Genomic DNA, 57,671 nt, shown 5'->3' on the forward strand with positions numbered 1-57,671 from the left:
GACATCACGATCATCTTCGCTTCCTGCGCCCTGATTGCGGTCCAGAAGGCTCTGACCGGATGCGAAATCCTGCCAGAATCGATTAGCGTCCACGACGGTGACCAAACAATCGAGTTTAGCCAGATTCGTTAAATCAATCCCTGTCTCTTCGTCGGCATATGTAAATGTCTGAGCGACCGGGATCGGTTCGCTGATGCCTGTGGATTCAATCAGAATGTAATCAAACCGTTGTTCATTGGCGAGTTTTTCAATTTCCTCCATTAAATCATCTCGCAGCGTGCAGCATATGCATCCGTTGGACATCTCGACCAGCTTCTCTTCCGTGCGGGATAAGGACGCCTCTCCCTTAACCAGCGCTGCATCAATGTTAATCTCGCTCATGTCATTTACAATGACAGCGACCTTCAGGCCTTGCCGGTTATTCAAAACGTGATTTAATACCGTTGTTTTTCCCGAACCTAGATACCCGCTGAGTACCGTTACGGGGATTTGTTGTTGTGTCATTGCATTCTTCTCCTTGTGACTTGATATTGGACTTAAAATGGACTAATCCATCTTATTCGTAATGATTACGATCTATGACAAACCTAATATAATTCCTTTTATTCAAAATGTCAAACGTCTATATTTCGATACATCACGTCCTTAGAATCACAAATTATCTTGGCTCCAAAAAAACCACAGCGAATAGACCAAAGATGATATGGATCCCTGGTCTACCAGCCCTTGATTTTGCAAGCGTTGAGCAATACCTTATCCTTCGCGATGAACGATTGAATGGGGCAGGAAGATAGGCGTTCCCGCCACAGGATCCTTCAACACCGTAGCGTGTATTCCGAACACTTCCTGCAGCACAGCTTCAGTCAGCACTCGATCCGGCGTACCATCCCGTACAACCCGCCCATCCTTTAGAACAACCATTCGATCTGCGTATCTCGCCGCCTGATTCAAATCATGAAGCACAACAATAATCGTAGTCCCTCTCTCTTGATTCAGCCTTCTAACGAGCTCCAATATCTCCAACTGATGTCGAACATCCAGGAATGTCGTGGGCTCATCCAGCATTAACACGGGAGTCGACTGAGCGATCGCCATGGCAATCCACGCTCGCTGCCTTTCTCCCCCCGAAAGGGAATCCAGCGGCCGCTGCTCGAAAGCTTGCATTCCGGTAACCTCAAGCGCCTCTTCGATTGCAGCATGATCCTGCTTTTTCAACATCCGCAGCGGACCTACGTGAGGATACCGTCCCTGCTCTACCAGCTCTCTGACCGTTATGGCCATCGGAACCTCCGGTGACTGAGGGAGTATCGCCATTTTCCTTGCCAAGGCCCTCGGAGATTCTTTTGCAATGGCATGCCCATCCAGATATACACACCCTTTCTGCGGCATAAGCAGCCGTGCCATGGTTTTAAGCAGCGTGGATTTGCCGGATCCGTTGGTGCCCAAGAGCGCGGTCACACCACCCGATAGGATATCCATGGACAGCTCTTTGAGGATGGGTTTGTCGTTATATCGCAAATCTATTTTCTGAGCTTCCAGCAAGGGTTTTTGGGATTGATCTTCTTTCATCTTCGTCTCTGTCTCCTTGTTCGTTGAAACATTTAATGTGATTTTCTTTTTTGCTTAATGAGATACAGAAAAAAAGGAGCCCCCATAAAGGCGGTAACTGCCCCAACCGGAAGGGAAACTTGCGAGCTTAAACCGAATACACGCAGCTCGAACGATACGGCCTGGGCAATGACATCGGCGCAGAGCAGCAGCAGACCTGTGACAACCGTACTGAAAGGGAATAATCTTCTTGCATCTTGGCCTACCAGTCTCCTTGCAATATGAGGGCCGATAAGACCGATAAATCCGATTGCGCCAACGGCTGCAACCGCTCCGGCGGTCAGCATTGCCGCCAGGATGAGCATCATCCATCTCATTCGACGAACTTGTACGCCCAGACTAGCTGCCGTAGACTGCCCCAATTGCAAGGCATTCGCAGCTCCTGCGCTAAGCAGACCCAGAGGAATGATGAGTAAAGCCCAAGGCCAAAGCATATCCCAATGTACCCATACCCGGCCATTAAGGGATCCGATCATCCATAACAAGATGCTGCCGACCGCTTCCGTATGCCTGAGCAGGATTAACGAGGTGCAGGATTGCAATACGCTGCCCGTCAGTATTCCGACTAATGCAAGCCTGGTGATATCCATTCCCTTACCCAAGCTTAATGCGTTTACAAAAAGCACAGTGCCGATGCCGCCCGCCCATGCAACCAAAGGAAGATATTTTGTCGCATCCCCTAACCCGTCAGCAAAAGTGATCCAAATGACGATCATCAACACCGAGCCTGCCGATACGCCGAGCAACCCCGGCTCTGCCAATGGGTTCCGGGTTATGGACTGAAGAATCGCTCCTGCCAGACCCAGCATGGCACCCGCTACAAGCGCAATCAAGGTCCTTGGCAGTCGAAGCTGCCATATGATTTGTCGATGGTGTGCCTCTTCATGCGCGTTTGCTAATGCACGCAGAATATGTTGCGGTGAAATAACCACTTTGCCAAATGCGATATGCATGACACACAGAATCAGGATAAGCAGCAAGGCTACCATGAGTCCGATCTTATATGTCATCTCATAGGGATTACGATTCCGGATCAGCTTGTTCATTCTGAAGACCGCCCCCCAAGCTTACGCAAAAACAATGCGATAATGACAGGTCCGCCGATTAGAGTCGTCCAAAGCCCGACAGGCACTTCCCTGGGCATAAATACGGTTCGTGCCAGGATATCGGCTGTTGTTAATAGTACGGCTCCGAGCATTGCCGAGAATGGAAGAACGAACTTTGCGTCATATTGCTGTGATAAGCTCCGTATAAGGTGAGGAGCGATCAAGGCAATATAGCCAATAGGTCCGCACTGGGATACAACCGCAGCCGTCATCGCGCAGCATACGATGAGCAGATAAATACGCACCCGCATGACATGAAGTCCCAGTCCTTCGGCAGTCTCGCTCCCCAAGCGCAGAACGTTCAAAGATCTGGCGAAGCTAAGGGAAAGGGGAATCGTAACGAGCGCCCAGGGCAAAAGATAACCGACATGAGTCCAATTGCGGTTCGCCAAATTTCCCATCAGGAACGTAAACAAGAGGCTTGCACTATTGGATGACCCCATCGTAATCACCCATACCACCAATCCGTTCATGATCGCAGTTACTGCAGCGCCGATAAGGATAATATGTATGCCTCCATTCCTTCCCCCAGCTGCCAAAATAACAACAGCCCCGCCTATAAGTCCTCCAATAAGGGCAAACCACGGCTGCATGACATAGGAAATGGGAACATGTAAAACCGTAATAAGGGCCATCATAAACGAAGCTCCCGAAGAAACACCTAACAACTCCGGACCTGCTAATGAATTTCGTAGTCCATCCTGCAAAAGAACGCCGCATAACCCCAGCATCGCTCCGGCAATGCATCCTAGTACGATTCGAGGGAGCCTGATCTCCAGAACGGACACCCTCTCAAGTTCGGTTCCCCCGTTTAAGAACAGCAGCTGCCGCAAGCCTGACCAGGATATTTCCGGGTAGCCGTACTTCATGCCTATCGCCATAGCAGCAGCCAGCATGATAAACAAGGCAAAAAAAAGGGGCGCACCCCCTATATTTGCTCTCTTGACTATGGTGGAATCGGTACTCTGCAATGCTATTCCACCGCTTTCTTATAAAGCTCGGGATACATGATGCTCATCGCTTCGTCTAATATGATGCCGAGCGAACGTGTTCCTCTGCCGCTCGCCCATACGGACGTGCGCATCTCATGAACCTGTCCATTCTTTACCGCGCTGAGTCTGGACCACAGCGGGTTCGTCTTGAATTGCTCGGATAATGGCTGTGCATCTGGGCTGAACGTGAAGGTCTCGACAAAAATATAATCCGGATCGTTCTCAAGCACCTTTTCCAACGAATAAGCCATCCCCCCTGCTTGATGGCCGCCATCTGCCTCGGGTGCGGGCCATGGGTATTGCGTCACTTCCGCCAGCACCGAGCCTACGAGTGACCCGGCCGTATCGATCCCGAAGTTTACATCGGACCCGTACATCACCAGCGCGGTTTTATCCTTCGGACTGTGTTCTTTGTAGTAGTTGAATTTATCCAGCAGGCGCTTCTCGGCCGCTTCGGCTTCTGCTACTTTTCCGGTCAGCTGGCCCATATGCTGTAAGAACTCGATCGATTCTAGCATACTTTTGGGCTGGACGATGTACAGCGGAGCAATGCCGGCTAAGCCTTCCCGTAAACCTTCATGGGTTCCTTCCAATCCGATGACAAGATCCGGCCCCGCTAACGAAATATCCTCCAAATTGGGTTCAAAGAAGCTTCCTCCGATTTGTCCAAGGCTTGCGGCTTCCTCACCATAAAATTCTGGTTCAGGCGCTAGTCCTCCTGCAGTTACCGCAGCGGGTTTCAATCCCAGCTCAACCAGGGCATCTACGCAGATCTCTGTTAAACACGCCACCTTCTCCACCGGCAGGTCAACGGATATCTCAGTGCCGGTTACATCCTTGAATGTCGCTTCGGAGTTTTTTCCTTCCTCATTTGACGCTGCCTCTTCAGCACTTGGCGTTGCTTTTTCAACATTTGGATCCGCTCTGTCCGTTGCATTTTCAGTCCCCGTTTCTTGAGGCGGGTCTTGGGGAACACTGCTGCAGCCAGAAATGAGTGCTGCAATTATCAAAAATATGATACCTAGTCGTTTGCGCATGGGTTACATCTCCTTTAATTCAGTGTAATTATTACGAATAATACAGATGAAGCTATGTACTCTGTACATTATCTTCTTCACTGGCCAAACTTCTCGAAGCCTTCCTATCACTGCGCCCATATGCAAAAACAATCATAATCAGCCCCAAGGCAGCACAGATCAAGTACATGGAGGAGTAAGATAGAACATCGGCGATCGGTCCCATAACGACACCGCCCAAAGATACACCGAGATCGGCCATTGCGATAAACAAGCCTATCAATACATTGCGGCTTTGTTGAGGCAATACAAAAGATAAATAGGTTGTTAGTGTCGGATACAGGAGTGCCTGCGCAATGCCCATAACTATGGCTCCTGCGTACAGAAATAGAGAACCCCATAGTTGAGAAATACTGATGCATAGGGAAGCGAGGGCAATGAGAAACATGATTCCCATGACAAACCACGAATGCCATCTGCCATCGGAAGGGATTCTTTTTCCTAGCGTGAAACGAGCAGCGACTACAACAGCGGCTTGGAGCATCAAATAGATGCCGGCATGGCCGCTCTCCAACTGAGAGCCGTAGAGCGGCATAAACGTGGTTACCGCTCCAAACACGATTGACGACGAGAGCATCAGTACACTGCATTTGAACATGAGTGGATTTTTTATGATCTGTCCAAAGGACTGAAATACCCCTGAATTCGTGGTGGGCGCATCGGAAGATCCCGATGCCGGGTCCATTTTGACTGCGTATCCGAAAAGACCAGTACTGATAGCAATCAGGATTAAGATGATCGATATGGAGTCCATCCCGTTCGTTTGCCAGAAACCTATAGCAAAAACAGGACCGATAATGCCCGGAATATATGAAAATAAAGAGTAAAAGGAGATGCCTTGAGAACGATCTTTCTCTGGCAAAGCGTCAATAATGCCAATCTGTAGGGCCATCGAAAAAAATGCTGTTGAAACACCTTGCAGTATTCGTGCAACCAAATACCCACTTAACCCGGTGAATGAATACAGTATTAAAGCAGCAGCGTTGACCAAGAGAATAATGCGAAGGATCCTAATTGGCCCGTACTTTTGGATCCATTGGCCGGCCCACGGCCGAAAAAACATAGTTGTAAACATGTAGGCGCCCATAATAATGCCGATCGTTGTGCCGCTTGCTCCCCATGCAGCTCCCTGGAGCGGTATGATGACGTTCAGAATGGCATTGGCGCTGAAATATAGCAGTGTGAGCAAGTATAAACGCAGAAATGGCCAAGACATCGCTCCACTCATCATTCAATCCTCCTGCGTTGAAAATGTCAAAATGTAATCAAGTGATCGATCAGTCGCTTGGCATAGTCCGATTGGACCTGCTTTAATTGCTCGACGAGAACTATCTCCTCAACCTGACCACTTTTAAAAATAAGGATCCGATTGCAAAGGTAAGCTGCTGCTTGTATATCATGGGTAATAAAGACATAACTCATCTGATAGATTTCTTTTAGTTCCTTTAATAATCGTAGAACTTGAATCTGAACAGATACATCCAAGGAACTCACGGCTTCATCGAGTACAATGCACTTTGGCTCCGTTGAAACGGCTCTTGCGATGCATACCCTTTGCACTTCCCCCCCGGACAGCTCATGAGGATACTTTTTTTTGTACGAGGAATCCAACCCGACTCGACCCAACAGAACGTCGATTTTGCCTCGAAGATCTTTTCCGGGTCCCCTTAAAGCTCTCAATGGTTCCATGATGGCTTCTTCAACCGTAAAGTACGGGTTAATGGAAGATGTATAATCTTGAAATACTGCACTGATATTGCCCAATCTGGTTTGTCGGTGCGTCATGTTGTTACCTTCGAAAACGATCCTTCCACTATCTGGCTTCTCGATGCCCAAGATGAGACGTCCAAGCGTTGATTTTCCGCTGCCGCTTTCTCCAATAATACCAAGACACTCGCCCTTCCCGCATTCAAAGCTTACGTTCCTGAGAATGTTTTGACGTTTACCCGTCATCCATCCGCCAATGCGGTAGGATTTATCGACGCCTTCGACTTTCAGCACGGATTACTCTCCCTTCATGATGGAATTGAAATGGTTGCTCAGCTCGAGGCGAGTAGAAACCAAGTATTGGGTGTATGCGTGGTTCGCATCTGTAAATACCGTTTCGGTTATGCCCCTTTCAACAATCTCTCCGTTTCTCATCACAATGACTTCGTCCGCAATCTTCCTCACAACCCCCAGATCGTGGGAGACAAATATCATAGAACTGCCTGTGCGTTCGCGAAGCTGAATTAATTGCTCGAGCACTTCATATTGAGAAATCGTATCCAGTGCCGTTGTCGGTTCGTCCGCGATGATAACGTCGGGTTCAAGGACCAATGCCATTGCAATCATTAATCGCTGCAGCATCCCGCCCGACAATTGGTAAGGGTATTTATTCATGATCTCCTGTGGATCATGAAGCATGACGCTCTTCATGGCATTTATCATGATGGATTCCGCCTCGCTTTTACCCCAGCCGAAATGCTGCTTCAGTGTCTCCTTGAAATGCACGCCGACTACGCATGATGGATCGAATGCGCTCATTCCATTCTGCATGATCATGCAAATGTATTTGCCGCGTCTTTTTCTCATTTCCTTCTCCGGGAGTAGGGTTAAATCATCCCCTTTAAACAAGATATTCCCGGATTGGCGAATCCCTGGCTTGTGTAAACGGATAATGGACCTGCATGTCATGGATTTGCCGCTTCCGCTTTCTCCTACGATGGCCAGACAGGTGCCCGACTTTAGCTGAAACGAGCTGTTATTGATGATATCTTTACCGTCTTTCGCGTTCCAAACCCTCAGTTGATTTACCTCAAGCATATTCATAGGCCGGTTTCTCCACCTCTGCATTTCTTTGCATTCTTCCCGAGTTCATTCGTTTCGGATCCAGCGCATCCCGAAGTCCATCCGCCAAAAAATTAAACGCTAAGACGGCAATTACAATGGCCAGCCCAGGCGCAAGCATGAGTTCCGGACGGGAGAACATTACCTCTCTCGCCTCATTCAGCATCATTCCCCACTCGGCGTGCGGGGCCTTTATTCCCAATCCAAGAAACGATAATCCTGAAATTTGCAGAATCATGGAACACATCGAACCGCTTGCGGTAACTGCAATATCGGAAAATGTCACGGGAACAATATGTTGAAGGATGATCTTGCGATTGTTGATGCCCGCTGCCTTTGAAAACTTGACATAATCCATCTCGGAATACTGCATGACCGATGTCCTGATGACGCGGGCAAACCACGCCCATTTCATAGCAACGAATGCAATCAATATGTTCTCGAGACCCGCCCCCAGAATGCCCACGACCGCTAAGGTCATGACATATCCCGGAAAGGATAGCATAATATCACATAGTCTCATGAATACCTTATCTGTTTTCCCGCGAAAGTATCCTGAGATAAAGCCTACAATCGCCCCCACGCCTACTGATGCCATGAGTGCAACTAAAACCCAAAGTATGCTGGGGCGAATACCGTAAATCAGCCGGGATAGAATATCTCTCCCTAAATGATCGTTACCAAGCCAATGAGACCAGGAAATCCCTTCATACCGAAGATCCATATTAACTTCGTTAGGATCATGCGGAGCGAACACGGGGGCTGCGACACCAACGATTAGGATTGCTGCAATAACAATCAGAGACAGGCTGGCTAGCTTGTCATTGCTTAAATTTTTTAGGACTCTCATCAGATTTCCTTCCTTAGCTTCGGATTGAATGCCGCATTAATCAGGTCAGCCAGGGTGTTAAACAATACAAAAGCTACGGCCATAATAAGGACATAAGCCTGTATGACTGGGAAGTCCCTGCTCAGAATCGACTTTATGCTTAACCGACCGAGTCCCGGCCATGCAAATACATTTTCGATAACGACCGTACTTCCCAATATAATCGGAATGGCCATGCAAAATATGGATACGGCGACCTGCAAGGAATTTCGTAGAATATGAATGGTGATCTTCCTCTCAGGCAAACCGCAAGCTCTCCCATAGACAACATAATCTTCGTGTAATTGAAAGAGCATGGAGCTTCTTACGTTTCTGAAGTAAATGCCTACATAAGCCACTGATATGACCGTCACCGGTAGAATGTAGCTTTGATAAGAATCCATCCCACTTGTCGGTAATAGGTCCAAATGGACGGAAAAATACCAGATCATAAGCGAGGCCAGCCAATAGGAAGGCATTGCGGTCAGAAGGAAGGACCACCCTCTGATTGACCGATCCAATAACTTACCTTCATTGAGTGCACAAACAACCCCCAAGATGATAGATAGCAAGATAATGAAGAACGATGAAATTAAAGTAAGCTTTAACGTATTAAGAAACGCGGGGCCTATTAATGACCAAACCGATTGCCCTGTTACATAGGACTCTCCAAAATCCAGTCGAAGACTGGCTAACACCCAGTCTGCATACTGTTTAAGGAATGGCTGATTCATTCCCAGTTCCTCCCTCGTTTTGGCAACCAGCTCGTCCGTGATTTCAGGGACCTCTTGGGCGCGAAGCACTACTTCCACAGGGTCCATCGGAGACAGATTAATCAATAGGAAAGTCAAAAACGATATGACGACCAGAATTGGAACGGACAATAATAGACGTTTAATAATATAACTTCCCATAAATCTCTCCTTATCGAATGATGGTCTGTCCTATTCAAAATACATGCTTTCGAACGGGAGCTCGAATTGCGTTTGTTTGAAAGCAATCCCTTTTAATGCCTTAGGTGCGAGCACCGTAACACTGCCATTCGAAATCGGGATAAATACGGCCTCATCATGCACGATCCGCATGATCTCCGCGTACAAATTTGTCCGGTTATCTTCATCGGTAGAGACCATTACCTTCTGAATAAGGTTGTAGAGGTCATCTGCTTCCTCGATTCCCTTGGTAGTGTGGAGATAAGAAGCTTCCGAGGTGAAGGCCGAGATGGTGCTTTGAGGATCATACGCCAATCCCCAAGTTTGATTGAACAATAAGTCATAATCCCCTGTAGATCGGCGATTCGCAATGGAAGTGGATTCTTCGCCGATAATATCCAGTTGTAATCCAATTGATTTTAATGCATTTTGAATAAATTCAGCCTGTGTTTTTTGTGAGGAGGAGTTGCTGTCGTAATATAAATTCATGGCCAGTCTTTGACCCGATTTACTTCTGACGTCATTGCCACTGGCTAATTTCCATCCGGCTTGGTCCAGTAAGAGCTCGGACGCTTCTACATCATAACCCCGCTCCTTTAATTGGACGTCTGCATAATTGACGTTGGATGAGAACAATCGATCCGCTTCCGCTTCTGTGCCTTCAAATATGTCCTTGCTGATGGTTTCCCGATCTATTGCATACCAGATAGCTTCCCGGACGGCGGTTTCGCTTATCGGGCTTTCCGATTGGCTGCTGTTGGCAACGATCATTTTTGTATTCATGGCGTCACTTCGGACTATTTGGTAATTCCCCGTATCGACCAAGCGGTTCATCGCTTGTACATCGAGGCTGTCCGCTCCCCGGTCATCAGTGAATACGAAATTCACTTCTCCTTTTTGCAAAGCGAGGAACGTGGTTTCACCGGCCGGAAGCACTTTTGCAGTAATTTTTTTGATTTTTGGAGTTCCTCCCCAATACTCCTCATTAGCGGTGAAGGATGCATACTGGTCGATCTGATGTTCCTTGAATATGTAAGGACCTGTGCCGTTGGACCCGCTCACGCCATTCTTCGTCTCACCTTGAATGAAGTCTTTGGGGGAAATAAATACATAGGGTCGTGTCATGGACAGTTCGACCAGTGCAGGATAATATGATTCACTCAAATTGATTTGGACGGTGTATTCATCCAGAACGGCTACACTTTCTATTTTGGACGATAGTTTTATCCAAGCGTGCTTCTCGGCATTACGCTGGACGGCATCGATATTTTGCTTGACCGCTTCGGCATTAAACGGCTCTCCGTCATGAAACTTCACATTTTCCCTTAAATAAAAGGTATACACTTTTCCATCTTCCGAAACGTCCCATTTTTCAGCTAACAATGGTTTGATGCCTTCTTCTGTGTTCTCTACCAAAGACTCGTACACCATCCCCTGAGCTGGCATGGAACCCGTGTACAAATGAGGATTCATGTCATGAATATCTTTGGCTGTTGCATAGATAATTTCATCTTGGATTGCCGACTCACCATTCTTACCCTGAGTTGCTTCACCACACCCTGCTATCAGTGCAACCGTGATAATGTACATACAAACCTTAAGAATTCTGTTCACGCTTTCCCTCCCAAAAATAATTAATGTACTGCTAATGAATTTCTTTCCCAGACCAGACCCTCATTGATCCCCCTATCTCTTCCCATTTTTACTCAGTGCAACTTAATTGTAATCATTACTATTTAATCCGAAAAAAATATAGCATGTCATCAAAAAATAGTCAACAAATTCTTCCATGGAATTTTCTATACAAATTAGAGGACTGCGCCAGTTGACATCGCAGACTTAAAAATATTCGTTCGCCTTAAGATTCCATAGCCTTATGCATGTAGACTTGCTATGAGACCGATTTAGTACAAATAACGGTCCATTGTCTTAAACACGATACCATCCCTTTTTACACTAATTACTTCCTAACCACTCCTCAACAGTGCAGGAAAACCCGTTAAAACTGTTGGCTTTTTGAGAGACGTAGCCAATATTCGAATAATCTTTAAAGCTTCCTATGAATTGTCCGAGCCATGCGACTGTACTTGCCTGCATTGGCAAAATCCTTTAAGTAATGTCGATTTACCTTAAACGTTGGAACCGATACGCTACATCATCTCGCACGCCGTTATACAGGATTACTAATTGGGACTACATGGACTCTGCCTGACAACTTAGCATTAGAGAACAAAAGGTTACTTGAAATCTCGTTATTCGAAAAACAAAAGGAAGAACTCACGGATCAAAGATGGACTCAATCAAGAAAAGCCCTGACTGATAACTCACATGTTAAAACAGTTACATCAGAAACAGAGGATCGTAAGGAGATAGTATCCATTGATGAAAATACTGGGCTTCCGATTAAAAGAGAAATACTAACAAAAGATGATGATGGTAACTGGAATACTGACACTATAAAAATTGAGGAATACCGGTACTTAGATTCCATTCCCATGGAGCTCCAAAGTATTGAAGATCAAATTTGAACAACGTGCCACAATACCCCAAAAAAGATCACCGCCTCCCTCCATAAATAGAAGTCAGCGGTGACATTTTTAAATTCCTGATGTTGCCTTATACGTAAAATCTACTTCGAAATAAATGTTTGGTGTTTGAATATGAACTCAGGTTTCGTTAAATACGCCATGTAAATTTATTTGAACACAAACCAAGTTAATTATACTTTTGTATATAATTCAAGTCGTTTGTATTTAATAGCTTTAAAATTTTTGTGATTGGATAAGTAAAAGACATTACCATCTTTTCTGAAAATTAACACTCCTGGATTGTAATTTTATTATTATAGTAAATCTAAAGGAATACTATCCGTTATATTAAATGTGAAGTAAAGCCTAACAGAAAGGGGACGATCGACATGATATCTTAATGCTTCGATAAAAAACTCAATAAAACTTTATATACCTTGGAGGGGAAAGATGAGAATCGTATGGTTTGCATTCATCCTGTTATTCTTGGTAACCGGTTGTCATATTCAAGAATCAACACCTCAAACGATTAGTGATACAGTGACTCCTTATTACGTTAGTGAAATGAAAGATGTGCCTGAAGATACCATACTAATAGAAAACTTAATTGATGAGATGGATCAGGGGACATTTGAGTATCATTCAGGTGAATGGGGAAAATTTGTTGTTAATCCCAATCAACGTGAATTTAACAGAGGTGATGTGGTATACATCGAGACACCTAAAGAAGCGTTGAAAAACCAACCTCCGTATATACCGGAGACGAAAATTCTACGGATTGTTGTAATGCCCGGAGAAAGGTTAAAAGTAAAGAAAGGTCAGATTTTTATCAATGATCTACGTCTTGATGCTTTTTATGGTAGCGCAAGGAATCACGGAATGACCGAGGAGCAGTATATTGTATGGGCAAACGAGAACGAGGAAGATCCTCATCGGTTTAATGATTATTTTCATCAAAATGTTGAAGAAATCACAATTCCACAGGAACATTATTTTGTTATAGGAGATAATTGGTGGAGAAGCGTCGATAGTTTTAAATTTGGCCCGATTCATAAAAAGGATATCATAGGTACAGTTATTGGATATAAAAAATAAACTTTACTACACCTCGCAGATTAACAGATCTAATTGGTTCATTATCTGATTTGACTTCTGGTAGTGGGGATAAAGGAACACCCATGGTCTATATCCAAGGTTACTTCGATAACTATACAAAATAAGATCGGTGCAAAAAGAATGTCTCCTAATCGAGACATCCTTTTTTGCTTGCCTATTCAACTATCGGATTCGATCTCCATGACACCATTGATACTTAACAGCAAGATTATCAAGCATCATTCTGACAATACTAGGTCGAGCCAGGATTTCGCCTCATGGTACAGAACTGGATTGTTTTCTGGCGTGTAGTAAGCCAGCACTGCCGCCGCCTGCGATACGACCCATCCGCGGGCTCTTGCCCATGTAGTGTCATCCGTAGGAAGATATTTGCGGAACGCGTCACGTGCTGCCGGCGAGTGTAACTTCCATGCGACCATGACATCGCATGCAGGATCGCCAACGCCCATTGTATCCCAATCAATCACACCAACGATTCGTTTATTTCGCACAAGCCAACTTTTGTGCATTGTTTGATGACACAAATTAATCTACACAAAATAAAAAAATCCTGATAAGCCAGAGGCTTTTCAGCTTTAATAAATGTAGACACTTTTGTGTCATTAGACAAGTACGACATATTTAGTGTCATACACTTATTGCCCATGAAAATTGAAATAGAGTCTTCATCTATAAGAACAAGGCGATCAAACATCTATCACGGTAAATTCCGTACCTTTACGACTAACTTCAAATCGTATATCTTCTCCAGCAGCATACCCTCCGACGGTCACTTGATCCCCTTCCAACATATGCTCGATATTGGCTTTAGCTGTCGGTGTAAACACACATACTCTTCCCTTCTGTATATATATTGTCTAATTATGTCCCGGCTGATCGAATCCTCTGCACTCTCCTAACCCAACTTCGAAAAAGTAAACCATCGTTAAAAAATTCAAGGGATTTTCATTTCTACTCCTCCCGCATATTCTATACGTCTGTTAATATCACTGAGACACCAACCCATTTTTCATATTCTCTTATTGTGAAAAGTGTTCTTCTTCAGATCGAGCTTCCTCATAAATTCTACAGCCGACAACTCCCTATTCTTCCAGAGCTTATAGTTCGCATCCAGGATGCCCCTTGCCCTGGTGTAAGAGTATTCAAGTTAATTCGCGGCCGCCCCAGGTGCTTCCCTTTTTTCTTGGCTTCAGCAATCCCTTCAGCCTGCGCCTGTTTGATTCCCTTACGTTCCTCTTCGGCAAGCCAACTTAAGAATCTGAAGTACAACATCCATAATGAGCTGCCCGATCACTTCTTCATACTTGCGTGTATCCAGAATGGGTATGTCTATCACCACAACATGGATTTTCGCATAGATCAACCATCGCCATTCTTTTAGAATATCTTGCTTGTTACGGCCAAACCTATTGATGGATTTTACAAATAAGATGTCGCCCTCATGCATGACACGCTTCAGCAGTTGATACTCGGGTCGATCAAAGTTTTTCCCACTATCTTCATCGAAAAAAGTGTATTCTTCCGGAATGCCTTGTTCTCGCAATGTTGTAAGCTGTCTATCTTCATTTTGATCCTTTTCGGACACTCGGCCATAACCGTATTTTCTCATTTATGCTGCCCATCGTTGTTATAAACGTTTAAAAATAAAAAGGATATAGTTTATAAACAAGAAATTATGCTATTTTTCAAAAGATCCTCATAACTTTACAGCAACTTAAAGCGTTATTTATATGAGAATAACAGAGGTAAAAGTAGGTTAACTAGACGACAAGCTTAGAAATAACACTTTTACATAAAATGATTTTGCAAATATATAATTTCGGAGATATTTAGATGAATAAAGCAATCAAACGTATTTTGGCTACTACAATTTCTGCAAGTATCTTTGGTGTGGCATCTTCCGCATTTGCTGAAGATGTATCTCTACCAACAACACCACCAGGGTTGATAGAGCAATCTGGAAATGAAACAGGCGTTATTGTTCCTTTCGCTTCTGATAAGCCATGGTCCATAAATTTTGATGGGAGTAGAACAAGTGAATCAAAAATGCTTGTAATGTCAAATGATTTACCTTGGCTTAAAGTGCTAATAAAAAATTCAGGAACAACAAAAATGATAGTTACTCTCACATCAAGCTCTCCAACGGGAACAGTATGGGATAGTCTTACTATTGCCCCTGGAGAATCACAAAACATGTGGGGTAAGGTACCTTACTCAGGCACGTATTATGTTAACTTTACATCGACGGGAACTTTAAAAGGTGCAGCATCTTCCCGAATTGCTTCTACGTATGAGGAATTAGGTCTTTAATATAGCATTCCCAAAAGGCACCCTAACCAGGCAATGACATTAAGTTTAGTCCAAAGACAAGATTGGGAACAAAAATTGGAATCCAGTACGGTATGGGAGTGAGTCCCATGCCGTTTGTTTTTCCGATGTATTAAAAAAATTGCACAGCAAATAAAGCGGAAGGAATGTCCGCTTAAAATATATAGATTCTGTCTCTATTGAATTGTGTTCGGCCCAAATTTTCCTGGGAAGTAAAATGCATTATTCTCTGGACTCCGGTTATTTTTGATGTTACAGAAGCATTAAACTAGTTGCAAACATTCGGATTATACTGATGAAGATAAAGAAGGGATCGCTGCAGAAATGCATACGCTCCCTTTTGTATACCTTTAAGGATACTGAAATATTATGCAACTTTCCAGCCACTCATAACGTTATTCTGTTCAAGACCTAAAGAATGGGAGAGGTTAGCCAGATAAATTGACAAAATAAATGTTTATGTATCTGTGTCTGCTTGTTCTGCACTGCTCTTTATAAGCATCCGGTGCATAGCGGCACGTAGACATACCGTCCTCCAGCTTTCCCTCCTTGATCACCTTTCCATTTACGAGCATAGTAACTCCTTACGAACTCCCCCTCTCATTCCATTTAAGTCCTAAATACATTGCATCTCGAGCACTACATAATATCTGAGTAACATCTGATTAATCCAGGTCCCCCAATCCTCATTTTCAGTGCAGAGCATAGGCTTGTAAGGTCTTCGGACTGAATCCTTGGATACGTTTATCTGTTTCATACAGTCGCCATTGCTCGCTTATCTAACATAAATAAAACCTCCTAAAAGAGCTATTAAAACTGTTTGCTTCTATTAGAAGGTTTTAATCTTATAGATTGAATTAGCGTTTCCGGTTAGCTTAACTCGTTAACTTCTTTTGTTACACTATTATGCCTTTTCATTACTTATCAAATATCTCATCGAGATTCTCCCATTCGTCGCAATCTATATCATTTCATCTTTAAATCGGCTCATGGCTTTATCTTTTCTAAATTACTCATGCACCCATTTGAACACTTTATACCAAGTTAATTTAACCGAAACAACTAGCTGTTCCGAAAGTATTGTGCGATGATTTCGGTAGCCCTCGATGTATGATTTTGTAGTCTTAATATTTTTTTGATTTGCTCGCAATGTTCCTGAAAGGAGAGCGAGAAATATCAAAATCCATATAAACGTAATGAAGTCTATCGAAATCCAGAATGTCCGCTAGGCTATCACTATGAAACAATAGGTTATCCATGTGCATGTCCCAGTATGCCCAACCTTGAAATCTATTATTTTTTAGTTTTTCAAGATCGAACCTTTTAAGTATTTCTATTTGCTTTTCAATAGCAGCTAGATACTTCTCGTTACCTGCCTGTTGGGTCTCAAGATAGTTTATTCTTAGCTCTTCAAGTTATTTTCCTTAGAAGGTAATTCCCACTGTAAAAACTGTAACTGAGGCATGTTAACTTGCGTCCATTTATGCATTCGTCCAGTAGCTTCACCAAGACTATACATTTGTTCTTTATTGGTTTCACCAGCTTCAACATGCATCCCGGTACTGACTCCTGAAATCATATAAGATTCTCCGCTCGTTGCCTATTATGTTTATCTGACCATTAGCTTAATGAAATTGCATGGAAACATAATTAGATATTTATCTAATCGGTAATCGGCTCACGTTCTTGTCCTTTACGGCAATCGGTACAAGTTCTTGTCCTCGACTCGGGACAAGAACTTGTACCGATAAAACAAAAAAGCCGCTAAAATAGCGACTCTCAATGGGAACAAGATCTTGTCCTGCGACACTTGGACATCATTTAGGTTAAACTGCCGTAAAACTAACCTACTGGTTTTTAATGTAGTCGTCCCTGTATGTACCAGCATGTTATATTCCCCTCTGAAGAGTAAGCTCTCTGTTTTTATATTTTTTTACACGCTGATTTCCGATAACGTCTTATCTACGAACTTCGTCAATAATTCCATATGTAGAGTATTCGTGAATTTATTGAACTATCCTGCCCGTTAGCGTAAAGAAACTGCAGTCGATCAACTGGTCGGCTGCAGTTTTATCTTTAGTGAGCTATCGTTTCCCGTTAGTTGAGCATAAGCTAACCTTAAATCCACTCTTTTCCATGTTCTCGAATGAATTTAATATCGTTTTGATAATGTTCAAGATGCCCCTCATCCATCATCTTTTGAAAAGCAATGTCACCTTCACTGCCTTTCCTTATAATTGTTTTACATAACCCTTCTAATCGTAGCAATACCATTTCCAAGTAATCTTCTTCCTTTCCTTCACCGTACGATTCAAAAAACAATTTAACTCTTTGTTTTATACGGTTAGCATGCTGTAATGAATTATAATAAATAATTTCACCTGTTTCGGAAAGATAACATCTGCTTAAAGGGACGCAAGTATAAAGCGTATATGCTATGTCCCAAAGTCTTGGACCAGGTCCAGCAACATCAAAATCAATAATACCTATTGGTTTTTCTTGATTAAAAATAATGTTGTATATTGCAAAATCATTATGGCACAATACTTCAAACTGTAGAGGGGTGTTATCTATCGATTTCCAGCTCTCATCAAATGAAAAATCACTCACAGAATCATGATAAAACCTGAGCATTTTCGCTATTTCTATTAAGACTTCATCAGACCACATGTATTCCTTTAAAGGATAATTACCAGCTTCTCCTTCAATAAATGATAATATCTCTCTTCCTTTTTCATCAATACCTAAAAATTTTGGTGCATAACTGAAACCTTTGTTCTCCAAATGCTTTAATAGCTTATTAATTTTGTAACTATCTGGTTTTAATTCGCGTCGTACAGTATCTCCCGAACGATACACTTTAGAGACATTCCCTCCTGTTAGTATTACTTCATTTTCATGGTTTGACATTAAAAATATTCCTCCCTGATATGACTTACTTTAAACCGTAAAACAATCCTGTTTGTTCAATTAGCTTGGAAAAGGCAGCCGAACGTTCGGCAGGCTGCCTTCGTGTCTATTATTGATCGTTAGCTGAACTGATTTGGTATCGCAGTGTGATTTGAAATAGAATCGATTATTATATCCCAGTCGCCATAGTGAAGCTCATGCCCAGTACCTTCCAATGTCAGTAAAACCGCACCTGGAATTTCGTTAGCAAGATTTTTTCCATGTTCATAAGGGATAATCGGATCTTCAGTGCCATGTATAACCAAAGCGGGCACGTTTATTTCACCCGTCCTAGACAAATAGGATTCTCCACCTGTGAGCATGCCATGATTATGGATGCTGGCCATATTTTTGCTTCTTTTTATTTCTTCTTGTGCCAAATGATAAACTTTTTTCTCATCAAAAGGATGCTTTGAACCCACTAGGATTCTTGATCTATCTATTGCAAATTCGACTACCGATTGTTCGTTATTCCAATCTATTGCCCCCACATTCGAGAAAAAATCCATAATCCTTTCCTCCATCGGGGGGAGATCCGGAGCAAAATTGGACGTTGATAAGAGGGTAATGGTTAAAACTCTCTCTGGATGCCGCAGAGCTATCATTTGAGTCAGCATACCACCCATGGACAAGCCTACGATGTGTGCCTGCTGAATTTTATAAGCATCCAATACTCGAACAGCATCATCTGCCATATCTTCGAAAGTATAGCCCGGTTGACCAGGTTCGTAAGTTGTTGAACGTCCAACATCGCGGTTATCATAACGAATGACAAAACGTCCTGTATCTGCCAGGCGCCGACAAAATTCTTCTTCCCACCAAATCATTGAGGATTGGGCACCCATAATCAGTAATATTGCCGGGTTACCTTGTATTCCGAAACTGTCGGTACATATTTCAATCCCATTTACTTTTATTAATCGTTCGTTCATGTAAATTCCTCCAACATTAATGTAGAAATAAAAAAAAACACAGGCTATCGGCCTGTGCATGCAGTAATCGAATAAAGAAATTGAAAATGAACGTAATTAGATGATTATCCTATGATAGACTCGCAGTCCCCTCACCGGATAGATCAAAAGGGTTCATTACATTTTCTTTAAATCCAGTCTATACGACATGAGCTTAGAGTTACCCCTGTCTCCAATCGCATAGTACTAAACTAGGTTACCGTGGAAGGTAAACCAATCTTCGATTACGATGCACGCAAAACAAATAGCCTTAAACCACTATTTAAATTCATTTGTGCAAAGAATATCGAAGAATTAGTTTAACACACGTAACCCCTCCGCTCTTATCAATTATTGCAATGCTAACACATGATGAATTTCTATGTCAACACCTGGAAAGTGTCTTTCAGGCTAACCGCTCAGTTCAACGCTAATCTGCCCGTTAGTTGAACAAAGGCAGCCGATCTCGTTAACGGCTGCCTACTTGTCTTTTATTGAACTAACATTCCCCGTTAGCATAACGATGGGAAGCTTTTGTCTCCATTGTCAATCTTTTCGACGGGCGACATGGAGAACAGCGCCCCAGTGGCGGCGAACCGACTTTTCTGGGCGACTATTAAGGCGAACTCGGATTTCGTTGAAGAGTTTTTCGCGTTTCCATTCCTCCATAAGTATGTGCCCGGAGAAGGTTTCGAGGAGTTTAATATAAGCGTTAACATGATAAATGCGCTCCCAATCGAAATGTCGTATGCGAACAACCTCAAAAAGGCCGCTTTTCTCAATCTCATCTCTTTGCACGTGAAGTTCCCCTGGCCTTGGCCAATCGTTGTTGTCTACCGATTTACCTTCGCCGATCTCATAGTAAACGGTTTGAATTTCACGGAAGAATGGGTCTTCATCGTCTGGAAAAACGTGATCTGCGTTCCAAAATGCTAGGTGTCCGCCAGGACGAAGTGCCTGCCATGCCTTCATGTACCGAACTTCGGGATCAACCCATTTCCAAGCGGTTGCAGCGAATACCAGATCAAAACTATTCCCCGCCTCCGGTTGCCAGTCTTCGAAATTACTGTTGATTATGTCAACGTCCATTCCGACAAGGTTATGACGGGCAACTGCAGCGAGCTCGGCTCCAAGTTCTACGCACGTGATTTTAAATCCGCGCTTGGCTAATGGGAGAGTAGCCTTTCCTGTAGCACAACCCACTTCCAACAAACGATCGCCTGGATTCAAATTTGTAGCAAAGATTAAGTCATCGAACAATTCATCAGGGTAATCCGGACGCGACTGCTGATAAATATTCGCGGCTTGTTCGAATGATTCGCGCAATTTATTATCATTTTTCGAGTTCATAGTACCTCCTTAATACGGCAGGCGATTGACTTGGCCGGATGAACCGTCGATAAATTCAAATACTCCATGTATTTCATTGGGAATCACATCCAGATCCGAGGATATAACATAATTTATTCTATGATCTGCTGCACTATCCTGCCCGTTAGAATTCCTGTAATACGAATATTTTGGAGATTGAACAAAAACGAGCGCCTCGGTACGATGGGGTTACACACGAGGTCATTGCCTCAAAAAGCCCATCCAGGAGGTCGCTCTACTATGAAGTTTAAAGCACAAGATAAGCAAAATCAACTCATTGAAAACATTACCGCTCATCATCTGGTCGTCGGAGTAGACATTGCTCAAGATACTCATGTTGCCCGGGCCGTCAGCTTTCGCGGGATTGCTTTAGGTGCACCGCTGGAATTCGGTAACCATCTTGAGGGTTTCAAGCTATTTGGACGCTGGATCCAGGATCTACTCCAAACCTACAAGCTTAACAAAGTCATTATAGGCATGGAACCTACAGGTCATTACTGGCTGAATCTTGCGCGCTGGCTCTCTTCTCAGCGCATTGAAGCCGTTCTCGTTAATCCCCATCTCGTTAAAAAGAATAAGGAGAACCGTGACAACTCGCCATCTAAAAGTGACCGCAAAGATGCTCTTGTCATTGCAGACATGGTCAAAAACGGGTACTACTCCCCTGTTCGTTTTCATCCAGAAGCCTACGAAGAACTGCGAATTCTCATGGCTAACCGAGACACGGTTACAAAACGGCTCAACAGTGCTGTTAACCAAATTCATCGATGGGTTGATATCGTGTTCCCTGAGCTGCGCCAGGTCTTTAAAACCCTTACCTGTACCAGCTCTATTGCTACGCTCAGACTCTTTCCCTTACCGGAGGAAATTAGTAGATTAACCACAGAAGAGGTTCTTACCGGTTGGAAACAATATGTAAAGCGTCATGCTGGAGTTAAACGAGCGGAACAGCTCATTGAACTAGCAAAATGCAGCATTGGCGCCACGCAGGCACTCCAAGCCTACAAGCTTCATCTGAGTCAACTACTAGAGGAATATGACTTGGCTCAGCGCCAACTTGAACAAATTGAGCATGAACTTCATCTCATCTTGAGGCGTATCCCCTATGCACAGAAACTGCTCGATATTCAGGGTTTGAATGCAACGAGCTTGGCTGGCATTCTAGGAGAAGCTGGAGATCTGAGCGGCTATGTACATGGAAATGCTTTATTACGACATGCCGGCCTCAATTTAACTGAAGCCAGTTCCGGAAAGTGGCGTGGTAAAATGGCGCTTAGCAAACGCGGCCGCCCTCGTCTCCGACGTTTTCTCTATCTCATGACGATGTGCATGGTCATGACCAATCCGGATATTAGAGCCCTGCACCACCATAATGTCGATGTGAAAAAACTCAAGAAAATGAAATCTATAATGAAATTGTGCGGTAAAGTCGCCCGTATGCTTGTTGGTCTGGCCAAAAGCAGTGAAGCTTACGACTCGACTAAAGTGTTTCCGCAAGCAGCTTAAGCAGTTTTTCTCACCAGCTCATGCATTCGCAGGATGACAAGAAGCACGAGGTATCGGGAGATATTAAACAAAAGGGCTCGGACCCGTTCCGTTAGAAAGACCGACCTCCACCCCTTAGTTAGATGTGACGAAGGAATGAAAGGGCTAAGACCCGTTGAGACATGGGAGTGAGAATCACTAGGGCAAAGTGGAGACGTGCATGATATGGAACAAAGTGGGTATTGGACACAACACCCTTGTTCCCGCATGCCCTTTCTACTGTCCCCAGCCACCGACTCCCCTGGATTCTCTTCTTTCATGTTTAGCTCAGGGTGAAATCCTGCGAATTCATGAGTTTGAGTGAGGAAATTGAATCACTTCGAGGGAGTTGAATAAAGATGAACTTTAAGGGGAATCTGCTGTTATTCAAAATGCTAAAAAAATCGACGATAAAGTTCTCGTCGTCGTTCGCCGCGCAGCTGAGCATATATTTGAGTGGTCGATGCTTTTTCATGCCCTAGCATGCCTTGAATGAAATCTAAAGGTGCTCCATTATCGAGGAGTTGGCACGCATAGGTATGACGAAATCGATGCGGATATAGATTTACTTCAATCTCTCCTCGGCCTGCAAGCCGTTTCAACGCCCACCGGATCGTAGGAATGGCCATCCGTCTACTCGGATGTGTATCGGTTACGAATAAGGCTTTACAGTTGTCTTCACGGCCGGCCAGATACTTCTTGAGCCACACTTTACACTCTGTCGTGAAATAAACTTCTCTCTGCTTTGAACCTTTGCCATTAACAATTGCAGAGCAATTTTCCCAGTTAAGATCCTCGATTTTTCCCATGCTTCTTGCAGCTCGATATCCTCGCCCGATAGATACCGATTCATTAATTCTGAATTAGCAAAATCCTCAATTTCAATCAGTGGTTAAAGGTTTTGATAAACAATAGAGAGGGATTTATTAGAACCTTGTATGACTATAACGTGATTTCTATGGAATAAGGTTGGAATAAATACTAATTACGACGAGATTTTTCATAACACCTCACGTTCAATCAAACGTTGGAAATTGAGTGCGTCTCTAGGAGAAGGGATGAACGAATGTCCGAGGGCAAGAACATGGTCCCTTTGAAATCCATGATTCCATACAATTTGGGGTTGCGACTATCGAAATAAGCAACTTTGTATTCTTCATTCTTCATCTGGTTCGCAATAAAACACCAGGCATTTCGCTTACGATCTAGAGAAAACGGGATTAAATGGCCCTATTTCCACTGATCCACCCTCTCTAATATTAATCATTTTATGAGTCTCAACGCTCGTCATTCTTTATAATGAAAGTCTCTGATTCGATAAGTTTTTCTTGTTTCTATCTCCTACTGCACTAACTTCTTGAATCATGTACAGAAATGAACCATTGCTAAACTGTGATACCAAATCACAAAAGGATTTTGGTAGTTTGTAATTCAATGATTTTCTGTTTTTTCTATATCTTCCGTTAGCTAAAAAAAAGGAGCAGCTGCCAACAGGCGAACTGCTCCATGATATTTTAACTTAATGTAAAACAACTTCATTTCCTTACCATTAAAGAATGACCTAAAAACCAGCTATATAATTCCGGATTATCGTATGTTTCTGTCCAGGAGTTGTGATTCGTCTCAGGATAAATTGTGAAAGAGACATTTCCACCGTTTTCGCGAAGTGCGTCTACCATTTTTTCTGATTCAGAAATGGACACTATATCATCCTTCGCGCCATGGAATGCCCAGATGGGTGTTCCTACTAGTTCATGTACCCGGTTGGGGTTACCTCCACCACATATCGGAGCGATAGCTGCGAACCTTCCTGGATATTCTGCTGCTAAGTGCCACGTCCCATAACCACCCATGCTTAGCCCCGTCAAGTATATCCGATCTGGATCAACGTTATAGTTTGCAATGATCTCATCTACTAATGCCATCAATCCGTCTTGTTCAGCATTCCAAAAAGAATCCTCCGGGCATTGAGGGGAAATCGTAATGAATGGAAAAGAAGGATCGCGTTCTGCTATCATAGGAATTCCATGTGCTTTTACCAACTCCAGATCATCTCCACGTTCACCTGCCCCGTGAAGAAACAAGATTAAAGGCCACTTATTTGAGGACTCTTTTTCATGTTGATCTGGCAAATGTAAGAGGTATTTCATCCGCACTCTTTTAGTTATTTCTTTTTCAAATTTATTTGCGGTTTGACTCATTGTATCTCCCTCACTTTACTGATATCTCCCATAGGGGGTAAAAATAGAATTCCCCATATTTCCCGGAATTCCTTCAGTTGCATTAACCTGCCCGTTAGCTAATGAAGTTGCATGGAAACATAATTAGATACTTATCTAATCGGTAATCGGAACAAGTTCTTGTCCTCGACTCGGAACAAGAACTTGTTCCGATAAACCTACCCCAGAGATTTGCTTTGGTCTATGGCAGCCTCCAGATCGACACCCACTTTCCGACCGACTCCGTTGCATACCGGGCACATCCCTTGTGTAGTATTGAAGGAGAAATGGTCGACATTGCCTACTTACGGCTGGCCCACACGCTCGAATAACAAGCGTAACATCGGAGCAATATCGCTGACCGTGCCGAGTGTCGATTGCATGCCTCCTCCAAGCCGCTTCTGGTCGACCACAATCGCCATGCTCAGGCTTTCGATATTGTCGGCGCGGTTGCGAGGCAGGAAATTAAGTGCAAACTGAAGTTATCGTTCAACAGCGCCTGCGCTTCTGCAGCGATGGTATCAAAGACAATCGACGATTTACCAGACCCGGACACACCGGTAAAAATTGTGATTTTACTAAAAATGACTGAATCCAAAATGATGAACTGCTTCATGAGTTTGACGTAACTTGTGTTTTTCAGCGTGGCTACATCGACGATTTGGATTTCGAGCGCTACTACCAAGTACAGGTTCTTATTCGTCCCACGTCTGAAGATTAATGGCATATTTATACAGAATAATTGGTGGCGAATTGTTTGCTGTCCCTGATATCAGTGATGAAGTTCCTCAGAGGCTGCTTTTGCTGGCAGCAAAAGCATGAGAGCAGCCGCTATAACATAACATGCAATTAGCCAGGGAAGAATAAAAGTCAATGCATCGCCATAAGCAATCAATTGATTTTCTTCAACGGTAAATGAAGAGTTTAACCTAGAGAAGAAAAGGACACCCAGGATCGCAATTCCGATGGAGTTGCCTATTTGACCAATCGTAGTAAGAACGGCACCGGCAGAACCAGCATCTTTGCCAGGGACCCCAGCAATAATGACATTCACCAGAATAGGCGCAGTAAAACCGATCCCTAATCCGCCGATAAACATTGGCAAGGCGAGCGCCCAATAAGATGGATCAACACCATCTCTGACATTTAGCAATAGAATTCCCTGAGAGATCGCAAGAAGTAAACTGCCGAACACAAGCATGGCGCGACCGGCCCGGTTTGCAAATTGGACACCGATGCCAGATGTAATGATAGACCCTATCGCGTAAGGAAGAATGGCCATACCCGTTTCAAGCGCATCCCGTCCGGTGCCGAATTGAAGGTAAAGGGCAAATAGGAAGAAAAATGAGCCTATACCCCCAAAGAATAACAGGGAAGCGGAAAGACCACTTGTAAATGCTCTTATACGCAAAAGCGCCGGATCAAGTATTGGTTGGTCGCCGCCTGCGGCCAAGCGGCTTTCTCTCATAAAAAAGAGCGCTATCAATGGGATGGATAAGGCAAGCATTACGAAGCCCCACCATGGCCACCCCCACTCACGTCCCTGTACTATAGGTAACAAAATTAATATCATCGCAAATGAAATTAGTACTGCGCCACCCAAGTCAAGTTTCATTGAACCAGCTCCACGGGATTCAGGTATATACCTGAATCCAAGAATAAGACCGACGATACCGACTGGTACGTTCACCCCAAAAATGGTGCGCCAACCCAATCCCAAAAGATCAGCATTAACAAGTATTCCTCCAAGCAGTGGCCCCGCCAGGCTAGCTAGACCTAAAACAGCACCATAGGCTCCGAATGCCTTAGCTCGTTGAGATGGCGTAAACGCTGTGCGAATAATGCCAAAAACCTGGGGTATCATTAAACTTCCAGTTAACCCTTGCGCAACACGTGCAGCGATTAAGAAAGCCGGACTAGTAGCAAGCGCACATAATAACGAGGCTAAGGTAAACCCCATAAGTCCTATTAAGAAAGCACGTCTCCGTCCAAACTGGTCACCTATTCGTCCGCCCGTTATTAATCCAGCTGCTAACGCAAGTGTGTACCCTGCCACCGTCCATTGGAGCTCTGCTTCGCTGGCTCCTAACGATATGGATATCGAAGGAGCAGCTACACTGACAATCGTTGCATCAAGCAATTCCATGAAAACCGCAACTAAGACGACAACTAGAGAAATTAGTTGTGAACGGGGACTTACTAATCGACTTTTCAATTTAAATACCTCCACTGTAAAGTATCTTTATGATAAAGCTTTATTATTATACAACATTATCGAATTATATTGTCAAGGGAATATTTCCATTCAATATAACCAATACAACATATCCGTTTACGCCTTTACAGTCGCTTTGAAGTACATTAAGATAGTGGTGATTAAGCTAGTGTGATAATCTAGAGATGATATATTGATATTAATCAAGGAGAAAGTATCCATGGATAATCCAGAACTTAGAGACGTCACTGAACACCGCGAGCAAATTGTAAATGAACTTCGACGGTTTGGTGCGAATTACGCCGAGCTTTCACACCGATTTGCAACTTCGCTTAATTTACATTCTACTGACGCTATTGCATTAATAGAGATTTTCTACGCGGAGGATATTGGTTCTCCACTATCGCCTGCACGGTTAAGTGAGCGTATTTCGTTATCGTCGGGAGCAACCACTGCATTGCTCAACCGTCTTGAACGTGCTGGGCACATATATCGTACTCGCGAAGCTACCGATCGACGGATGGTTACTCTACATAGCGGTCCTAATGTCCAAGCGCATACTGCACAGTTTTTTGGACCTCTCGCTAACCACGTAGATTCAATGCTCAGAGAATATACGGACTTGCAGTTGATTCAATATGTGACTTTTTTAAACAAGTTTAACTCGACTATGAGATTAGTCCTGGATGAACAACAACAAGAACCCAATTCAGAATAAAAAAGCACTGACAATGGCTTCTTTTCCCGGAATGCTGGCTACCCTCATACCAATAGCTTTCATTTTCACTTCAACAGGATAGCTAACTCTAGTTGCCGACAAAAAAACACCTCCAAGATGATCTCCATGCCCTACGACATGGTTGCATTTTCTTGAAGGTGTTTTAATTTGTCTTACATTAAGGGGGCGGTTCCCCTCCCCGGTCAAGGCCTTTTATTTTCAGCTCCAACTGCTTGTTGTATCATTCATGAAGAACTGAAATGTAATGTTAAAATGATCTTTCACTATTCCGAAGCAGGGACTGAATTCAGTTTCTTGCAACGGGAATATAACTTGTCCTTTTTCACTGAATTTTTTATACATTTCTTCAATCTCGATTTGTTGCGTAGCTGTAATGCAAATATTTACCTGATCTCCGATTACAATAGATTTCCCCGGAAAGATGTCAGCGACCATCAAATCATTTTCACCGGTTTGCAACACAGCATGGGAAATACGAGTCTTCACTTCATCAGGCAAACCATCGGCATCCGTGCCTTCCCCGTACGTAGTTTTGAACAGTAATTTCGAGTTCAACGCTTCCCGGTAAAACTCAATCGCTTCCGCAGCTTGTCCATCCAGCATAATAAATGGTGTTGAGCGCATTGACATATAAACAGCTCCTTTTACTTGAAATTGTCCAATTTGTTATTTGGACTTCATTAGCATCTTATCGTACAATAGTGACAAAACTTGTCATAAATACAAGAAATGGAGTTTACAATGGCAAAGTCGAAAAGACCGATCGAGATTATGATAATCATCAACAGATAGAAATCCTTCAACACCAAAGATCTTGCCAATTTTGCGACCTGGTTAGATTCTATGAAGGCTACTCTATAATGTAGTCACATTTGAGTCAAAATCCTATAGTGTGGCCACTTTTCTGCATTTTTTGATGACACAAATTATTCTACATAAAAAAAAGCCCGGCAAGCCATCCCAATGCTCTTCCAGCAGCTTGCTGGCCCAGCGATATACTTGCATGGTGATGTTAGACGGATCTTCCATCTTCATTTGTCTGGAGAAGCCAGTGGGCGATCAAAGTCCGCTCCCATACACCCGATCAAAGAGTTGTTCCATAACAATGTGAAAAAACTGTCATGCATCATGGTGTTATTGAAGGTTTTAACTACATATGCTTATTATTTAGATGATCATCTATCGGTAATCGGACTATGTTCTTGTCCCCCAACACTCGACATTTTTTCATTTGTTCCGCTTAAGTCTTTGTTTCGCACGCTTCGCGATCTCAACGGGCTAAAGCCGCTAATCAAAAAAGCCCGCTATTTATGCGGACTTTTAAGCGTACATGTTCTTGTTCCTCGACAAGTGGAGATCAATCTTTCGGCTTAATTGTAATGCCCAACTTCTTAAAAAATGGTTGCAACTGCTGTTCCACTTGCTCTATATTCGTTTGATCTTCCTTTGATAGCCGTTCAATATGAACACTACCATCCGGATCAAGTGTTTTGGCGTCATAAGCCATTAATTCATTTACTAATTTTTGAAACTCATCAAACTCTTCTTTGCTTAATATTTGCCCTGCTTCATCTAGCACTCCATTCCAAAAAGTAGCGCTATCTATAGGTTTAGCTTCTCCCTTCGTTGATTGAACTTCATTTAATTTGCGAAAGAGTGGCTCTAGCTCTGCGGTTAACCTTCTATAGATTTTTTGCTCTCCTACACTCAATCTCTCGATATGAAAATCCCCATTTGCATCGGCAACTTTCAAATTAAGGGTGCCCAATTCTTTTAGTAAGGACATCCATTTTGTAAACTCCTCTTCACTTAGGTTTTGTTTAGCGGTCTGCAGCTTTGCCTCCAGCTCATCATATTGTTTTTGAGTTACTCCGATATTTTCCCTCGAACCATAGATGGAATCAGCTATGTAGCTATAACCGGCAAAAGCACCTGTTGGGATTAACAATGTAGCGGCCAAAATACATACAACGACCCATTTTTTCATTTGCCTTCCTCCTTGAATGTGTACGACTTTGTTTAATATTTTTTCCTTGAGCTCCGTTGGTGCGTTCCATTCTTTGGTCTCTTCCTTAAAAGCAGTTTTCAATCTTTCATCGAGACTCATTTAGCTCCTCCACCTTTCCCATAGCCAGAATGCTATTTTTCTTTTTTTTGCGCATCTTTTGTAGAGCAGCATTAATCCGCGATTTTACCGTACCAAGAGGGATTTCTAATGTGGCTGCAATTTCTTCTTGCGTGTAATCATTCATATAATGCAGAATAACTACTAGCTTCAGCTTATAAGGAAGTCGATTTACGCATGCAAGTAGCGATTGATTCGATACTTTGTTGACCACCTCACTTGAGAAATCGTAGACCACGGCTTGGTCAATCCGTTCAGCTTTTTTGATGATCCGCACATGTGTCCAACTCTTTCTGCGGTAAGCCTGAACTTGCCGCATGACCACTCCCATTAACCAAGGCCGAAACGGCCTGCTTACGTCAAACTTTTCAAGAGACCGGTATACTTGAATATAAATCTCCTGAACGACATCCTCTGCATCTGATGGTTCCCGAATAAGGAAATAAACAGTATTGTACACGTCCTTAATGGTTGCTTCATATAACTCACCAAACGCATCACGGCTCCCGGCCAGCGTAAGCGAAATAAGCCTTGCATATTCAGATTGATGATTCATCTGCAACCTCCCCCTTCGGTCTTACAGTATATATTGGTAATATTTATTGATATCGTTCGAATTATTTCAAAATATAGGACAAGTATTCAGCTGTGACCGGAAAATGATTTATTTCTGCATATCGGCATATCCGCTGGCGTTATTGTTAAACCAAGATGCCTTATAAGAAAATCTGCCGAAGTTAAGGATAAAATTTCTTATCACAGGCTTTGGACAAAAGCTTATATTCATAAATCAAAAGGCCCGCTATTTATGAGGACATTTATGAGTATATGTTCGTTGCCATAAAAAAGCGGGCCCTCTCTTTCTCTACAAGGGGCTCGCTTTTGTAAATCATCAGCTGAGCAAAGTTCAACTAACGTATCCCGTTAGTTCAATCATTGAATGCTGTAGTATACGATCGAATTGTTCTTTGTAGTAAATGAGAAGATCTCCATCTTGTGGCTCGATTTCCACGGGTATCTTGATTTGATCGTACACATTTTCTTGCTCATTCATCCATTGGGCATGAAACACATCGTCTCTGTGTCTGGCCCTCCAGACTTCCCTCCATTCGAATTCAGGAAATGAAGTTAACTTTTCTTCCTTACCGATCTCATGGTAATCCTTAAGATCGTTTAAATGAGCCCGTTCCTCCTCGGTCGTCGATTCGTACCACTGGGGGGTAATGGTTCAAAAACAGAGCATGGTTACAATGGAAAATCTGGATGTCCCGTTGCCGCAGTACGTACTAATGGCGTTAGTTTATTCAGAATGATTTTTTCTTCCTTCGTGCATGAGAAGTTCCTCTTTACGTACTTAACTCCCCACCTAAGGAATCAACAACAGGACCGTCCTCCCACCCAAATTTCCACAGATTCACGAGTGCGATTCCAATCTCTTCAGATCGAAAAGTGAATTGGGATGACGAACGTACAAAACTAGATTCCGTATATGTTGCGCCGGGAAGTGGCGATCTTGGGGTGAATTCTAAGTCAATTTTAACGTCCATAACCAACACCTCCTGAAACGATTTTCGTCACAACGGAGAAAATTCCTTCAAGCCTCACTGAAACTTCTTAGTTAGATATTTGTACCGATAAAACAAAAAAGCCGTTAAATCAGCGACTTTCTATGGGACTATGTTCTTGTCCCCCGACAGCTTTCCACTTTGCACGGCTTCAATAAGCTTACGCTCACCAGCTTCGTTACTTGATGGCTCCATACCAGCTGCAAGACTATTCACAATCTCATCGACGGCTCCCCAATCATAAAACCCGGCAACCAATATAAAAAAAGAGAAAGCATATCAACAGTCGTCGAATCGCTTTCTCTGCATATAAATTCATTCGCCCGGCCGCGCTGCCACCACTTCCGGCACGCCGCGCGTGAACAGCTTGACGGATACGCGCGGCTTTGGATCGCCTTCAAAGCGGCAACTGAACGAGACGGTTTGCCCTCCTCTTTTTAGCAACGGAGCTTCCGACACAGCCTCCACCGTCTTCAACAAGTTCCAGTTAGCGTCGTAGACACGGCCTATCCGGTCGCTCTCGCACACGAGATACTGCCCGGCGCCGATCTCCGTCTCAAATGTCATGTAGCTGCCGCCGGCGTAAAACGTCGGCCGCTTAACCATTCCCCGCGTATTGCCATAGGACGGCACCGCGCGCAGAATGAATCGGAGCGGCTGCTCCTCTTGCCGATTGTAGAACGTCCAGTCCGAGCCGCCCGGCTGACCCGGTTGCTGCTCTTCCGGATTGCACAGCAATTCATCCGATATGTCCACAGGATACAGCCTCCAGCGGCCTTCCCCCGCCGGTTCCAGATGCCAGTCGCGGGCAGGGTCTTGCATCTGTTGGCGCTGCGACTCGCTGAACGCATTCGACCGTCTGGCGGCCTCCCACTCGCGAACAAGCGCCAGCAATTCGCCGATATTGCCGTTTCGCTTTAACACAGCCATGTCGGCAAACAATGCGAATCCGGCGTCGAAACCGGCCGCCTTGGAGAGCACCCATTCGATCTCGTCCTGCGTCGTCGCTTCGAACTGGTTCGAAACGGAGCGGAGCATAAACCAGCCGAGCATCGCCGGAATAAAGTTTCGGGCAAAAAAGCGCTGATTATGGAGCCGCCAATCCAACTGCCCTTCCCGCGTCGCGGCTCCCCACGGCTCGCCCCAGTTGAAGCGTGTATGGATATGCCAGGCGTAATTGGAAACTACGATGCTGGCATCATTGATCACTTCGCCTTCCCATCCGTCATAGCAGCGTTTGACAAAGCGGTTTGTCGCGTAATCCTCATGGCCGGTCACATAGACGCCTTCCAGACCGTCAAACGAAATTTGCCGCAATCCCGTCGCCTGAAACAAGGACGTAATCCGGTCACAGTACGTATCCTGCAATTCCAAATTCGGAAAAAACACATCGTACGGGTGGTCCCACAACCGGCCGACAGCCGTTCCCGTCTCGTGGGCGGAAATCTCCGTCCCGTTCGCCCCGCGACGGCAGCCGAGTAGCCTCCACGGCGCTTCCTCCGATACTCCGTCGTATTCAATCAGTTCGTTTTCAATAACGGCCGTTCGCCGGAACAAGCTAACCTGAAACGGACGCGGATCGTCAACCTCGATCTCTGTCGCTTCTATCCCGACAGGTGCAGTCAGCAGCCCCCTTCCCACAAGCTGCAGCCGTTTATCCGGTTTGGGCGTGACATAGGGATCGTTGAGTGTCGTAAAATTGGTCAACGTATGGACGCCAACAATTATCCCTTCTTTCTCCGCCGCCTCAACGCAAGCTTTCATCCCGGCGTCTCCATTTGGAAAGGCTGACGGTTTCAGCTCGAAATGTCCCCAGTTCGCGAACGGATCGGGATGATAAATACCGTAGAGGCCGGCTTCCTTCGCGAAAGCTACCGCATCTCCAATATCACCCTCATTAAAGTCGGTAATCAGATACGACTGCTTCGCATCCGGCGACGACTTAGCCCAAGCACCGTCAATCGTTGGATGTGGCAGCCCTTCGCCCAGTTCGATCGCTTCGATTATTTGCAGGATAAGATCGGCCGGACAACCAAACAGCGCAATTTTTGACCCGGTCAGCGCTGCATCCGGGCCATCCATAGGGGTGACCGGGATGTCGGGCGTTCCCCATACCGTCCGCCGTTCATCTCGCGTCCGGTTACGCGTAAACGCTTGCAGCAAGCTGCCATCGGCTGTCGGCCAGGCTGCGCAGACGTCATACCCGACCTTCGCGTCCGGGTAAGGAAGGTCGGCAAAGCGGTCCAGTCTCAGATCCACCGGGAAGCCGCCGAGCGTCTTCTCGTTTAAGGCCTGAAAGCCCAAAGCATATTCGCCGTCATGCACGACCCCGACCGACTCCCCGATCGAGCCGGAAATCACCGTTTCGTAAGGGCCCCAGAGCAGGACGTCCGGCTCCGTGCCAACAATGCGCATAATCTCGAACGTCGCATAGTCTCCCTTTGCGTACGCTTCCACTTCCAACCGCACAGCCCCGTCCAAGAAGTCAAATACCATCAGGAAACGGCTGCCGTCATCGTGCCCAACGCTGCTTGTGACGCATTGAAGCCGTTCCGGCTCCAAAATCTGCCCGTGTACTGCTATTCGCACAAGAGGAGAGCCTGCTTCTCCGGCAAGATAACACTTTCCCGTCGCGGCACATTGCAACCCGATCAGACGGCCGAGACCGTCCATTTGCAGCTCCATATGCTTCAATCGCATTCCAAACAACCCTAACATGCCCGCTTCGCTCCTTAATTTTTGAAATTCTCGTCGTATACTTTCTGCGCCTCTTCCAGCACCTTGTCGCCGCCCATGCTCTTCCATTTGGCCACGTAGTTGTCAAACTCGCTGAGCGATTGGCGTCCTGTAATAAAGTCCACATATTGCTGCAGTGTAAACTGGCTCAGTTTATCCTGATACTCGTTATAAATCGGCTTGTTGAACGGCGCCAAAATATCGATGTTGCGCGTTCCTTGCGCCCGCGTGTCCTTAGCCAGCTGCCGCAGGCTTTCTTCCGAGGTATAGGTGGTTTGGAAATCGTAGTCGTTGAAGGAGCCGGACATCGAGTAGCCGCCTATACCCGCCCGCTTACGCTCTTTCTCGTCGTTGTAAGGAGGGATGAACTGGACCGTCCCTTTTTCGCCGATATTCCACGTTTTTCCTTTCTCGCCGAAATTCAGCTTCTCGTACATTTCCGGATCAAACTGCGTTGTTTCGAACACTTGCAAATATTTGATCAACTTCTCGCGGTTGTCGTTCAACTGCTTGCCGAACATGACGCCGGAAGCGAAGCTTGGATGGTACTGGGCCATGCCGTATTTTCCTTCCGGACCTTTAACGCCGGGAGAAATCGCCCAGTTAAAATCTGCCTTTTTCTGTTTCAGCTTGTCATACCATTGCTCGCCCCCGAGGAACGCATTGCCCGGTACGAAAGCCCACCAATAATATTCGATTGCGCCAACTTTATCGGTCAGTACCTTGTCTTCCACATTGCTCGCTTTGTTGACGACAAACTCAGGATCGATCAGTTCGTTCTTGTACCAGCGATGCAGTACTTCCAGCGCCTGCTTCGCGCCTGGTTCAATTTCTCCCCGCACTACTTTGCCCTCCTTCTCTACAAAAATGCTGGGATAGACGTCAAAAGCACCGAATACCGAGCTGTACAAGCTTCCGATGCTTTCTGCGCTCGAAGTGATGCCGTAGGTATCCTTCTTGCCATTGCCGTCCGGATCGTTGTTGCGGAAAGCCGTTAGCGCCGCTTCCATCTCTTCGAGCGTTTCCGGCTTTTTGGCAATGCCCACTTTTTTCAGCCAATCTTCCCGGAAGCCGAGCTGCATGCCGTCGATGCCGATATCCCAAAGCACCGGAAGGCCGTAAATTTTGCCGTCCCGGCGAACGTATCGGAAAGGATCGTCGCCCAAATACCGCTTTAGCCAACCCACGTATTTCGGCATATGCTCCTCGATCAGATCTTGCGGAATATCAGCTGCCACCTCTTGCTGCAAAAACTTGTCGTATTCCGGGAAGGACGGCTCTTTCCACCAATCGGGGATTTCGCCGGAAGCAATCATCAAGTTCAGCTTCTCTTTGAACGCTTCGCGGCCGACAGAAACAAATTCAACGTCGATGTCGAATTTTTCCTTGAGCGCCGTAACTCCATAAGAATCTGCTTCGGCGTTTCCGTCCAGGTTCCAAAACATCAGCTTCGGCTTGCCCATAGCATTTTCGCCGCCCTCCTCGGACACCGTCGACCCGTTGCCCGGTTGTGATGCCTGATCCGACGACCCGTTGCCGCAGCCGGCCAGCAACGTCACCGCCATCATTGCGGCGAGCGCGCTGCTCACCCAACGTTTTTTATTCACGAACATGTTCTCATCCCCTTCTATTTTCCAGAAGTTCCAATTCGGAATCACCCTTTAACTGCGCCGACCATGACACCTTTGACAAAGTATTTTTGAATAAACGGATATACAATCACCATCGGAATGATCGAAAACATAATGACCGTCGCCTGCAACTGCCGGCCCGAAAAGGTCGTCTGGTTGCCGATATGTTGCATGACAGCGCTAATATCGGTCATATTGTTCTGAATGACGATTTTGCGGAGCACGACTTGCAGCACCTGCTTGTCGGGATCGGACATATAAATCATGCTGTCGAACCAGGCATTCCAATGCCCTACGCCGACCCAAAGCGCAACCGTCGCTAGGACTGGCTTGCTGAGCGGGAGCACGATTTGGGTGTAGATTCGCAGATAGCCCGCTCCGTCGACCCGGGCCGATTCCTCTACCTCGGCAGGAATCTCCCGAAAGAAATTCCGCATTATAAGCACATTGAACGCGCCGACCATCCCGGGAATGACAAGCGCCCATATCGTGTTGTACATCCCCAATTCCTTGATCAGCAAGTAGTTTGGAATCGTACCTCCGCCAAACAGCATCGTGAACAGAATAATACCCGTAAATACGCGATTCCAGGGCAGATCTCTCTTGGCCAACGGATAGGCAGTGATGGAAGTGAGCAGCACCGCCAATATGACACCGATAACGGTACGGACGATTGTATTCCAATACCCTTGCCACAGCGCATCGAACTTGAATGCCAGCTTGTAGCTTTCGAAGGACAACTGCTCCGGCAGCAAAATAAAGCCCGAGGCATAAGCTGCACCGTCCGCCCCCGTACCGTCGAGCGAAATGACGATTTGCGTCCAAAACGGATAGATGGTTGCCAGCATAATGATTGCCGCGGCGATATAGAGAACGCCATCCACGATTTTGTCGCCGGCCGATTTTTTTACTTGAATGATGTCAAACACCCCCTGCGCGTCTTGCCGCTACCATAACGCATGATCCCGTCCCCCCACCAGCTTTACGATCCGGTTGACACTGATAATCAGAATGAGGGCTACAAGCGACTTGAACAACCCCACCGCTGTCGCATAGCTGTAGTTCATCTCAACCAACCCTTTGCGGTACACATACGTGTCGATAATGTCCGAAACTTCCATTACTCTCGGATTATACATGTTGAATATCTGATCGAAGCCCGCATCCAAAATACCAGACATCGACAAAATGAGCATAATCGCAATAACCGGCGCCAGCATCGGGATTGAGATGTAGAACATTCGTTTGAACCGTCCCGCACCGTCGATGACGGCAGCTTCGTACATTTGCGGGTCGATGCCGGAAATGGCCGCAAAATAAATGATGGAGCCCCAGCCGAACCCCTGAAAAATGCTCGTCACGACCAAAATCGTTCGAAAATATCGGTCATCTGCCAGATACAATATCGGTTCCATGCCGAACCATTGCATCACCGTATTAATTGGTCCTTCCAGAGAGAACATCGTGAAAAAAATGCCCGCCAAAACAACCCAGGATATAAAATGCGGCAAATACGAAACCGTTTGCACGACTTTTTTGAATCGCATGCTGGAAATCTCGCTTAGCAGCAGGGCGAAAAAGATCGGTACGGGAAACCCGAAAACTAGTTTGTATACGCTAATAACCAGCGTATTTTGCAGAACGGTATAAAAATAGCCGTCCGCAAACACTTTTTCGAAAACCTCAAATCCCACCCAAGGACTGTCTATAATACCTCGCGTAATTTTAAAATCTTTAAACGCCAAGATGACGCCGTACATCGGCAAATAATGAAAAACAAGATAGTAAAGCATACCCGGTACTAGCATAAGCAGCAGGACACGGTATTGTTTCACTTTGCGCCATGTGCCCTTTTTGCTCTTTTGTTCATAGCCGCTCCGCGCCGGCGGAGCCGTCTCCTCCATCGCTGTTCCCTCCTATTTTGTATGCGCATACATTGGATTGATAACAGGATAGCACGGCCGCTACGAAAAAGAATTATTAAATATTTTCGAAATACTTCACTTTTTTATGGCATTGTTATAAAGTGGGATCGTCACGCTCATCGCCGTTCCTCTGCCGGGATTGCTTTCGATCCCGATCCCGCTGTCCGCGCCGAAAAACAGCTTCAGCCGTTCATTGACATTTTTTAATCCGTAGCCGGAAGATTGCTGAAGCAGCAGTCGCCTTATCGTTTCCTCATCCATACCCGGACCGTTGTCCTCGACGGTGAACACGATTACCTGGGACATTCGCTTCGCGCTGATTTTAAGCCATCCCCGTCCGCCTTTCTTCTGGTTGATGCCATGCTTCACCGCGTTCTCTGCAATCGGCTGCAAAATAAGATTCAGCATCCGGTAGCCGTACACCTCTTCATCGATGTCATAGTAAACGTCGAATTCGTAATCGCTCATCATCAGCATAATATCGAGATACGATTTAATGTTGTCCAATTCGTCCCGCACCGGAATAATGTTATCCCCCTTGTTCAGCGACGTGCGGTAAAACCGCGATAAGGCTGTCACGACATGGCTGATTTTATGCTGTTCGCTTTTGACCGCTTCCCAATTGATGAAAGAGAGCGTATTATACAAAAAATGCGGATTGATTTGCGATTGAAGCGCCTTCAGCTCCGCCTCCTTCTGCACAATTTTGTTCGTATAGGCTTCTTTCACCAGCGCATTGAGCCGTACAATCATATTGCCGAACCGGTTCGTCAGTTCGCCGATTTCGTCGCGCGACGCGCTTTGAACTTGGAGCGACAACTCCCCGTTCTCCACGCGCCGCATCAGCGCGTTCAACTTGTATATCCGTCTGATCATCGTGCGGGAAAAGATCGAGATGATGATGAGCAAGAAGGCAATGCAGGAACCGATGACGATAAGCGTCGCGTTCAAGATCGAGTCCGCATTGAGGGACATCTGCTTCGCCGGAACGAAACAGCGGATCGTCCATCCCGTCTGCGCAATCGTCTTCGCCACCGTGTATAGCCGTTCACCGCTGGCGTCGATCACCGAATCCGGCCGATCCTTAACTTTCGTAAACTCTGCAGCTCGGCTCGCCGCCGCATCGGAATTTGCGTAGAGCAGTGTACCGTTTCGATCCGCGATGACGACGTCATACCCTTTTGCTAAACTGGTGATATTTTTAAACAGGCCGTCGCTATTGATTTCCATGAAGAGCACATTGGTGTCGCTATCCGAGAAAAATCGCGGGAACGGTCCTGCCACGAACAAATCACCGCTCTCATTCATCGACCACTGATTACCGCTGCCCACAATCGTCTTGTGGTACCAACTCTTGTCCTTCACACGCTCATGCGACTGCACGGACAAGCCGTATTCGGGAACGTCGCTCTGTGTATAAAAAGTGACCTGCTTAATATCGCTGTTGAGCGTCATCATCATATTGAAATAAGGCGTCAAATACTCATTCAAATCTCGCGACAAATTGACGAGATCGATGTAGTCATTTGCGACAATCCGCTGAAACGTCTTGTTATACACAACCGAGCGAATCGTATGGTCGTACTGCTCCAGCGTGCCGTTGAGAGATTGCGAGATGGCCGTCAAATTTTTTTCAATACTCTGCGTCGCTTGAATGCGCAGCATTTCCTCCGATTGTCGGAAGGCATACAGACCCAGCATAAGGATCGGGATAATAATGACTGTCAAGTAGGAAAGAAATAGCTTTTGATTAAAACGTAACCGATTGAACAGACCGTCGACCATCCTTCTCATGTACCGGCTCCTTCTCGGTACTGCGTTGGCGTTCGGCCATAATGCGCCTTAAACAGCGAACTGAAGTACGGCACGTTGGCATAGCCGACATCGCGGCTGATTTGGACGATTTTGCGATTAGTCGTCAACAGCAATTGGCACGCTCGCTCCATCCGGTACTGGGTCATATATTTGTTGATGCTGATGCCTTTATGCCGGCTGAATAGATGGCTTAAATAACTGGGCGACAAATAGACCCGTTCCGCCAACGAATCGAGCGACAGATCGGTGCCGTACTCGCTTTCGATCATATGGACTACGTCCTCGATCGCTTTGCGCGCGGAGTCGGAACCGCCGGCACCTGCCTCCGGCTCGCTTCCCTCCACAACGCTGAGCATAATGGCCTTTAAATCACTCAGTTTGGCCGTCTTGTAGATGAGATCGAGATGCTGCTTGAAGCGGTTCGGCTCCTTACGGGATGAAGCGTCAAATAGCGTTTTGACGATTTCCACACAAACATATTTGATGTACATCACCGGGTAGCGGTCACTGTTCTGCATCTCGTCGATTAATCCTGCAAGTCGCGGCTTTGCCAAGTCGTACCTGCCTCGATGAATATGTTCCGACAAGACTGAAAGCGCCTTCTCGATATCATACATTTCATTGCCGTTCTCCGTCTCCGAAGCCGGTTTTACAGTCGGCAGCACGACGCCCTCATCGTAGAAAAACTTCGTTTCCAAAACCTCTTCCATTTCGCTGAACCGCTCGTCAAACGGGACCTTCCCGTCCAGCAAACCGCCGAGAACGACCGTCATCTCCCTCTCATGCGCGTCCCGAAACCAACGGACTAAAGACTCGCCAAGCCGACGCAGACCGACAGAATCGATAGCCCCTTCTCCGTCTTCGGCGGGCGTATTTTCTTCCTTGTCCGCTACCAGCAGCAAACTTTGAAACTCGTTCAGATGCACCAGTTCAAAAGGGACAGCGATCAAGTCTTTCAAGCCGCGTTCCAACTCCAGGTCGTGCAAATCGAAAAAGCGGCTGCGCGTATCCAGCATGATCATATGCACGGCCTTGTCTCCGCCGACAAAAGGAATGGCCGTTACCTGCGGTGCTGGATAACACGCTGCTGCGTCCTCGCCGATTTTACCGTGAATAAGCTCCGTAACTCTTTTCTGCTTTTCATAGCGAATATCACGGCTGTAGGCCGCTTCCAACTTATCGCGCCGATTCCTGTCTTGCCGTTCTTCCTCGCACAAAAGAATGACTTGGGAGATCACCTTTAGAAACTCGCTAACCTCCACCGGTTTTAAAATATAGCGAATCGCGTTCAAATCGATCGCCCGCTGCGCATACTCGAATTCACCATAGGCACTCATGAAAACGACTTTGATCGGCCTGCCCATCGCTCTGACCTGTTCCGCCAGTTCCAGACCGTCCATCCCATTCATCCGAATGTCGGTAAATAAAATGTCGATCTCATGCTCCTCGAGGTAAACAAGCGCTTCTTCGCCGCTGTCCGCTTCTATGAGTTCCAACTGCAGGCCGTATTTATCAACCAGGAACTTAACGCCGTCCCGTTCGAATTTATCGTCGTCCACAACTAGCATTTTCCACATATTAACCACCCTTCCTCTCCGTGCTCCGTGTTCTCCCCGGTACCTTGCCCTGCTTGGTTGTATCGTAGTCTAGCACAAATGAAAGCGGTTAAAAAGTGTAAAACTCCCCTGTTTAAAGCAAGAAGCCTCCCGCCATTTGGCAATGGTATTATCCCTTCATGGTAGACAGTAAAAAAAAAGTTCATGATATGATGAACTTAAAACTGTAGACCGGAGGGGATTTTTGATGTACCAAAGAAAGGGCAAAAGCTGACGGGTTATAGCGAAGAAGTCAATAAGGAAGCTGTACGTTTGAGATTCAAATGAAACCAGGCGCTACTCCATGATTATGGAGGAGAAGTTTGGGACTAAAAGTGAATCTCAAATTCTCACTTGGGTCTGTAAGTTTCAGAATGGAGAAACCTTTGAGGATTAGCGTGGACGCTGGAATAAAAAGCATTTTAGCAGCGTTGAAGAAGAGAACGCTTGCCTGAAAGCGCAGGTCGAACACTTAAAAAAGCCAAATCGAATTTATACGGGGAGGGAAGTTGGATACAGAAGTCCTCGACTCGGGACAAGAACTTGTACCGATAAAACAAAAAAGCCGCTAAATTAGCGACTTTCCATGGGACCATGTTCTTGTCCCCCGACAGTTGACACAAAGTTACCCTCATTATTGACACAATTTTGCCCTCTTCTACTTGTAGGCGTCTAATGAGTTTATTTCTTTTAGAGAAAAACTATTTAAAATTGATAGTCTAGGCAGATTAAAAGCAGTAATGTCTGAAATACAATCTTATTAGGCCAACCCGTAGTTATAATTTAACAAGTGGGATAAAAGCATCTCCCAATTGGAGATCCTTTTGGCCTTGCGCTTTAACAACCAAGTCTCCTACTCTTTGGCCACGTTCACCTCATTTACGATACCCATGATTTCTGACACGCATTCCTGACAAATGTACTTTTGATGGAATAAAAAGGGCGCTATTCTTGCCCGTTAGCTTAATGAAATAGCCATCGAAATTTAATTAGTTATGTGTTAAATCGGTAATCGGACCAAGTTCTTGTCCATTACGGTAATAGGTACAAGTTCATATCCTCCGACATTTTTACACCAGTTTACTATAAACCTGCAACTGTTATAACCTAAATGGTGCATATTTTTACAACAGCAGCCGGTAAGTAATTGGCTGCTGTTGTTGTAAGGTGCGTTATGTTCAGGTCAATTAATTCAACTTGATGATTTTGTTAAACGTCATTTATTCTGTGGGATGGTGTTCGGTTATGTCTCCATGAGTCCCCCCTACCGCTGAAACGTTTGATCGCTTCCTCGGTCACCGGCTGGGAGTGACCGATCACGATGGCACAACGAGTTCGGCCAAGGCAGCCACGGGACGTTCCGCCGAAACACCCATGATTTTTTATAAAACTCAACAAGACTATCCACATCGTCGGTAATTGCTCTTTTGTCACCCGACACCAACATCAGGCCGCTCGCTTACTCCGGTTCTTCCTTAGCCCAATGCGTGGATACACTTTGCAAAAATCGCAGAATAACGTGTAATTCCGCTTCCTTAAACGAATCAAGCAACTGCATAAACCTCTTCTCCTCCAGCTTGTGAAGCTGTTTATGGAGCTCAAAAACTTGTTTTCCCTTCACCGTCAGACTGAAGTAGACTTCCTTCTTATTATCATTCAGTTGCCTTCGATGGATATAACCTTCCTCCAACAGCTTCCCGCTGATTTTGGTAATTCCGGCCTTGGACAAGTTCATCTTCTCTGCAAGCGTCGTATTGTTGATCGGCTCGTTGTTGCCGATACAGTCGATCACGTGCACGCTAGTCAAATGACGCGGGATCGACTCCAATTGCTGCTCCTGCGCATAACGAAAAATCTTGTCCTGCTCCGATTCGATCCTTTGCTCGCTCAGATGCACAAAATGAACAACCTGATCATGGACCAGCCATTTGATCGTCTCCAATGTATTCATCATCTCGCACCTTTCGTAACACAAAAAAATTATACTTAACCGAGAAACAATCGTATCATGTTCCAATACCGGAGAGCAACGTTCCTCTACCAAAGATACGAGATGTTTATCGTAAGGGATCGCTCAAAGCACCGTCCATTGCCCGTTCCTTCTTCCGCTTTGAGCGAATTGCAAAAACAAATGGTAGAGCCAGAACGACAATAAGCGTTGATAAAATGTTCAAATCGTTGATGCCCATCGTGGTGGACAGGTGGACCAAGTTCGGTCCGGCGTCCTCTTTCAACCTAGCGGCGTGATCTGCAGTACGTGAAGATAGCAGCGTGGTGAAAAGAGCTACACCGAACGATACGAATACATTCCGAAGCCAGTTCTGAATGGAGGAGGCATGGCCGATGTACTCGTGGGTAATCTCCTCCATCCCAGCCGTCGTCGCAGGCATAAGCACTAGAGCCAAACCTAAACTGCGGATCGTCATCCATAAGAGCGTATAAGCAGATGAGCTGTCGACTTGAAGCCACGCCAGCGGCAGATTTCCTACGATCATCAACAGTACACCAACAAATAGTAGTGGCTTGGGGCCAACCACTTTATACAGTCTACCGACAACCAAGGACATAATAGCCATGGCTAGTGTAGAAGGTAACAGAATGATCCCTGTATCAAGCGGCGAATGTCCCTGAACATTTTGCAGGTAGACGGGAACGAGGAGCATGCCCGAAAAAAAGTTGATCATTACGATACACAACAATATGACCGTCAACGTGAAGCGCCGGTTCAGAAATACTTTGAGCTGTAGTAGTGGCGACTCGATGGACATCTCACTCCAGAGAAACAGCGCAAGCGCCAACAGTCCGCCTCCCAGACAAAGCAGCGTATTGGCCGATCCCCATCCCCAAACTGAGCCTTGCGACAACGTGATTAGCAGCAGTGAGCTTGCAGCGATCACTGTCAGAAGCCCCCATACATCGAAACCCTTCGGGACTTTCAGACGATAGTAAGGAATGAAGAAAACGGCAACAACGATTGCAAGCAACCCGAGCGGTACATTGGTCCAGAAAATCCATGTCCAGGATCCGTGCTGGATAAGCCAACCTGCATAACTAGGTCCAATGGCTGGCGCCACGATCGAAGAGGCAATCCAGATACTCATGGCGACAGACTGTTGGTGTCTCGGTATGATCTGGAATATCATAGTCATCGACGCGGGCACAATAATACCGCAGAATGCACCCTGAATTATGCGAAATGTGATCAGCATCGGCGCGTTCCAAGACAAGGCACACAGAACAGAGGCAACCGTCACGCCGAACAAGGCGAAAATATACAATCGCTTGTAACTGAAGCGTTCGCCGAAATAGCCAGCTGTAGGCGCGAACGTGCCAAGCGCCAACATAAAGCCTGTCAATGTCCATTGCACGACGCTTAAGTTGGTTGCAAATTCTTTTTGCAAGACCGGCAGAGCTATATTAATCGTATTGCTATTCAACAGCGAAAGGAAGTTTCCCATGAAAATCGCTACAATTAATGGTATAAGCTTTAGGGGCTGCTGAGTTTGTTGCTCTTGCGTGTTCATTACATTCGTTTGTTTCATAGCAGGTTCCACCGCCCCTCCACTTACATTGTTTACTAGTTAACTAAAATAATAGACCCACACGCGTCAGCGACAGTTTCAATCCAATTCTTGCCCTTATTCCATAATCTTATCTGGCTCGGCAACCTGATTGATCTTACTTTTGATATGCTTCTCGCTTCCTAGATAATATCTCTGAACCGAATGTAGTCGGTCATCAAGATTATATACAAGCGGAATACCCGTTGGGACGTTCAAATCAATAATCTCTTTTGAGCTGATATTTTCCAGAAACATGATTAATGCCCGTAGACTATTGCCATGTGCGGCGATAATGACATTTTCACCCGATTTGATCTGCGGTGCAATTTCCTTATCCCAATAATCCCTAACCCGAACAACCGTTTCCTTGAGGCTTTCCGTAATACGAACTGTTCTTCCTTAAGTAATCTGCCGGCATGTAAAGCCTCTTGAATTCCTTTATCCGACAAGTTTACATCCATCCAGCCTGTAAATAAATTTGCTTTGTTCCACAGACTTTCTCCATGTCTAATCAAAACCAATTTATGCATCTGTCTCCCATCCTTCCTGATGAACTCGGTTGGAACCCCATAATTCTGGACAGATGATAGAACTTACCCTATACTGCCTTCCATCTCCAGCTTGATGAGTCTGTTCATCTCAACCGCATATTCCATGGGCAGTTCTTTCGTGAACGGCTCGATGAAACCCATTACAATCATCTGGGTCGCTTCGTCTTCGGACAGGCCGCGGCTCATCAAGTAGAAAAGCTGGTCCTCGGATACCTTGGAGACGGTCGCTTCGTGTTCAAGCGTGACATTGTCGTTCATGATCTCGTTATAGGGGATCGTATCTGACGTGGACTCATTATCGAGAATGAGCGTGTCGCATTTGATGTTCGACTTAGCTCCGGAAGCTTTTCGTCCGAAAGAAGCCAGACCGCGGTACGTGACTTTACCACCGTGCTTGCTGATTGATTTCGATATGATAGTCGATGTTGTATCCGGAGCCAGGTGAATCATTTTAGCCCCGGCGTCTTGATGCTGTCCTTTGCCGGCGACCGCAATCGAGAGCACAGAACCTTTGGCGCCACGTCCTTTTAACAATACGGAAGGGTATTTCATCGTTAGCTTGGAGCCAATATTGCCGTCCACCCACTCCATTGTTGCGTTTTCTTCGGCTACCGCCCGCTTTGTCACCATGTTATAAATGTTGGGAGCCCAATTTTGAATGGTTGTATATCGCGCACGGGAATTTCTCTTACAGATAATTTCCACAACGGCACTATGGAGCGAGTTCGTGCTGTAAATCGGTGCCGTGCAGCCTTCTACATAATGCACAAAGCTGTCTTCTTCTGTAATAATGAGTGTCCTTTCAAATTGTCCCATGTTCTCCGAATTGATGCGGAAATAAGCTTGCAAAGGGACCTCGCATTTTATCCCTTTCGGGACATAGACAAAGCTTCCTCCTGACCATACCGCACTGTTAAGTGCAGCAAATTTATTATCGCTCGGGGGAATAATGGTGCCAAAATATTGGCGCAGCAGATCCGGGTGCTCGCGAAGAGCCGTATCCGTGTCTGTGAAGATGACCCCTTGTTCCTCCAGTTCTTTCTGGATGCTGTGATAGACGACTTCGGATTCATACTGGGCCGACACTCCGGCAAGAAACTTCTGCTCCGCTTCCGGTATACCAAGCTTGTCAAAGGTTTGCTTAATCTCAATCGGCACTTCCTCCCAGGTTTTTCCCTGCTTCTCGGAAGGCTTGACATAATATTGGATATCATTGAAATCCAGTGCTCGCAGATCGCCGCCCCATGCAGGCATCGGCATACTTTGAAACAAATCTAGCGACTTCAGTCGAAAGTCGAGCATCCAGCCGGGTTCACCCTTCATCTCCGATATGGTGGCAACAATCTCACGAGTTAGTCCCTTGCCGGATTGAAACACCGCTTGATGCGCATCTTTGAAGCCATACTGATATTCTCCCAGCTCCACCATTTCCTTGGCCATATGTTATCATCCTCCTTATTCAGATAGCTTGCTCGATCTATTCCTTGATTTGCCCCAGCTTTTGTTCCACCAGCGCTTGCATCTGAGTGGCTACACCTTCCAGCGGTACTTCGGCCACGACGGGAGCGAGGAAACCATACACGATTAACCGCTCGGCTTCTACGCGGCTTATGCCTCTGGACATCATATAATACAGTTGTTCCGAATTGACTTGTCCGACACTGGCGGCGTGACCGGCTTTCACATCGTCTTCATCAATCAACAGGATCGGATTGGCGTCGCCGCGCGCTTCGGGATGCAGCATCAATATTTTTTCTGTCTGCTGACCGTTCGCCCCGCTTGCCCCCTTCTCAATTTTGGTGATTCCATTCAATATCGCCGTTGACTGCTCTCTCATCACCCCCCTGATTACCATATCGCTTGGAGAATTCTTACCAAAATGAACCGTCCGGGCTGTGATATTCATCGTCTGACTGCCGGATCCCACCAGGATTGACTTTATATCCGAACCAGCCCCTTCGCCTTTGAGTACCGATGCTGTATCGCTCATCGACTTGCCCCAGTTCATTTCGCCAATCAACCAGTTCACTCTTCCGTCTTGTTCAACGATTGCACGCCGATAAGTCAGGTCGATCGAGTCTCTTTCCAGTTGGTGCAATGACACCACATTGACGGTTGCACCTTCGCCTACGAATACTTCCATAATGGCTTGATTCACCGCCACACTCTTATCTAGTGAGGACATTGTATTCTCCACCAGCGTTACGGAACTGTGATCCTCGGCTATCACTAAAACATGCGGCATAAAGAGCGTATCGGATTCGTCTACATAAAATAGCGTCTGCAGCGGGGTCTCTACATGTACCCCCTCAGGAATGTAAATAAAAGCTCCGCCCCTCCAGTGCGCGGCATGCTGCGCCGTAAGAAGATTCTCTTCTGTCCGCACGGCTTGCATGAAATAAGGCTTTACAAGTTCCGGATACTGCTGTGCCGCTGTTTCCAAATCGGTCAGAATCATTCCTTGCTTCTGTAACCCTTCTGACAGGTGCTTGATTAATGGGCCTGAATTCCGCTGTACCAGCAGATTGTCCGAATACACCCATTTTTTTATGGATTTCGGCAGTTCATCTAGAGACATCGCCAGCTCTGGCATACGGCAAATACCTTGCTGCTGTAAAGGCCAACGCTGCAGATTCGTCTTTTCAAGCTTGGGCAGCTGCAAGTTGCCGGCGGCATCCAATCCTCTCTTCCTCAAGATGGTCAGCCAATCCGGTTCCGCTTCATATGGTAGTTGCCCTGAACCCTGGTTCTCTGCACTGTACATTGTCATGTTACGGCTCTCCCCTTTCAGATACGCGGTGATTTGGTTTGCATCGGAATTTGAAACGACTCTTCTTCGTCCGGCGCCGCAGCTTCCTCTGTAATACCCAGCTCTTCTTTGATCCACTCATATCCGTCGGCTTCTAACCGCTCCGCTAATTCGGGCCCCCCGGACTTTACGATGGTTCCTTGCATCATCACGTGTACGAAGTCAGGCTTGATATAATTAAGCAGGCGCTGATAGTGCGTAATAATTAAAAATCCGCGGTCTGCACTGCGTAAAGCATTGACCCCTTCAGCAACGATGCGCAATGCATCAATATCCAGACCGGAGTCGATTTCATCCAGAATGACCATAGAAGGCTCAAGCATCATCATTTGCAAAATTTCATTTCGCTTTTTCTCCCCTCCGGAAAAGCCCTCGTTCAAGTAACGATGCATAAATTCCGGATTCATCTCCAGCGTCTGCATGCTTGCTTCCATCATCCGCACAAATTTGATCAACGAGATTTCCTGGCCTTCTTCACGCTTTACATTGATCGCACTACGCATGAAATCGGAATTTGTTACCCCCGTGATCTCACTCGGATATTGCATGGCCAGAAACAATCCCGCGCGTGCCCTTTCATCCACTTCCATCTCTAACAGATCTTCTCCGTTCAGCGTAACAATCCCCTCCGTTACTTCATACTTGGGGTGCCCCATCAAAGCCGAGGCCAATGTACTCTTCCCTGTTCCATTCGGTCCCATCACGACATGAATTTCTCCGCCATTTACCGTAAGGCTCAGACCTTTCAAGATTTCTTTCCCTTCTACTGCCGCCTTCAATTGTTCAATCGCAAGTCTCACTGTCATTTCATCGCCACTCCTTTTCGTATGCATCTTTCAATCGTATTCTTACAAAAACTACCGATCAGATACTTGTCCATATCAACGTATTTTCACTTTTCTAAATCTCGGTGGTCATCTCCAATCATCTCTATTTTGTTTACTAGTAAACATAATAAGTGATAATGATTCTCATTGTCAACAATAATTTGAGAAAATACCGTGGAGCTACCGGTCATGGAAAGCAAAAGTCCCGGGTTCCTTGACTAGATATCAGGTAATGCATAGGCTAAAATAGAATGAGCAACATGATGGTTTCATCAAATGAAAACTGAGTTAATTGAAGGAGTATCCATGAAAAAAGATAAGGAAATACTTCACGACCATGGACAAGATTTAAGCCATGCTTTAAAGCAAATGCCTGATGTGGAATATTTTCTGGACGGAGCCACTGTCTTTCAACAGCTATGCGATGGCTCACGTTTGCGAATCCTTTGGTTACTCTGTCATTGCGAGGAGTGTGGAAACAATATTTCAGCCGCTCTTGGCATGAGTGCCGCGTCTGTTTCTCATCACTTGAAATTGCTGAAGCTCCATGGTCTCATCAAAAGCAGACGTGCGGGGAAAGAAGTTTATTATTCTCTTGCCGACAATGAAAGGGCACGTTTGGTTCATCAAATGATCGATGATTTTTTTCAAATGACTTGTCCGAAAAAAGGACTTGCAGATCACAACCTCAATCGATAAAAAGGAGGCGTGTTACTCACGGAATTTATCCGATAACACCCCCCTCGACATTAAGCCAGCACTCTTTCATCTTGTTCTCGGACTGCTGTTTTTCGCGTATTGAGTTTTTTAACGTTGAGTGCTCGGATTGCGTTGATAATTGCAATGACGGATACTCCAACATCAGCGAATACGGCTCCCCACATGGTTGTAATGCCAAGCGCTCCCAGAACCAGTACAATGCCTTTGACACCCAGAGCAAAAATGATGTTTTGTTTGACGATACGGAGCGTCTTTTTGCTTATCTTCATCACTGTGGCGATTTTGGATGGCTCATCGGTCATGATCACAACATCCGCAGCTTCGATCGCCGCATCGGAACCCAAGCCGCCCATGGCTATGCCGATATCGGCGCGAGCAAGAACGGGTGCGTCATTGATGCCGTCACCGACAAAGGCCAGTTTTCCGTGGGTGCTCTTCTCCTTCATTAATTCTTCCATTCGTTCAACTTTATCCGCAGGCAATAGTTCAGTATATGCTTTGTCCAATTTGAGCGTAGCGGCAACCTTTTTCCCTACGGCATCGGCATCACCGGTCAGCATGACGGTCTGCTTGATTCCTGCCGATCTCAAAGCTGCGATAGCGTGCGGGGCGTCCTCCTTAATTTCATCCTCAATGAGGATATATCCCATGTACTCATTGTTTACAGCCAGATGAACTACGGTACCTACAAGTTTCTTATCTTTGTAGAATATATGTTCACGTTTCATGAGCTTGGCGTTGCCCGCCAACACGACTTTGCCATCGATCACAGATTTCACGCCATGGCCGGCGATTTCTTCGATATCTTTGATGCGGGAGGAATCAATGGTTCTGCCAAATGTCTTCTTGATGCTCTGTGCGATGGGATGGTTGGAGTAATCCTCCGCATATGCCGCCAATTCCAATAACTCCTGATCGGTCATTTTATCGGAATGCATCTCACTGACGACGAAGCTGCCTTTTGTCAGCGTACCGGTTTTATCAAATACGACCATCTCTGTTCTAGCCAAAGCCTCAAGATAGTTGCTGCCCTTCACCAAAACGCCGGATTTGGATGCCCCGCCGATTCCGCCGAAAAAGCTGAGAGGTACCGAGATAACCAAAGCACAGGGACAGGAAATGACAAGGAAGGTCAGCGCTCGTTCAACCCACATACCGAATGACTGACCCGTGATAAGCGGTGGAATGGTGGCCAAAATGACCGCCGCGAAAACAACGATCGGGGTATAATATCGAGCGAATTTTGTAATAAAGTTTTCACTTTTGCTCTTTTTGTCGGAAGAATTCTCAACCAGCTCCAGTATTTTTGCTATCGTGGACTGGCTGTATACTTTGTTCACTTGAATGGTCAGTTTACTGGTTTGGTTGATGCAGCCGCTAATCACATGTTCTCCAGCATGTACTTCCCGCGGAACTGACTCACCCGTAAGAGCTGAAGTGTCGATTGCGGAAAAACCGTCAGTAACAACTCCATCCAGAGGAATTCGCTCGCCAGGCTTCACAACAACGATTTCATTAACTTGTACTTCTTCTGGGTCGACCTGTATCATTTCCCCATTTCTTAGCAAATTGGCATAGTCGGGACGAATATCCATCAGTTCGGAGATGGACCTGCGGGATTTTGAAACGGCATAGGATTGGAACAGTTCGCCCACCTGATAAAACAGCATAACGGCAATACCTTCCGAATACTCACCAAGACAAAATGCTCCGATCGTGGCCACTGACATCAAGAAGTTCTCGTCGAAGACTTGTCCTCGCGAAATGTTTCTCACCGCTTTCCAAATGATGTCTCCTCCAACGATGAGATATGTGGCGAAATATAGCAGGAATTCAGCGATGCCCTCTAACTTTAGCAGTAGTGCCGCTACGAAACCAACAGATGCAATAAGGATACGTACTAACTGTTTTACTTCCTTTTTTGACATGTCTCTCTCCTCCTCCTATTTGAAAATGCAGCGGCTGTATTTATCACAATCACTGCTGTCTCAAATAGCGCAATTTCTACCTAAGCATCAATGGATACATCCGGTTCGAGTTTTTTTATGATCTTCTTGGATTCTTCAAGAACGGCGTTGAATTTATCCTCTGGAGCCTCCAAAATCATCCTTTGTCCCATAAAGTTAACTTTAACCTCAGTAACATCAGTCAACTTGCGAATACCATTTTCGATCTTCGCTGCACAATTCGCACAATCCAGATTTCTCAGCTTATAGGTCTTTTTCATAAAAACTACTCCCTTCAAATATCAAACTTTTTCCATTCAATCAAACGATACATCAATCAAATGATCGTTTGATTGATTAAAAGTATGATCCTCTTCATTATTTTTTTCAATAGAATTTGGAAAGTGAATCCGTTTGGACTAAAAGTTCGACGGAATGGAATAACTCTATCGATATTGGGTGTGAACGAACTCACACGAACCGGTTGATTTCTGATTGAAGCCCAGTTTCTTGGAATTTGTCAGTTTTGAATTCGTGTATATTAAGATGGTGAAAATAGAAATTAAATCGGGGGAGAAACAAACCTATGGAGGAATTTGCTCTTTCACATATCAGTACAGGAACGATTGTAGCACGGAACCATGATCATAATGTTTACCAGTTGGCTCCTAAGCATGGGCAAGGTACTGCCTCCGTTCATGCTGTAATGCCTGGTGTTGAAGTGATTAGCTTAAACTTTCAGACGAGTCGGTATATACCAACCATTCACTCCAAGCGCAACATACTGGAATTAAATCACTGTAAAGAAGGACGAGCCGAGTGTAAAATGAACGACGGGTGCCTGCAATATATAGGCGAAGGTGATTTGTTCATGAACACAATGAGCAACCACAGTCAATGTATTGAACTTCCATTGGGTTACTATAAAGGGATAAACATTACGATTGATTTGGAAAAGTTTGCAGGACACTTATCGGAATATCTGCCTGATTTTCCAATTGATGTTCCAGAAATAGCTCATCGCTTCTTTTTAAACGATGCGTGCTTTTTTATTCAAGCAAAGGAAGAGATCCAGCATATCTTCTGTGGTATGTATTCGGTTCCTATAGAGGCCAGAACCACTTATTTCCGCCTTAAAGTACTCGAGATTTTAATATATCTTTATTATTTTGATGTCGTCAGCGAGAAACAAAAGACCATTTATGCCCGACAGCAAGTTGATATTATCAAACAGATTAAAAAGAAAATGATCCAAAATCTTGAACAAAGATTTACGATTGAAGAACTAGCACAGCAATACTGTATCAGTCCTACTGTACTCAAGACCACTTTCAAAGGAGTATATGGCGTCTCCATCGCGGCATATATGAAAGAGTATCGTATCAGGCAGGCAGCTTCTATGTTACATAAGACTCAAAAAAGTATCGGGGATATTGCTCTGGCGGTGGGATACAAAAGTCAGAGTAAATTCGGAGCTGCTTTTAAAGAGATTTATGAAATGAGTCCTCTCGAATACCGAAGCAAACATTAAATCAATGAATATGAATTTTGGTTATTCCGAAAAAAGAGATTGCCGCAGCGATCTCCTTTTGAACGATGAGCCTTACAGGACCCATGCCCAGCTATTCGTAAAAATCCAATATACAAGCAGCGCCGGGACCTGGTTGCTGCTTGTTGACCTAAAGTGGCAGTCAGCAAGCCAGTCGGGGCAATCGCCAGTCTCTTTACAAGATCTAATGTATATAAAAAGCCTGTTTGCCCCTACGATACGGTGGTTGCAAACAGGCTTTTTGAATCCGCTTAGATCGTGATATGTCTTCGTTCAATGCCAACCACAGCACCGCCAACCCGTACCTGGTTGATTTCACCGCTATCGCTCAGGCGCAATCCTACCTTGATTTCAGAAGGACAATCCATCGAATACCCTTGCCTGAACTTGACGTTCTCCACTTCCCGCAAAGATCGTTGGCCATGTTGGTACAAATAGCTGAGCAGGGCACCGTTGGATGTTCCTGTCGCGCTCTCCTCGGGAATATCGTACAGCGGCGCAAAATTCCGGCACTCCGCAGCAGCATCGTCTGGCGTATCCAGCGTGAACAGATGATATCCAACCACATCATATTTTTCGCTTATGGCGGTTATAGCGTCAAAATTTGGCTTAACCTCATTCAAGAGCTTCCTGCTGCGAATCGGAATCAAAATGTCCCGCAGCCCCGTGGAAACAATCTGGATGGGCAACCCGGATTCCAGATCCTCGGCATCCATCCCCAAAGATGGGGCGATTTCCTCACAGGATATCCTTTCAAGAAAATGTGGTAAAACCTGTGACAAATAAACAAAACCCTCGGAGCTAATAGCGACATCCAAAATCCCTGCCTTGGTTTCTATCGTATAGGAGGTCCCTTCCTTTGCCAAACCCAGCGAATGCATTAGTCCAAATGCAGCAATCGTGGCGTGTCCGCACAGATCAACTTCGCTGGCGGGGGTGAGATAGCGGATTTTGTAATCCGCAAGCAAGGATTTTTCCATGAAGGCCGTCTCCGAAAAGCCCAATTCCTTCGCTATGAGTTGCATTTCGGCAGCATCCAGTGAAAGGCCATCTTCCAAGACAACGCCTGCTGGATTACCGCCACGCTCCCCTTTTGCAAACGCATTTAACGTATACACTTCCACATTCATGTTCCGCTCGTCCTCTCCTTATCAGGTCCATTACACCACGGACAGCTATGCCGACCTTCAACATTTGCACAAGCTCGCCGTTTTCCGAACAGACCGGACTCTCTTGCTCTTTGAATCGGAACCCGTCTCGATAGCATCCCGTATCCTTAACGTTCAATATGAATCCCCTTCCATTTCAAACAATTTGTAACTATCCAGCCGGAGAATCTGTAGGTACAACTAATTGGACCATTAATAAAGAAAAATAAGACGACTATATTTAGCACTACGCTGCCCGTTAGTGTAGTGCTCCCTCGAAAGACTGAGATCCAGCTACTACAAATAAAGCAATCTTCTTGGCGACTTCCTCTTTATTCGTGGTGACGCTACCTTTGGCCCATTGCAAGGCACCTTCATGAATGATTTGTGCAAAAATAGGCACAAACATGTTCTTTTCGTTATCGTTATACATTTGTTTCAAACTTTTCGACAAAAAAGCCTTCAATTCATTTAGTATTTTTTCTTGCATTTGAGGTAAGACCAAGCCACCATAGCTGCTGCGACATTCAATGTTCGGTTGTTGATAGAAATCAGATACCGCTAAAATGAGTTGATATATACTGTCCTGATCGAATTTCACAACACCTGAAGTATGGTTTTTGATAGAAGCTGAGGCGAAATCCCCCATAATAAAATCGATTAAATCGTATTTATCATTAAAGTGTGCATAGAATGTAGCCCGATTAACCTGCGCTCCCCTTGTTATATCCGCTATTGTAATTTTTTCAAAATCCTTTTTAGAAGCCAAATTGAAAAAAGCATTAATCAATGATTGTTTTGTTTGAGTCATTCGTATATTCCTTGCTTTTGTCGCCATATCCTTCACCTCTAACCCAACAATTTATTATTCTTGTGGCTATAGCAACATTCGCACAGGGTTGTTGATTGTTGCATTAAACCTTTGGCTGTATAGTTTTCATTAAAGCAACATATGTTTCTTTTAATATATCATAGATAAGGAGCTAACGAATAATGAAAACTATTGTCATCGTTGGTGCAGGTCTTGGATTAGGTTTGTCTCTAGCCAAAAAATTCGGAAAGAATGGATTTAGGGTAGCAGTGATTGCACGTAACCCTGAGAAATTAGCAATTATCGAACGTGAACTAAGAGGACTAAATATTGAAACGCAATCTTTTGTAGCGGATGTTACGGACTTAGCTGCTTTAAAACAAGCCATTCAAGCAGCTAAACAAGAGTTTGGTTCGATTGATGTACTAGAATTTAGCCCTTATGCCAGGGAGGATAAGTTCACAAACGTGCTGGAAACTACGCCTCAAAGTGTATTAGATATAATGAAAAGTTATTTGCTGGCCGGCGTTCTTTCCGTTAATGAGGTTCTACCGGATATGATAAATAACGGTTCTGGTGCAATTTTATTTACAACAGGCGTATCAACTATGTTCCCTTTACCTTATGCCGGGAATGCCGGAATCGTTGGGGCTGGTATTCGTAATTATGCCGCAAACCTGCACAATGAGTTGAAAGAAAAAGGTGTGTTTGTCGGACATCTTTCAATCGGAGCCATGATACAACCCGGAACAGAAGGGGACCCCGATGTTATTGCTGAAGCTTGGTATAATTTATATGAGAAAAAGGACCATTTTGAAGAAATATTCCCTCCAGGGCTTGATCCAACTAATATTCTTGGTGAAAATTAATACGAAAGAGATAAGACAACTATTGAAATGATAGTTGTCTTATCTCTTTTAATGCCTAGAGCAATCTCAAATCGACAATCGGAACATGTTTTTGTCCCTCGACAGGACTGTCTACAACCATATCCATTGTTCCATTGACATATTGGATCAAACAGTGAATGCATCAAGAGATGCGTTGTTTAATTATAATGTCTAATACCATATTGTTTACGCTTTGCCCGCTACCTCCTCGATTTGTTTCAGCCACGTCGTACGCGTCGCCTCGTCGGAGCTCGGTACGGACTCGAAAAATACATGGTGCAACACCTCCATACCGCAATATTCAAATATTCCTTTGTCGGATGTCAATATTAACGCTTTGTCCATACCGCTAGCTGCATATTGGGCATGTGATTTCCCTAGCGTGTTGATGATTATGGCTTTTTTGCCTTTCAGCAATCCTTTCTGCTCCCCATTCACATAACGATAGGCAAATCCGTAAGTAAAAACCCGCTCAATAAAACCTTTGACGATTGCAGGCAGTCCGGTCCACCAGATCGGATAGATGAAGGTAATCACGTCAGCCCATTTCAGATACTCCTGCTCCTGCTCAATGTCTTCACCTACGCCGCCTAGTATCTCGCTACTGCTAATGACGGGCTGGAACTCCATCGCATATAAATCGCGTACGATAATCTCATGTCCTTTTTGACGGAGGCTTCGAACGGTAGTTTCCAAAATAGCATGGTTAAAGCTTACTTTTCTCGGATGGGCATACACGATCAAATGGTTCATAGGGATATCTCCTCTCATTTAGCGCTTCAAATTGTGATGATTATTGATTGATCAATTACATTTACATAAAAACAGCACATACCTCGATCTGTACATCTGTAATACCACCTGCTCCAATACATGGACGACAAGACTCCCCTCGCCTCCCCTCAAGTCTTGTCTGATGACTTAAAGAACCCGTAAATCTAGTCAGTGAGATTAAGAGAATCTAAACGACACGCACCTCAAGATAAGTCGCTTGTCGATATTTGAATATGGATATTCAGTAATTGATCAATCACTAACATGTTGACTATTTTATGTCTTCTTTCTCTGAAATGCAACTCATATTTCGTCATTTTTACATAAAATTTCATAATTCCATAGTTTGAGGCCCTCTGTAAATGAATAAACTTGTCGCGATTTCATATTCGACGTTCAACCCACTGCCTTAACAGTATCATGTCAGTAATGTATATTTGACTCAAATACAATTATATAAAATACAAAGTCACTAATTTAGCGACTTTGTATTTGGGCATAATCAAATTTTGATGTTAGTTCGTTCAATCTGAGATTCTATTACATCATATAGAGCAAGTTTATAGTTTATTTTATCTAAATTAAAATATAGCTCTCTTATGCTTTTCTCAATTTCTTTTTTATGATGGAGCATCATCATTTTTCGTTCCGAAATCGTCGAATCTCCTTCTTTATACAAGTAGACATACTTCTGAATTTGAGCAATCGGCATTCCTGTTGCTCTAAGCGCAGTAACGAAGTGAATCCAGCTTAAATCATTTTCGTCATATAACCGCTTCCCATTTTCATTTCTCTTCACATGCGGAAGCAGCCCCTCCTTTTCGTAATATCGAAGTGTGGGAGCCGCTATTCCTGTCAATTCAGTCACTTTCTTTATTGTCAACATAAATAAAACTCATCACCTCCTATTAAAGTAAACTTTAATTGATTTTTTGGCAAATCTAATTAAAAACCAAATTGACGCTGTAAAAAGAAGAGAAAAATATGATGAAATCAAATATTTCACTGGTTCAATTATACACTAATTTTTTCAGTGAAAATGTCTTGACTTAAAGTAAACTTTATCATCTATGATAACAATGCAATTAAAAAATGAGTTCTGGAAGGATGAAGTTACAATGAATAATATCTCAATCGTCACTGGTGGTAGCCGTGGACTTGGTCGCAATACTGCCATCAGTATTGCCCGTCATGGCGGTGACGTCATCTTGACCTATCGTAGCCAAGCAGAAGAAGCAAAGTCTGTTGTTGCTGAGATCGAATCTTTGGGTCGTAAAGCAGTGGCATTACAACTTGATGTTGGAAATATTGCCAGCTTTGCGGCCTTTGCTGAGACAGTAC

At 45.0% G+C, this 57,671-nt stretch carries 48 protein-coding genes and 4 pseudogenes (2 of these 52 running past the window's edge); 9 read left to right on the forward strand and 43 right to left on the reverse strand.

The annotated features are described in order from the left end of the window. From MKX98_RS16050 to nikA, 11 genes are all read right to left on the reverse strand, one after another. Positions 1–504: the beginning of a GTP-binding protein gene (locus MKX98_RS16050; protein WP_339224080.1), read on the reverse strand. The gene continues 684 nt to the left of window position 1, outside the view; the window shows 504 of its 1,188 coding nt (coding positions 1–504); the start codon lies at positions 502–504; its stop codon lies off the left edge, out of view. Positions 505–753: 249 nt separating this feature from the next. Then, positions 754–1,569: an ABC transporter ATP-binding protein gene (locus MKX98_RS16055; protein WP_339224082.1), complete on the reverse strand. Its 816-nt coding sequence runs from the start codon at positions 1,567–1,569 to the stop codon at positions 754–756. Between the two features lie 32 nt (positions 1,570–1,601). Beyond that, complete coding sequence (locus tag MKX98_RS16060) at positions 1,602–2,654, reverse strand: iron ABC transporter permease (RefSeq protein ID WP_339224084.1); 1,053 nt, start codon at positions 2,652–2,654, stop codon at positions 1,602–1,604. Further along, positions 2,651–3,610: an iron ABC transporter permease gene (locus tag MKX98_RS16065; protein WP_233354896.1), complete on the reverse strand. Its 960-nt coding sequence runs from the start codon at positions 3,608–3,610 to the stop codon at positions 2,651–2,653. The genes MKX98_RS16060 and MKX98_RS16065 overlap by 4 nt, the downstream gene beginning before the upstream one ends. A 77-nt stretch (positions 3,611–3,687) precedes the next feature. Next, positions 3,688–4,743 carry an ABC transporter substrate-binding protein gene (locus MKX98_RS16070; protein WP_220685266.1) on the reverse strand — a complete coding sequence of 352 codons (1,056 nt, stop codon included), beginning with the start codon at positions 4,741–4,743 and terminating at the stop codon, positions 3,688–3,690. Positions 4,744–4,795: 52 nt separating this feature from the next. Then, positions 4,796–6,010 carry an MFS transporter gene (locus MKX98_RS16075; RefSeq protein WP_339224463.1) on the reverse strand — a complete coding sequence of 405 codons (1,215 nt, stop codon included), beginning with the start codon at positions 6,008–6,010 and terminating at the stop codon, positions 4,796–4,798. Positions 6,011–6,036: 26 nt separating this feature from the next. After that, entirely contained in the window at positions 6,037–6,783 is a 747-nt protein-coding gene (locus MKX98_RS16080) for an ABC transporter ATP-binding protein (protein ID WP_339224086.1), read from the reverse strand. Between the two features lie 3 nt (positions 6,784–6,786). Next, the gene (locus MKX98_RS16085) at positions 6,787–7,593 is read right to left on the reverse strand and encodes an ABC transporter ATP-binding protein (protein WP_339224088.1); all 807 of its coding nucleotides are present in this window, start codon (positions 7,591–7,593) and stop codon (positions 6,787–6,789) included. Further along, positions 7,580–8,461, reverse strand: coding sequence for a nickel/cobalt ABC transporter permease (gene opp1C, locus MKX98_RS16090; RefSeq protein WP_194542675.1), 882 nt, complete (start codon positions 8,459–8,461; stop codon positions 7,580–7,582). The genes MKX98_RS16085 and opp1C overlap by 14 nt, the downstream gene beginning before the upstream one ends. Continuing rightward, positions 8,461–9,393, reverse strand: coding sequence for a nickel/cobalt ABC transporter permease (gene opp1B / locus MKX98_RS16095; protein WP_194542676.1), 933 nt, complete (start codon positions 9,391–9,393; stop codon positions 8,461–8,463). Before opp1B ends, opp1C begins: the two co-directional genes overlap by 1 nt. 30 nt (positions 9,394–9,423) lie before the next feature. After that, positions 9,424–11,001: a nickel ABC transporter substrate-binding protein gene (nikA, locus tag MKX98_RS16100; protein WP_339224465.1), complete on the reverse strand. Its 1,578-nt coding sequence runs from the start codon at positions 10,999–11,001 to the stop codon at positions 9,424–9,426. Positions 11,002–12,389: 1,388 nt separating this feature from the next. Between nikA and lepB the strand changes: the two genes are divergently transcribed. Both lepB and MKX98_RS16110 read left to right on the forward strand, forming a co-directional pair. Further along, complete coding sequence (gene lepB, locus MKX98_RS16105) at positions 12,390–13,034, forward strand: signal peptidase I (protein WP_339224092.1); 645 nt, start codon at positions 12,390–12,392, stop codon at positions 13,032–13,034. A gap of 5 nt (positions 13,035–13,039) precedes the next feature. Further along, positions 13,040–13,159, forward strand: a pseudogene (locus MKX98_RS16110) (coenzyme F420-0:L-glutamate ligase); the annotation flags it as partial. 114 nt (positions 13,160–13,273) lie between these two features. Here MKX98_RS16110 and MKX98_RS16115 read toward each other — a convergent pair. From MKX98_RS16115 to MKX98_RS16125, 3 genes are all read right to left on the reverse strand, one after another. After that, positions 13,274–13,546: a phosphotransferase gene (locus tag MKX98_RS16115; RefSeq protein ID WP_339224094.1), complete on the reverse strand. Its 273-nt coding sequence runs from the start codon at positions 13,544–13,546 to the stop codon at positions 13,274–13,276. Between the two features lie 195 nt (positions 13,547–13,741). Then, on the reverse strand, positions 13,742–13,882 hold the full coding sequence (locus MKX98_RS16120) for a hypothetical protein (protein ID WP_339224096.1): 141 nt from the start codon (positions 13,880–13,882) through the stop codon (positions 13,742–13,744). Between the two features lie 398 nt (positions 13,883–14,280). Then, positions 14,281–14,664 carry a recombinase family protein gene (locus MKX98_RS16125; protein ID WP_308116300.1) on the reverse strand — a complete coding sequence of 128 codons (384 nt, stop codon included), beginning with the start codon at positions 14,662–14,664 and terminating at the stop codon, positions 14,281–14,283. A 224-nt stretch (positions 14,665–14,888) separates the two neighbouring features. Between MKX98_RS16125 and MKX98_RS16130 the strand changes: the two genes are divergently transcribed. After that, positions 14,889–15,365, forward strand: a complete 477-nt coding sequence (locus MKX98_RS16130) for a hypothetical protein (RefSeq protein WP_339224100.1) — start codon at positions 14,889–14,891, stop codon at positions 15,363–15,365. Positions 15,366–16,785: 1,420 nt separating this feature from the next. Here MKX98_RS16130 and MKX98_RS16135 read toward each other — a convergent pair. From MKX98_RS16135 to MKX98_RS16150, 4 genes are all read right to left on the reverse strand, one after another. Next, complete coding sequence (locus MKX98_RS16135; RefSeq protein WP_220685256.1) at positions 16,786–16,962, reverse strand: hypothetical protein; 177 nt, start codon at positions 16,960–16,962, stop codon at positions 16,786–16,788. 539 nt (positions 16,963–17,501) lie between these two features. Beyond that, a complete protein-coding gene (locus MKX98_RS16140) occupies positions 17,502–18,293 on the reverse strand; it encodes a phosphotransferase (protein ID WP_220685255.1) in 792 nt (263 codons plus the stop codon). Positions 18,294–18,412: 119 nt separating this feature from the next. Next, positions 18,413–19,264, reverse strand: coding sequence for an alpha/beta hydrolase (locus MKX98_RS16145; RefSeq protein ID WP_339224103.1), 852 nt, complete (start codon positions 19,262–19,264; stop codon positions 18,413–18,415). 564 nt (positions 19,265–19,828) lie between these two features. After that, entirely contained in the window at positions 19,829–20,632 is an 804-nt protein-coding gene (locus MKX98_RS16150) for a class I SAM-dependent methyltransferase (RefSeq protein WP_339224105.1), read from the reverse strand. A gap of 261 nt (positions 20,633–20,893) precedes the next feature. Between MKX98_RS16150 and MKX98_RS16155 the strand changes: the two genes are divergently transcribed. Further along, the gene (locus MKX98_RS16155) at positions 20,894–22,159 is read left to right on the forward strand and encodes an IS110 family transposase (protein ID WP_063477462.1); all 1,266 of its coding nucleotides are present in this window, start codon (positions 20,894–20,896) and stop codon (positions 22,157–22,159) included. A gap of 413 nt (positions 22,160–22,572) precedes the next feature. Here the strand turns inward: MKX98_RS16155 and MKX98_RS16160 are convergent, their stop codons facing one another. The 4 genes and pseudogenes from MKX98_RS16160 to MKX98_RS16175 all read right to left on the reverse strand — a co-directional run bounded on the left by MKX98_RS16160 (position 22,573) and on the right by MKX98_RS16175 (position 26,611). Next, the gene (locus MKX98_RS16160; RefSeq protein ID WP_113059955.1) at positions 22,573–22,986 is read right to left on the reverse strand and encodes a tyrosine-type recombinase/integrase; all 414 of its coding nucleotides are present in this window, start codon (positions 22,984–22,986) and stop codon (positions 22,573–22,575) included. A 726-nt stretch (positions 22,987–23,712) separates the two neighbouring features. Beyond that, entirely contained in the window at positions 23,713–24,378 is a 666-nt protein-coding gene (locus tag MKX98_RS16165) for a prolyl oligopeptidase family serine peptidase (protein ID WP_006210636.1), read from the reverse strand. Between the two features lie 203 nt (positions 24,379–24,581). Continuing rightward, a pseudogene (locus tag MKX98_RS16170) lies at positions 24,582–25,012 on the reverse strand (excinuclease ABC subunit UvrA); the annotation flags it as partial. 156 nt (positions 25,013–25,168) lie between these two features. Beyond that, positions 25,169–26,611, reverse strand: coding sequence for an MFS transporter (locus MKX98_RS16175; protein WP_199341198.1), 1,443 nt, complete (start codon positions 26,609–26,611; stop codon positions 25,169–25,171). A 220-nt stretch (positions 26,612–26,831) separates the two neighbouring features. Between MKX98_RS16175 and MKX98_RS16180 the strand changes: the two genes are divergently transcribed. Continuing rightward, positions 26,832–27,329 (forward strand): MarR family transcriptional regulator, encoded by a 498-nt coding sequence (locus MKX98_RS16180; protein ID WP_194542687.1) that lies wholly within the window; start codon positions 26,832–26,834, stop codon positions 27,327–27,329. Positions 27,330–27,548: 219 nt separating this feature from the next. On the opposite strand, the gene MKX98_RS16185 is transcribed toward MKX98_RS16180, so the two are convergent. From MKX98_RS16185 to sufC, 16 genes and pseudogenes are all read right to left on the reverse strand, one after another. Continuing rightward, the gene (locus MKX98_RS16185; RefSeq protein WP_194542688.1) at positions 27,549–27,980 is read right to left on the reverse strand and encodes a VOC family protein; all 432 of its coding nucleotides are present in this window, start codon (positions 27,978–27,980) and stop codon (positions 27,549–27,551) included. A gap of 255 nt (positions 27,981–28,235) precedes the next feature. After that, positions 28,236–28,385, reverse strand: a complete 150-nt coding sequence (locus MKX98_RS16190; RefSeq protein WP_336245437.1) for a hypothetical protein — start codon at positions 28,383–28,385, stop codon at positions 28,236–28,238. A gap of 322 nt (positions 28,386–28,707) precedes the next feature. Beyond that, positions 28,708–29,457: a DUF3600 domain-containing protein gene (locus tag MKX98_RS16195; RefSeq protein ID WP_339224110.1), complete on the reverse strand. Its 750-nt coding sequence runs from the start codon at positions 29,455–29,457 to the stop codon at positions 28,708–28,710. Continuing rightward, entirely contained in the window at positions 29,444–30,031 is a 588-nt protein-coding gene (locus MKX98_RS16200; RefSeq protein WP_339224111.1) for a sigma-70 family RNA polymerase sigma factor, read from the reverse strand. Before MKX98_RS16200 ends, MKX98_RS16195 begins: the two co-directional genes overlap by 14 nt. 1,324 nt (positions 30,032–31,355) lie before the next feature. Beyond that, entirely contained in the window at positions 31,356–33,758 is a 2,403-nt protein-coding gene (locus MKX98_RS16205; RefSeq protein ID WP_339224113.1) for a hypothetical protein, read from the reverse strand. A gap of 14 nt (positions 33,759–33,772) precedes the next feature. Further along, on the reverse strand, positions 33,773–35,389 hold the full coding sequence (locus MKX98_RS16210) for an extracellular solute-binding protein (RefSeq protein ID WP_339224114.1): 1,617 nt from the start codon (positions 35,387–35,389) through the stop codon (positions 33,773–33,775). A 41-nt stretch (positions 35,390–35,430) separates the two neighbouring features. After that, positions 35,431–36,336, reverse strand: a complete 906-nt coding sequence (locus MKX98_RS16215) for a carbohydrate ABC transporter permease (RefSeq protein ID WP_194542694.1) — start codon at positions 36,334–36,336, stop codon at positions 35,431–35,433. Positions 36,337–36,354: 18 nt separating this feature from the next. Next, positions 36,355–37,311, reverse strand: a complete 957-nt coding sequence (locus MKX98_RS16220; RefSeq protein ID WP_339224117.1) for an ABC transporter permease subunit — start codon at positions 37,309–37,311, stop codon at positions 36,355–36,357. A gap of 96 nt (positions 37,312–37,407) precedes the next feature. After that, complete coding sequence (locus MKX98_RS16225) at positions 37,408–39,126, reverse strand: sensor histidine kinase (RefSeq protein WP_339224119.1); 1,719 nt, start codon at positions 39,124–39,126, stop codon at positions 37,408–37,410. Beyond that, entirely contained in the window at positions 39,123–40,724 is a 1,602-nt protein-coding gene (locus tag MKX98_RS16230; protein WP_113061831.1) for a response regulator, read from the reverse strand. Before MKX98_RS16230 ends, MKX98_RS16225 begins: the two co-directional genes overlap by 4 nt. Before the next feature lie 1,477 nt (positions 40,725–42,201). Then, entirely contained in the window at positions 42,202–42,696 is a 495-nt protein-coding gene (locus MKX98_RS16235; RefSeq protein ID WP_336245438.1) for a MarR family transcriptional regulator, read from the reverse strand. Between the two features lie 103 nt (positions 42,697–42,799). Beyond that, positions 42,800–44,179 (reverse strand): MDR family MFS transporter, encoded by a 1,380-nt coding sequence (locus MKX98_RS16240; protein ID WP_339224122.1) that lies wholly within the window; start codon positions 44,177–44,179, stop codon positions 42,800–42,802. A gap of 201 nt (positions 44,180–44,380) precedes the next feature. Beyond that, positions 44,381–44,835 (reverse strand): annotated as a pseudogene (locus tag MKX98_RS16245) (2,3-bisphosphoglycerate-dependent phosphoglycerate mutase). A gap of 63 nt (positions 44,836–44,898) precedes the next feature. Then, positions 44,899–46,296, reverse strand: coding sequence for a Fe-S cluster assembly protein SufB (gene sufB, locus MKX98_RS16250; RefSeq protein ID WP_113061828.1), 1,398 nt, complete (start codon positions 46,294–46,296; stop codon positions 44,899–44,901). Positions 46,297–46,333: 37 nt separating this feature from the next. Then, entirely contained in the window at positions 46,334–47,626 is a 1,293-nt protein-coding gene (gene sufD, locus MKX98_RS16255; RefSeq protein ID WP_220685245.1) for a Fe-S cluster assembly protein SufD, read from the reverse strand. A 17-nt stretch (positions 47,627–47,643) separates the two neighbouring features. Further along, positions 47,644–48,471 (reverse strand): Fe-S cluster assembly ATPase SufC, encoded by an 828-nt coding sequence (gene sufC, locus MKX98_RS16260; RefSeq protein ID WP_220685244.1) that lies wholly within the window; start codon positions 48,469–48,471, stop codon positions 47,644–47,646. Positions 48,472–48,798: 327 nt separating this feature from the next. Between sufC and MKX98_RS16265 the strand changes: the two genes are divergently transcribed. Continuing rightward, positions 48,799–49,191 (forward strand): metalloregulator ArsR/SmtB family transcription factor, encoded by a 393-nt coding sequence (locus MKX98_RS16265; protein WP_113061825.1) that lies wholly within the window; start codon positions 48,799–48,801, stop codon positions 49,189–49,191. A gap of 50 nt (positions 49,192–49,241) precedes the next feature. On the opposite strand, the pseudogene MKX98_RS16270 reads toward MKX98_RS16265, so the two are convergent. Next, positions 49,242–51,439 (reverse strand): annotated as a pseudogene (locus MKX98_RS16270) (heavy metal translocating P-type ATPase). A gap of 305 nt (positions 51,440–51,744) precedes the next feature. Between MKX98_RS16270 and MKX98_RS16275 the strand changes: the two are divergent. Beyond that, positions 51,745–52,689, forward strand: coding sequence for an AraC family transcriptional regulator (locus MKX98_RS16275; RefSeq protein ID WP_194542703.1), 945 nt, complete (start codon positions 51,745–51,747; stop codon positions 52,687–52,689). A 269-nt stretch (positions 52,690–52,958) separates the two neighbouring features. On the opposite strand, the gene MKX98_RS16280 is transcribed toward MKX98_RS16275, so the two are convergent. Continuing rightward, on the reverse strand, positions 52,959–53,837 hold the full coding sequence (locus MKX98_RS16280) for a PhzF family phenazine biosynthesis protein (protein ID WP_194542704.1): 879 nt from the start codon (positions 53,835–53,837) through the stop codon (positions 52,959–52,961). A 277-nt stretch (positions 53,838–54,114) separates the two neighbouring features. After that, on the reverse strand, positions 54,115–54,693 hold the full coding sequence (locus MKX98_RS16285) for a TetR/AcrR family transcriptional regulator (protein ID WP_194542705.1): 579 nt from the start codon (positions 54,691–54,693) through the stop codon (positions 54,115–54,117). A gap of 155 nt (positions 54,694–54,848) precedes the next feature. On the opposite strand from MKX98_RS16285, the gene MKX98_RS16290 reads away from it, so the two are divergent. Continuing rightward, on the forward strand, positions 54,849–55,535 hold the full coding sequence (locus tag MKX98_RS16290) for an SDR family NAD(P)-dependent oxidoreductase (RefSeq protein WP_194542706.1): 687 nt from the start codon (positions 54,849–54,851) through the stop codon (positions 55,533–55,535). 207 nt (positions 55,536–55,742) lie between these two features. Here the strand turns inward: MKX98_RS16290 and MKX98_RS16295 are convergent, their stop codons facing one another. Together MKX98_RS16295 and MKX98_RS16300 are read right to left on the reverse strand one after the other, a co-directional pair. Next, positions 55,743–56,309, reverse strand: coding sequence for an NAD(P)H-dependent oxidoreductase (locus tag MKX98_RS16295; protein WP_194542707.1), 567 nt, complete (start codon positions 56,307–56,309; stop codon positions 55,743–55,745). A gap of 523 nt (positions 56,310–56,832) precedes the next feature. Further along, entirely contained in the window at positions 56,833–57,216 is a 384-nt protein-coding gene (locus MKX98_RS16300) for a MerR family transcriptional regulator (protein WP_194542708.1), read from the reverse strand. 232 nt (positions 57,217–57,448) lie between these two features. Between MKX98_RS16300 and MKX98_RS16305 the strand changes: the two genes are divergently transcribed. Continuing rightward, a protein-coding gene (locus tag MKX98_RS16305) for an SDR family oxidoreductase (RefSeq protein ID WP_113061840.1) crosses the window boundary here: on the forward strand, positions 57,449–57,671 show its 5' end (the start). 533 nt of this gene lie beyond the right edge of the window; only the first 223 of its 756 coding nucleotides appear in the window; its start codon is at positions 57,449–57,451; its stop codon lies off the right edge, out of view.

Source organism: Paenibacillus sp. FSL W7-1332 (genome assembly GCF_037969785.1).
Classification (GTDB): Bacteria; Bacillota; Bacilli; order Paenibacillales; family Paenibacillaceae; genus Paenibacillus_AQ.

Bases quoted from the DNA above. Each gene is read 5' to 3' on its own strand.
- MKX98_RS16055 (WP_339224082.1), bottom strand. From the start codon at position 1,569: ATGAAAGAAGATCAATCCCAAAAACCCTTGCTGGAAGCTCAGAAAATA.
- MKX98_RS16060 (WP_339224084.1), bottom strand. From the start codon at position 2,654: ATGAACAAGCTGATCCGGAATCGTAATCCCTATGAGATGACATATAAG.
- MKX98_RS16065 (WP_233354896.1), bottom strand. From the start codon at position 3,610: ATGCTGGCTGCTGCTATGGCGATAGGCATGAAGTACGGCTACCCGGAA.
- MKX98_RS16070 (WP_220685266.1), bottom strand. From the start codon at position 4,743: ATGCGCAAACGACTAGGTATCATATTTTTGATAATTGCAGCACTCATT.
- MKX98_RS16075 (WP_339224463.1), bottom strand. From the start codon at position 6,010: ATGAGTGGAGCGATGTCTTGGCCATTTCTGCGTTTATACTTGCTCACA.
- MKX98_RS16085 (WP_339224088.1), bottom strand. From the start codon at position 7,593: ATGAATATGCTTGAGGTAAATCAACTGAGGGTTTGGAACGCGAAAGAC.
- opp1C (WP_194542675.1), bottom strand. From the start codon at position 8,461: ATGAGAGTCCTAAAAAATTTAAGCAATGACAAGCTAGCCAGCCTGTCT.
- opp1B (WP_194542676.1), bottom strand. From the start codon at position 9,393: ATGGGAAGTTATATTATTAAACGTCTATTATTGTCCGTTCCAATTCTG.
- nikA (WP_339224465.1), bottom strand. From the start codon at position 11,001: ATGTACATTATCACGGTTGCACTGATAGCAGGGTGTGGTGAAGCAACT.
- lepB (WP_339224092.1), top strand. From the start codon at position 12,390: ATGAGAATCGTATGGTTTGCATTCATCCTGTTATTCTTGGTAACCGGT.
- MKX98_RS16125 (WP_308116300.1), bottom strand. From the start codon at position 14,664: ATGAGAAAATACGGTTATGGCCGAGTGTCCGAAAAGGATCAAAATGAA.
- MKX98_RS16130 (WP_339224100.1), top strand. From the start codon at position 14,889: ATGAATAAAGCAATCAAACGTATTTTGGCTACTACAATTTCTGCAAGT.
- MKX98_RS16135 (WP_220685256.1), bottom strand. From the start codon at position 16,962: ATGATTTCAGGAGTCAGTACCGGGATGCATGTTGAAGCTGGTGAAACC.
- MKX98_RS16140 (WP_220685255.1), bottom strand. From the start codon at position 18,293: ATGTCAAACCATGAAAATGAAGTAATACTAACAGGAGGGAATGTCTCT.
- MKX98_RS16145 (WP_339224103.1), bottom strand. From the start codon at position 19,264: ATGAACGAACGATTAATAAAAGTAAATGGGATTGAAATATGTACCGAC.
- MKX98_RS16150 (WP_339224105.1), bottom strand. From the start codon at position 20,632: ATGAACTCGAAAAATGATAATAAATTGCGCGAATCATTCGAACAAGCC.
- MKX98_RS16155 (WP_063477462.1), top strand. From the start codon at position 20,894: ATGAAGTTTAAAGCACAAGATAAGCAAAATCAACTCATTGAAAACATT.
- MKX98_RS16160 (WP_113059955.1), bottom strand. From the start codon at position 22,986: ATGGGAAAAATCGAGGATCTTAACTGGGAAAATTGCTCTGCAATTGTT.
- MKX98_RS16165 (WP_006210636.1), bottom strand. From the start codon at position 24,378: ATGAGTCAAACCGCAAATAAATTTGAAAAAGAAATAACTAAAAGAGTG.
- MKX98_RS16180 (WP_194542687.1), top strand. From the start codon at position 26,832: ATGGATAATCCAGAACTTAGAGACGTCACTGAACACCGCGAGCAAATT.
- MKX98_RS16185 (WP_194542688.1), bottom strand. From the start codon at position 27,980: ATGTCAATGCGCTCAACACCATTTATTATGCTGGATGGACAAGCTGCG.
- MKX98_RS16190 (WP_336245437.1), bottom strand. From the start codon at position 28,385: ATGAAGATGGAAGATCCGTCTAACATCACCATGCAAGTATATCGCTGG.
- MKX98_RS16195 (WP_339224110.1), bottom strand. From the start codon at position 29,457: ATGAGTCTCGATGAAAGATTGAAAACTGCTTTTAAGGAAGAGACCAAA.
- MKX98_RS16200 (WP_339224111.1), bottom strand. From the start codon at position 30,031: ATGAATCATCAATCTGAATATGCAAGGCTTATTTCGCTTACGCTGGCC.
- MKX98_RS16205 (WP_339224113.1), bottom strand. From the start codon at position 33,758: ATGTTAGGGTTGTTTGGAATGCGATTGAAGCATATGGAGCTGCAAATG.
- MKX98_RS16210 (WP_339224114.1), bottom strand. From the start codon at position 35,389: ATGTTCGTGAATAAAAAACGTTGGGTGAGCAGCGCGCTCGCCGCAATG.
- MKX98_RS16220 (WP_339224117.1), bottom strand. From the start codon at position 37,311: ATGGAGGAGACGGCTCCGCCGGCGCGGAGCGGCTATGAACAAAAGAGC.
- MKX98_RS16225 (WP_339224119.1), bottom strand. From the start codon at position 39,126: ATGAGAAGGATGGTCGACGGTCTGTTCAATCGGTTACGTTTTAATCAA.
- MKX98_RS16230 (WP_113061831.1), bottom strand. From the start codon at position 40,724: ATGTGGAAAATGCTAGTTGTGGACGACGATAAATTCGAACGGGACGGC.
- MKX98_RS16235 (WP_336245438.1), bottom strand. From the start codon at position 42,696: ATGATGAATACATTGGAGACGATCAAATGGCTGGTCCATGATCAGGTT.
- sufB (WP_113061828.1), bottom strand. From the start codon at position 46,296: ATGGCCAAGGAAATGGTGGAGCTGGGAGAATATCAGTATGGCTTCAAA.
- sufD (WP_220685245.1), bottom strand. From the start codon at position 47,626: ATGACAATGTACAGTGCAGAGAACCAGGGTTCAGGGCAACTACCATAT.
- sufC (WP_220685244.1), bottom strand. From the start codon at position 48,471: ATGACAGTGAGACTTGCGATTGAACAATTGAAGGCGGCAGTAGAAGGG.
- MKX98_RS16265 (WP_113061825.1), top strand. From the start codon at position 48,799: ATGAAAAAAGATAAGGAAATACTTCACGACCATGGACAAGATTTAAGC.
- MKX98_RS16275 (WP_194542703.1), top strand. From the start codon at position 51,745: ATGGAGGAATTTGCTCTTTCACATATCAGTACAGGAACGATTGTAGCA.
- MKX98_RS16280 (WP_194542704.1), bottom strand. From the start codon at position 53,837: ATGAATGTGGAAGTGTATACGTTAAATGCGTTTGCAAAAGGGGAGCGT.
- MKX98_RS16285 (WP_194542705.1), bottom strand. From the start codon at position 54,693: ATGGCGACAAAAGCAAGGAATATACGAATGACTCAAACAAAACAATCA.
- MKX98_RS16290 (WP_194542706.1), top strand. From the start codon at position 54,849: ATGAAAACTATTGTCATCGTTGGTGCAGGTCTTGGATTAGGTTTGTCT.
- MKX98_RS16295 (WP_194542707.1), bottom strand. From the start codon at position 56,309: ATGAACCATTTGATCGTGTATGCCCATCCGAGAAAAGTAAGCTTTAAC.
- MKX98_RS16300 (WP_194542708.1), bottom strand. From the start codon at position 57,216: ATGTTGACAATAAAGAAAGTGACTGAATTGACAGGAATAGCGGCTCCC.